Genomic DNA, 54,453 nt, shown 5'->3' with positions numbered 1-54,453 from the left:
GGCCGGATTGTCGCCGTCGGCCTCCTGGACGGCGCCGACCTCCTGCGGCTCACGACCGCGCCGGACGTTCGTGAGGACGAGGAACTGGCGCGGCGGATGACCGAAGACGTGATCGCGCCGGAACGCGGTGTGCTGCCGGCGGGGAAGGTGTCCGTCGAGGCGCCGATGGACGCGGTGATCCAGAACGTGCTGCGCGAGCACGGCTGGCGCACCGACGAACCGTGGACACCGCTGCGCCGCGACCTCACCGAACCGGTGAAGGCTCCCGACCTGCGGATCGAGACGATCGGACCAGACCGAGCACACGTGTGGGCCGACATGACACGGGCGGCGTTCGACGGGTCGACCTTCACCCCCGAGAAGTGGCACACGATGGCGGCCGGGGCACCGTACGCCGATGGCCGGTGCCTGGTCGGGCACGACGACCAGGACAACCCAGTCGCGGCGGTGGCCGTGTGGTCGGCAGGTCCGGGGAAGCCCGGGATCCTCGAGCCGATGGGCGTGCACCGGGACCATCGCGGGCACGGTCATGGCAGGGCGATCTCCGTCGCGGCGGCCGCCGCTCTCCAGGAGCTGGGGTCGTCGAGCGCGGGGGTCAACACACCTAGTTCGAACATCGCCGCCGTCGCGACCTACGAGTCCGGCGGGTTCCGGCAGCTCCCCGCGGTCCGGGATCTGACGCGGGACGCCTAAGCCCCGTAAACGGGTTCAGGGACCGGAGCCTCTGCCAGCAGTTCCGCCACGACGGGACCGAGTTCGGCCGGTGACCACCGGGAACCCTTGTCCCGCATCGTGCCGTGCCGCCAGCCTTGCGCGACCGAGACGCGTCCGCCGTCGACCTCGAACACCCGGCCGGTGACCGCGGACGATTCCGCACTACCGAGCCACACCACCAGCGGCGACACGTTTTCCGGTGCCATGGCGTCGAAACCGTCCTCCGGCGCGGTCATGTCGTCGGCGAACGCCACTTCGGTCATGCGGGTACGGGCGGCCGGGGCGATCGCGTTCACGGTGACGCCGTAACGTGCGAATTCGGTGGCCGCGACCAGCGTGAGACCCAAAATCCCGGACTTCGCGGCCGCGTAGTTCCCCTGTCCGACGCTGCCGAGCAGGCCGGCCCCGGAGCTGGTGTTGATCACCCGCGCGGCCCGCGTCCGGCCCGCTTTCGCCTCGGCTCGCCAGTACTCGGCGGCGTGCCGCGTCGGCGCGAAATGCCCCTTCAGATGGACGCGGATGACCGCGTCCCATTCGTCCTCGCCGAGGTTGACGAGCATCCGGTCGCGCAGGAATCCCGCGTTGTTGACCAGGACGTCCAAGCCACCGAACGTTTCGAGGGCCGTCCGCACCAGCGCGGCGGCGCCGTCCCAGGACGCGATGTCGTCGGTGTTCACGACCGCCTTGCCGCCGAGCGCCTCGATCTCGTCGACGACGTCCTGCGCGGGTCCCGCCGACCCGCCGCCGCCGTCGATCCCGGCGCCGAGGTCGTTCACCACCACCCGCGCGCCCTCGGCGGCGAAGGCGAGCGCGTGCGCCCGGCCGATACCACGTCCGGCCCCGGTCACCACCACGATCCGGCCGTCGGCGATCCCGCTCACACCGGCTCCTTTCGTTCTCCGACCCTGGAATGGGAAGCGGCGAGGAAGGCGGGCACCTCTCCCCCGCCGTGCACGGTCAGGCAGGCACCGCTGACATAAGAGGCCAGCGGGGATGCCAGGAACACCGCACAGGAACCGATCTCGTCCGGTTCGGCCAACCGTCCTAACGGGACTGTCGCGCCCACGGCCGCGATTCCCGCCTCGTCGCCGTAGTGCAGATGCGAGTGCTCGGTCCGGACCATGCCGACGTCGAGCGCGTTGACCCGCACCTTCGGCGCCCACTCGACGGCGAGCGACGCGGTCAAGTTGTCCAGGCCCGCTTTCGCCGCACCGTAGGATGCCGTCCCCGGCGACGGTCTCGTCGCGCTGACACTGCTGATGTTCACGATGACGCCGCCGCTTTCCTGCTGCCGCATGATCGCGTTCGCCGCGCGGGCGACGGTCAACGGCGCCAGCAGGTTCAGTGCGACGACCTTTTCGTGGAACCGCGGCGACGCGTTCGCCGCCTCGGCGTACGGCGCGCCACCCGCGTTGTTGACCACGACGTCGAGCCTGCCGTGCCGCCGGACGATCTCTTCGACAAGCGCGTCGACCTCCTTCGGGTCACGGACGTCGCAAGAAATGAACGTCGACGCCCTGTCCCCGGCGCGGACCGGCCGCTCGGGTTCGGTGCGGGCGCAGGTGACGACTTCGGCGCCGGCACGCAGAAAAGTCCTGGTGACACCGGCGCCGATACCGCGTACCCCACCGGTCACCAGCACCACGACGTCGTCGAGCCGGAGTTCGAGTGCCATGCCGGGCCTCCTTCACGTCGCTGTACCCGGACCGGACGTCCTGCTAACGTACCAAGCAAGTGCTAGGTTTGGTAGCGGCGAAGGGTGCACGATGTCCATTTCCACCCACTCACCGGAGCCCGGCATCGCCGTGGTCACGATCGACGCGCCCCCGGTGAACGCGCTGAGCGTGAAGGGATGGTTCGCCCTCGCCTCCGCCGTCACCGACGCCGGGCGCGACCCCGCGACCCACGTGGTGGTGCTGCGCGCGGAGGGCCGCGGCTTCAACGCCGGCGTCGACATCAAGGAGATCCAGCGTGATCCGGGGTACGGCGCGCTGATCGGCGCGAACGAGGGCTGCGCGGCGGCGTTCTCCGCCGTGTACGACTGCGCGGTCCCGGTGATCGCCGCGGTGCAGGGTTTCTGTCTCGGCGGCGGCGTCGGCCTGGTCGGCAACGCGGACGTGGTGATCGCCAGCGAGGACGCGACCTTCGGGCTCCCGGAGGTCGATCGCGGCGCGCTCGGCGCGGCGACCCATCTCTCGCGGCTGGTCCCCCAGCACCTGATGCGCGCCTTGTACTACACGGCTTCGACGATCACCGCGAATCAGTTGCACCACCACGGTTCCGTCTACACCGTGGTGGTGCGGGAGGAACTCGACGAGACCGCGCTCGGTGTCGCGCGGCAGATCGCGGCGAAGGACACCCGCGTGATCCGCGCCGCGAAACAAGCCATCAACGGCATCGACGTCCAGCCCGTGCACCGCAGCTACCGCTTCGAGCAGGGATTCACCTTCGAACTCAACCTGGCGGGTGTCTCCGATGGCGCACGCCAGGAGTTCTTGGACGGTAAGGGGAAGTGATGGCCGACAAGCGGATGACGCCGGACGAGATCGTCGCCGAACTCGAGGACGGCATGACGATCGGGATCGGCGGCTGGGGCTCGCGGCGCAAGCCGATGGCGCTGGTACGCGCGATCCTGCGCTCGCCGGTCAAGGATCTCACCGTGGTCTCCTACGGCGGTCCGGACGTCGGACTGCTGGCCTCGGCGGGCAAGATCAAGCATCTCGTCTTCGGCTTCGTCACCCTGGACTCGATCCCCTACGACCCGTGGTTCTCCCGGGCGCGGGAAGCCGGGTCGATCTCCGTCACGGAGTACGACGAAGGTGTTTTCGGGACCGGTCTTTCCGCTGCCGCGCAAAGACTTCCGTTCCTGCCGACGCGAGCGGGCCTCGGCTCCGGCGTCATGGACCTGAACCCGTCGTTGCGCACCGTCCGATCCCCTTACGACGACACCGAAGAGCTGCTGGCCGTGCCCGCTCTCAAGCTCGACGCGGCCTTCGTCCACCTCAACCGCGCCGACGCCCGGGGCAACGCGCAGTATCTCGGGCCGGATCCATACTTCGACGAACTGTTCGCCCTTGCCGCCGAAAAGTGTTACGTGTCCACGGAAAAGATCGTGGAGACGGCCGAACTCGCCGAAGCGGGGCCAGTACAGAGCCTGCTGCTGAGCCGGATGCTCGTCACCGGGGTGACCGAAACGCCGAACGGCGCGCATTTCACCACCGCCGTCCCGGATTACGGGCGCGATGAACGGTTCCAGCGTCACTACGCCGAAGCGGCCAAGGATCTCGACGCGTGGCCGAAGTTCGTCGACAGGTTCCTGTCCGGCGACGAAGCGCACTACCAGAAGGCCGTCGCCGAATTCGGGGAGTCCGCATGAGTGACATCAGTCGTGCCGAGGTCGCCGTCGTGGCCTGTGCCGAATTGTTCCGCGGTGACGGTGAAATCGTGGTGAGCCCCATGGGTTTCATTCCGTCGCTGGGTGCCCGGCTCGCCAGGTTGACGTTCGAACCGGACATCCTGCTGTCCGACGGCGAGGCGTATCTGATGACCCCCGACTCCGTCGTCGAAGGCTGGCAGCCGTTCCGCAAGGTCCTCGACACCGTGGTACCGCGCGGAAAACGGCATGTGGTGATGGGCGCGAACCAGATCGACGGCGAGGGCAACCAGAACATCTCGGCGATCGGCGACCATTCCCGGCCCGAGAAGCAGCTTCTCGGCGTGCGCGGCGGGCCGGGCAACACGGCCAACCACCGCACGAGCTACTGGGTTCCGCGGCACGGCAAACGGGTCTTCGTCGATCGCGTCGACGTCGTGTCCGGCGTCGGCTACGCCAGGGCGAGCGAGGCGGGGTTGCGATATCACGACGTCCACCGCGTCGTCACCAACCTCGGCGTCCTGGACTTCGGTGGCGAAGACCACGCGCCGAGGCTGCTTTCCGTGCATCCGGGGGTTTCCGTGGACGAGGTCGTCGAGGCGACGTCGTTCCCGCTGAGCACCGACGGGGTCACGGAATCCCGGCTGCCGACCGAATCCGAACTGCTTCTGATCCGTACCAATCTGGATCCGAAGACGTCGCGGGACAAGGAAGTCCCTTCGTGAAGACCGCGCTGACCGAACTGGCCGGGATCCGGCACCCGATCGTGCAGACCGGGATGGGCTGGGTCGCCGGGCCGCGGCTGGTGTCCGCGACGGCGGAAGCGGGCGGCCTCGGCGTCCTCGCGTCCGCGACGATGACCTACGACGAACTGGCGGCGGCCATCAAGGAGGTCAAGAGCCGCACGTCCCAGCCGTTCGGCGTCAACCTCCGGGCGGACGCCGAAGATGCCGCGCGCCGAGTCGAACTGCTCATCACCGAAGAGGTCCGCGTCGCCTCCTTCGCGCTCGCGCCGAAGAAGGCCATGATCGCGCGGCTCAAGGACAACGGCGTTCTCGTCGTCCCTTCGGTCGGCGCGGCCAGGCACGCGGAAAAGGTCGCGGGCTGGGGTGCCGACGCCGTTATCGTGCAGGGCGGCGAAGGCGGCGGGCACACCGGCGGGGTCGCGACGACGCTGCTGTTGCCGTCGGTGCTGGACGCCGTCGACATCCCGGTGGTCGCCGCGGGCGGCTTCTTCGACGGCCGGGGGCTGGCCGCGGCGCTCGCCTACGGGGCGGCTGGGGTCGCCATGGGCACCCGATTCCTCCTGACGAAGGAAAGCACCGTTCCCGACGAGATCAAGCAGGCTTACCTCACTCGTGATCTCAACGGCACCGTCGTCACCCGCAAGGTGGACGGGATGCCGCATCGTGTGCTCCGCACGGAACTGGTCGACGCGATCGAGTCCGCCGGTCCGGTACGCGGGCTCGCCAGGGCCGCCCGCAACGCCGCGAAGTTCCGGAAACTGACCGGGCTGTCGTGGCGCTCGCTCGCCACCGAGGGACTGCGGATGAAACGCGGCGGCGACCGGACCTGGTCGCAGGTCCTGATGGCCGCCAACACGCCGATGTTGCTGCGCGCCGGACTCGTCGAGGGCGACCGGAGCGCCGGGGTGCTGGCGTCCGGGCAGGTCGTCGGCCTGCTCGACGACCTGCCCGCGGTCGGCGACCTCATCGAGACGATCGTGGCCGACGCCACCGGCATCCTGCGGCGGCTGGCCTCGGAGTGAGGGACCGAACGCCCTGTGCTTGACTTCGGCCATGATCTCGGAGAGTCGTTGTCCGGTCGAGGACGGTGAGCTGTACGTCCGCAGCACCGGCGAAGGGCCGCTTCTGCTCTTGATCGCCGGTGGGCTGGGCTCGGCGGACACCTTCCGGGCGATGACGAAGCTGCTCGCCGACGACTACACCGTCGTCACCTACGACCGGCGCGGCCACTTCCGCAGCACCGACACCAGCACCGGCCCGGTCAGTGTGCCGAAGCAGGCCGACGACGCCCACGCGGTCCTTCAGCACGTCGGCGGTGGGCCGGCCAGCGTGTTCGGGACCAGTGCGGGCGCCATGATCGGTCTCGACCTCGTCGCCCGCTACCCGGACGCGGCGACCGTGCTGGTCGCCCACGAACCCCCCGCCATCCAGCTGCTGCCGGACGCGCTCGGCTGGCTCGACGAGGCCAACGCGCAGGTCCGGCTCGCGCAGGCGGGCGACCTCATGGGGGCGTTCAAACGGTTCACCGACGGTATCGCCGGCGCCGCGCTGCCCGAACTGCGCGCGATCCGGCTGCCGAACGAGGAGGACTGGAAACGGCTCTTCGGCCGCGAACTGGCCGAGATCCTCGACTACCTTCCCGATCTGCGGGCGCTGCGGAAGACGAGGACCGAGATCGTCCCCGTCGCGGGTGTCGGCAGCCGGGGGCGCTACCACTACCAGCCCGCGAAGGTCCTCGCGCTCGAACTGGGCCTGCCGTTCACGGAGATGCCCGGGGCGCATCTGGCGCCGCAACGTAATCCTGCCCAATTCACCGAAGCGCTGCGGGACCTCCTCGATGTCTGAAGCGGCGTGGGGGGGGGGGGGGGGGGGGGGGGGGGGGGGGGGGGGGGGGGGGGGGGGGGGGGGGGGGGGGGGGGGGGGGGGGGGGGGGTGTGGGGGTGGGTGTGGGTTGGGTGGGTGGGGGGTTGTTTCTGCGCCCCACCACCCCCCCCCCCCCCCCCCACCACCTGGACCGAACGGCCACCGCTCACGGCATCAGCGGCAGCTTCCCGACCAGCTTGTCGATCCGGTTGCGCGGGCCGACGATGCCGATCGCGCAGAAGTCCAGCTCCTCGGTCGGGATTTCCTTCATCGTCGCGAGGAAATCGGCGTAGACGCGGATTTGCTGGGCGACGGCGGGCATGTCGGCGACGTGGCAGCCCGGCGAGGCGGCGGCCTTGGCACGGATGGCCCGCAGTTTCTCCGCGTCGGCCGACAGAATCGAGCAGCCGACCCAGGGCAAACCCGTGTAGTGCTCGCCGTCGGCATCGACCGCTTCGCCTCCCAAGAGACCCGTCACGGACTTCGCCGTGGCGACGGCGGTGCAGACCGCCGCGTTCACCGCACGGCCGGGCGGCAGCTCGCTGTTGACCACGATCACCCACTTCAACCGGGCCGATCGGGTCGACGCGGTGGGATCGATCTCGTCGGGGGTGAATCCGATGGCCGTACCGTACTCGGACATTCAGCTGATCTCCTGCTCACATCAACGGATGAACAAGGTCAAGCTAAGAGGACATACGAGTACAGTCCACCGTGCTCGTACTTCATACGGTGAAAGGGTCGAGATGGCACGACTGGACGAACTTGATAAGGCGATCCTGGCGCAACTCCAGTCGGACGCACGGAAGACCAACCGTGAAGTGGCCGCCGCCGTGGGCGTTTCGCCGACCACCGCGCTGGACCGCACCCGCGGGCTGCGGGAACGCGGCGTGATCCGCGGCGCGCTGCTGGACGTGGACCTGCCGTCGATCGGCCGCGGGGTGCAGGCGCTCATCGCGGTGCGGGTGCGCCCGCCCTCGCGCCGCAACATCGAAGGCTTCCGGAACTGGGTCAACGCCCTTCCCGATCTCGTCGGGCTCTACGTGACCACCGGGACCGAGGATTTCATCCTGCATGTCGCGGTCCCCGACAACGACAGTCTCTACGCCTTCGTGATCGACAAGCTGACCGAACGTCCCGAGGTGGCCGACGTGCGCACCTCCATGGTGTTCGAGCACAGCCGGCGCACCCGGATCACGCCGGTGGACAGGTAGCCACTCGGATATTTCAGAGCTCCCGGATGACGCGAGCCGGGTTGCCCGCGGCGAACACCTTCGACGGCAGGTCGCGGGTGACCACACTCCCCGCGCCCACCACGGTGTCGTCGCCGACGGTGACCCCGGCACAGACGATGACGCCGCCGCCGAACCAGACGTTGTCCCCGATGGTGATCGGCGCGGCCGATTCCCAGCGAGCCCGTCGCAGTTCGTGGTCCTCCATGGGGTGCAGCGCGGTCAGCAGCTGGCAGCGTGGCCCGATCGAGCAGTCGGAGCCGATCTTGATCGGCGCGCAGTCGAGCAGGATGGCGTCGTAGTTGAGGAAACTGTTGGCGCCGATCTCGATCAGATAGCCGTAGTCGCACTGGAACCGCGGCATGATCCAGGAACCCTCGCCGAGTTTGCCCAGCAGCTCACGCAGCACAGTGTCCCGCTCACCGGTGTCTTCGACACCCGTGCCGTTGAACCGGTCGACGAGCGTCTGCGCACGCCTGCGGTCCGAGACCAGTTCAGGGTCGTTGTCCCGGTACAGCTCACCGCGCAACATGCGGTCCTTCTGCTCACCCATACCGCCAACCTACCGAAAGAGCCCCGCCGGTGAGCCTCCCTCGGGAAGCCGCCGACAGGGCGGGTGAACGCTTGCGGAGCGTTCTTCAGTTGTGTCGATCGGTTTCCGGGTAGGGCCGGCCCGGCGGGTGGGTGAGGTGTGGGGGGGGACCCGCCGGGCCGGAGTATCTTCCTTTCTCTTCGCAGGTTCCTGCTTCCGTTTCAGGGCGTCATTCGCGGCACTTTCGGCCTTCGTTGACGCAATCGACGAGCCGGTCCATGATCTGGTCCGACATCACGTTCGCGAAATCGTCGTGATCGGAGAAGGGGTTGTGGTCCTCCTCGGGGAACGAGTCCACTTTGTACTGCCCATTGACCTGGATCCGCCGGGGAATCTCGTAGGTCAGTGAGATGGTGAGCTCCGGGACGGCGGTGAGGCCGTTCGCGCATTCGCCGTTCTCGTCCGGGTACCTGATGTGGTCTCGGTGGTTCTCGCTGTCGATGTTGTCGCCGTCGAGACAGCTCGGAAACGTGTGCACCCGTTTGACGTCGCTGCCTTCGGGACAGATCGGGTACTGCTTGATCACCCTGTTCTCGAAGCCGGCGCAGGTCCAGCTCGCCCGCGCGTCGGCGGGACCGTTGGTGGTGACTTTCGCGTCACCGTAAAGGATCCGGAGGAACTTCGGCATCTCTTGTACCTTCTCCTGGGCGTTGCCCTTGAAGGTGATGTCCACGACCGTGGGACGCTGGATCTCCCCGTCGTTGCCGGCGAGTTCGTTGTCCGCGTTCGGCTCTTCCAGTTGAGCCTCGTTCCGCTGATTCTGGTTGTCGTTCTGGTCCCGGCCGCCTTGCCGCCGATCCTGGTTCCGCCGGCCCTGCCGCCCTTCGGCTTCCTCCGCGGTGTCGATCCGCACCACCGGCCAGAAGTACGTCGACTCGTCACCGTTCTCACAGGTGGTGCCGGCACCCAGCAGGCTGTCGTTGTCCGAATCCGCGTTCGTGGAAAGGTTTCCGACGTAGTCGTGCAGATGCTGGGCACCGTTGCGGACACCCGGTTGCGCGATGAAGTTGTCGGGATTGAAATGCCCGTTCTCGTTCTTGCCGCAGTCGACGGTGAACGAGCCCGTGGAGGCGTTCCGGCCCGGCTCCGGCTTGTCGACGTTCGGCCGGACCTCGGTGATGTCCACGAACTGCGACTTGTCGACCTCGTCCGCGGCGGCACTGTCGGGGTCGCCGGTCGTGGTGGACACCACCAGCCCGCCGACCGCGATCGACAGGCCGAACAACGCGGTCGCGATCTTGGTCCTGCGGGCGATGCGATGGCGCCCTTGGTTTCGTGCCATTGACTTGCTCACCTCATTACGTTTCCCGGCACGCGAAACACTCGCGCCCAGGCATGAGCCACGCCGTTGTCGGATACCCGGATTCCTCAATGCGCGGCGAACCTTCCGTTCGCTCGCCGAGGGACATCCGGCTACCGGGAGATACGGCTCCAGCCGGGAGGCGGTTCAAAAAGCGATCTCGTCGTTATCTTTACGTTATAAGACTAGCGGCGCACGATGGCCAGTACGGTGCCGTCCTGCTTGTGCACCTCGAAGCGTTCGATGTCGGCCTTCCGCAACGCCGTCGAACCGGTGATGACAAGGGGATCCGGGGAACCGGGAACGCCGTATCCCTTGGACGGCACGCTCCAGTTGTTGACGACGTACGCCTCTCCGCCGTGGGAGTAGGCGAAGAGCTGGCAGACCATCGGGCCGATGAGGCCGCGCAGTTCGAGTTCGACGGCGCTACCCCACTCCTTCTCCTGCACCGTGACCTCGGCGGCGACCGCGTTGCCCGCTTCGGACCAGCCGAACGGGGCGGCGCCGCCGTCCGGGCCCGCGTCCCGTTCCCGGGACGAGGGCGGCGGGGGCACCACCGACGTGACGACGGTGGGCGCGGCCTGCGTGATGACCGGTTCACGGTCGGTGAGCGACAAAACGGTGAGCGGGCCGCCGACGACGAGCACGAGTACGGCGGCGGCCGTCGCGAGCCGGACGATCCTGCGCCGGCGGCCCGCCTTGGCGGCGTCCGCGAGCAGCATCCGCAGCACCCGCGGCCCCGGCCCCTTCACGGGCGGATCCGGCCAGCTCTTCTTGACCATGTCCAGGATGTCGGGCAGGTGGTACATCTCCACCAACTCGACCTGGCACTCGGGGCACTCCAGCAGATGCGCCTCGAACCTCGCGTGATCCTCCTCGCCGAGGACGCCGAGCACGTAGGCGGCGATATCCGTGTGGACGGTTCCGGACACCTCGCTCACCCCCGCTCCTGCAACGCCCTGCGCAACGCCCGCACAGCGTGGTGGATCCGCGATTTCACCGTACCCGGCGGAACCCCCAGCGTCGCCGCGACCTCGTTCACGGTACGGTCACGCAAGTAGGTCTGCTGGACGGCTTCACGTTGTTCCGGGGAAAGATTGCGCAGGGCCTCGTAAACGATCATGGCCGCGAGCGTCTTCTCCGATTCGTCCGGCACTCCGATCGAATCCGACTCCAGTTCCTCCACCTCTTGAGGGCGGGCGCTCCGGCTCCGCCAGCCGTCGATGACGATGCGCCTGGCCACGGTGAAGAGCCAGGCACGCAGCATTTCCGGCTGCCGGTCGAGTTTGCCGGCGTTGCGCCACGCCTTGATGAGCGTTTCCTGGACCACGTCCTCGGCCCACTGGCGATCGTGGCCGGTCAGCTTCAGCACGAACGCCATCAGGCTCGATCCGAACTCCTGGTACAACGCCCTGATGAGGTCGTCATGCCCGTTCGACGCGGGTTCATGATCGACTTTTGGCTGCAGTATCCGAGAGTGGCGTCCCACGCGGCACATCTTTGTGGGCGCGGGGGCGATACGTCCAGTAGCAAAACCGTTCCTGCCCCGTTTTCCGAGCACGGGAAAGTTTTTTGAACCGTTCCCGACTCGTGACCGTATCCACTACCGAAGGCCCCGACCCGGCGCTGTCCCCCGCATCGCCGAATCCACTGTGGATCACGAGTGTCCACAGTGGAGTCGAACCTGCCTGCACACCATCTCCCCGCGGTGATGGCGTTCTCCTCTGCCCCGACTGGAGGATTTTCGTGAACCCCGTGTCACGCTCGGTCATACCGCTGACCCTCACCTTGGCCGTGATCACGCTGACCGCGGCCTGCACCACCGGAACCGCGGGACCCCACGGCTCTCCGGGCGCGGCCCCGGCCGCCGGAGCGGCGGAAATCCCGGGAATGCCCGACCCCGCGGCCGAAGCCGCGCCCGGTGTCACGGCGGCGATCCTGTTCGACCTCGGGCCGATCGTCACCGACACCAACGGCTTCACGCTTTACCGCTACGACAAGGACTCGGTCGACCCGCCGAAATCGAAATGCACCGAAACCTGTTCGCGGACCTGGATTCCCGCCAAGGCGGACGGCGATCTCGTGGTGACCGGGATCGATCGCGCCCTGGTCGGCACCGTGACCAGGGACGACGGCGGCAAGCAGGTCACGCTCGCGGGCTGGCCGCTCTACCGCAACGCCGACGACATGATGCCCGGCAACACCGGCGGGCAGGGTGTCGACGACGCGTGGTTCCCCGCCAAGCCGGACGGGACGAAAGTGCTGCTCACCGCGGACACCTGGCAGGCCGATGACCTCGGCATCTGACCTCTCCCGCCGATTCTTCCGCGTGGTGCTCGTCTTGTCGACCATGGCCGCGGTGACGCTGCTCGGCCCCATCGGTGACGCGCACGCCCAAGAACTCTCCGCGGCGGACAAGAACCTGATCGTCAACGTCAAACTGGCCGGACTGTGGGAAATGCCCGCCGGGATGTGGGCACAGGAACGCGGGAAGAGCAAGCGGACCCGCGAGGTCGGCCGGACGCTGATGATCGACCACGGCAGGCTCGACACCGCGACGCACGCCATCGCCGACCGTTTCGGCATCACCCTTCCGCGCGAACCGTCGGATCAGCAGTCCGCGTGGCTCGGCGAGATGAAGACCGCCCGCGACGACAGCGAGTTCGACCGGATCTTCGCGAACCGGCTCCGGTACGCGCACGGGGTGCTGTTCCCGGTCATCGCCCAGGTCAGGGCCGGGACCCGCAACGACGTCGTCCGTGACTACGCCACCACGGCCAACCAGGCGGTGCTGCGGCATATGACCCTGCTGGAGAGCACCGGCGTCGTCGACCAGACGCTGCTGCCGGAGGCTCGGGTGCCGCAGTCGAATGCGGCCAACGCCGCGATGGACGTCGGCTTCGGCGACTTCGTCCTCGGCCTGCTGCTCGCCGTGGTGCTCGGCGGCGGGCTGTTCTACGCCCTCCGAACGCTGCGTGGCAAGAACACCCGGACCCGCGAGCGCGCGGCCGCCGCCGAACCGGTTCCCAGTGCCCCAGGAGAGATCAATGTATGACCAATGGTCCGAGGTGGTGATCGTCCTGACCCGGAAAACGGACACCGACACCGGTATCAAGGGCATGGCGCAGACCTCCGCCCGGATCTCGTACGGCTTCATGTGCCTCACCCTGTGCTGGGGCGTGTTCACCGCGACCGGCTGGATCAAGTCGCTGACCGGGCGGAAGACGCTGCGCAACTCGCATATGGTGCTCGGCATCCTGACGCTGTCGTTCGGCGTCGTGCACGCGATGTCGTTCCTGTTCCTGCCCGACGGCTTCACGCTCGCTCAGATCACCATCCCGCTCCTGCCGGGCACGCTGGCGCGGCACGAACTCGGCGTCCTCGGGCTCGAGATCATGGTCGCCGTCGCGCTGACCGGCGGGATCAGCCGGTTCAGCTCCTACCGGCGCTTTCTGTGGATCCACCGGCTCGCCTACCCGGCGGTCGCGATCACCGCGCTGCACGCCTTCTTCGGTGCCATGGCCAACGGGCACCTCGGCCTCCTGTGGTTCGGCGGGATCACGCTGCTGGTCCCCGTCGTGGTGCTGACCGCGCTGCGGTTCACGCCGACCCGGTACCTGGAACGGCTGGGCCTGGTCGAAGAACTGGTCTGATGACTTGGAGAAACGAAAAATGATCTTCGGAAGCGTACGGCGCGGCACTCGCGTCAGCGTCGACAACGAGCGGTGCGAGATCTTCGGCTTCTGCGAGACGGAAGCACCCGCCACCTTCAAGATCGGGCCCGACGGCAAGCTCCGCATCCGCCGGATGGTCGACCGGGACGGTTTGGACCAGGCCATCTCCGCCGCCCGGCTCTGCCCGAAACAGGCCATCAGAGTCAAGGGAGAAGGGGCGCACGACGATGAGTGACGGAGATCGGATCGTCATCGTCGGTGCCGGCGTCGCCGGTTTCCGCTCCGCGGAACGGTTACGGGAACTCGGTTTCGACGGCGAGATCGTGCTGGTCGGCGACGAGCCGCGCAAGCCGTACCACCGGCCGATGGTGTCGAAGGAACTCATCACCGGCGGGGTGAAACCGGTGGCCGCGAGCCTGGAGCCGTACCTCGACCTGGATGTCCACTGGCGGCTCGGCACCCGTGCGACCTGGCTCGACACGAAGGAGCGCACGGTGCACCTGCCGGGCGGGGAATCCCTTTGGTACGACGGCCTGATCGTCGCGACCGGCGTCCACCCCCGGCACCTGCCCGGCTCGCCGCGTCACGACCCCCGCGTCCGGGTGCTGCGCACCGTGGAGGATTCACTGGCCGTGCGGCGGGCGTTGGGGAACAGCAACAAATCCGTCGTGGTGATCGGCAGCGGCCTGATCGGGAACGAATTCGCCGCGTCGATGCGGTACATGGGCCGGGACGTCACGCTCATCGGTCACGCGAAGGCGCCTTTGCACCGCTTCGGGGAGCGGATCGCGTCGGCGCTCACCAAGGAACATCAGCACCATCGCGCCAAGCTGGCGATGAACACCGAGGTGCGGAACTGGATCAGCACCAAGGAGACGGTCGGACTGCATCTGACCAACAACCAGTTCCTGGTGGCCAGCTGCGTGGTGCTCTCGATCGGCAGCGTGCCGGCCGTGGACTGGCTGCGCGGCTCGGAACTGACCATCGACGACGGCGTCCTGTGCGAATCGACCCTGTTCGCCGTCGGGGCGGAGGACGTCGTGGTCGCCGGCGACGTCGCGAAATGGCCGAACCTGCGCATCGACGAAACGCCTCGGCGGGTCGAGCACTGGATGAACGGCGTCGAATCCGGACGCGCGGCGGCGGAAAGCCTGATGCTGGGCCGGGGCAACGCCAGACCGTACACGCCGCTCCCCCGCGCCTGGTCCTCCTTGTACGACGCGCGGTTGCAGACCGCCGGGATGCCGTCGCTGGGCAAGGACACGATCGAACTCTCCGACGGGGTCACCGGTTTCGTCCGCGACGGAAGGCTCATCGGCGCGGCGGGCTGGGACCGGCCGAAGGCGATGATCCACTGGACCGCCGAACTCGACCGGCGGCTGCCGGTGCCCGAGCCGGTGTTCCCCGCCCCCGCTGCTCCTTCGTTCGCGACGACGCCTATCGGGGAGGACATCCTGGCCCCGTTCGAACGGGACTTCCTGTCCGACACCCCGACCGAGGCCGTTCCCGCCCCGGAAAGGATGCCCTGGGCTCGCGTTCCCGCCGGGTGACCCGGGAGCGCGATCGGACCGGGGCCGCGCGCGGCGGCCGCGGTCCCTCAGGTGGCGGTGGGTCGCCGGGCCTCCGCGCCCACCGCCACCCCCTTGGGGACGCCGGGAGGAGCCGGACCGACGGTGATTCGGGCTCCGTCTGACCCCGCCCTCCGGGCTCCCCGATCCATACCCGGAGCCATGAGGACTTTCACCGCAAGTGTTGTGCCAGGTAGCCGGTCCGTGAAGGCCTCCTTGAGGGACTCTGGGTCCCTCAAGGAGGCCTTCACGGACCGGTGAGCGTCTGCCTGACAACAGGAGGTCGTGTGAGGTACATGAAGGGGTCCTTCACGCGCTGTCGTGACGAAAACGCTCACGAGTTCGTCGCCTTCACCACCACGGTCTCGTCCGGCCCGACGACACGCCCGTCCGACGCCCGGACCTCGAGTCCGCGCAGGGGACGTCCGCCGTCGCGGTCCACCAATTCCGACCGCGGTTCCCCCTCGGCGAAGAAATGCGCCTCGCCCCATTGCCGCAGCGCGACGATCACCGGGAACAGGTCGCGGCCCTTCGGCGTCAGGACGTATTCGTTGTAGGTGCTCCCGTCCGAGGCCGGGACCACGTCGAGCACCCCGTGCCCGACGAGCGCCCGCAGCCGCGCGGACAGGATGTTCTTCGCGACGCCGAGGCCGCGCTGGAACTCACCGAACCGGCGGACGCCGTCGAAGGCGTCGCGCACGATCAGGAGTGACCACCAGTCGCCGATCGTGTCGACCGAGCGCGCCACCGGGCACGAAGCTTCGTCGAACGTCGTCCGCTTCACCATGGTTGCATCTTACAACCAGGATGCTCTACCGTCCGAGCGGTAGCAAGTTGAAACCACTTGGAGGGTTCGTGCACCGCGGGGTCGTCCTGTTGTTCGCCGTGGCCGCCGGGACGGCCGTCGCCACGATCTACTTCGCCCAGCCGCTGCTCGTCACCATGGGCGCGGAGCTCGGTATCGCCGCGTCGACCGTCGGCGGCATCGTCACGCTCACCCAGCTCGGCTACGGGCTGGGCCTGTTCCTGCTGGTCCCGCTCGGCGACCTGCTCGACCGGAGGCGGCTCGTCGTCGGGTTGCTGACGTTGCTGGCGATCGCCGAACTGGTCGCCGCGGCCGCCGCGAACGGCGTGGTGCTGCTCGCCGGGATGGCGGCGGTCGGTGTGCTCGCGGTGGTCACGCAGCTCTTGGTCGCGTTCGCGGCCTCGCTGGCCGAGCCCGCCGAACGCGGCCGCGTGGTCGGTCTCGTGACAACCGGCGTCGTCCTCGGGATCCTGCTCGCGCGCACGGTGTCCGGCACGCTGGCCGACCTCGCCGGCTGGCGCGCGGTGTACGTCGCGTCGGCGGCCGTGACCGTGCTGATCGCGATCGTCCTGTACCGCGTACTTCCCGCCACAGCCGGGGGAAAGACCATGAACTACGGACGGCTGCTGCGTTCCACGTTGTCGCTTTTCGCCGAAGAACCCCTTTTCCGAGAGCGCGGCACGCTCGCGCTGCTGATCTTCGCCGCGTTCGGCACCTTGTGGAGTTCGGTCGCGTTGCCGCTCAGCGACGACGGCCTGTCGCACACCGCCATCGGCGCTTTCGGGCTCGCCGGGGCGGCGGGCGCGCTGGCGGCCGCGCCCGCCGGACGGCTCGCGGACCGCGGCCGGGCGCAGTGGACGACCGGGCTCGCGCTCGGACTGCTCCTGCTGTCGTGGATGCCGCTGGGTTTCATCCGCGTGTCACTGTGGGCTTTGGTGGCGGGCGCGATCCTGCTCGATCTCGCCGTCCAGGCCGTGCACGTCTCGAGCCAGACCCTGATCTACCCGCTGCGCCCGGACGCCGGGAGCAGGCTGATCGGCGGGTACATGATCTTCTACTCGGTCGGCAGCGGCGTCGGAGCCATCAGTTCGACGGCCGTCTACGCCGTCGCGGGCTGGACCGGCGTCTGCCTGCTGGGCGCGACGTTCAGCGCGTTGGCACTCGGCGTGTGGGGTGTCAAAGCCGCTCGATGATCGTGACGTTCGCCGTACCGCCGCCCTCACACATCGTTTGCAGCCCGTAGCGTCCGCCTCGCCGTTCGAGTTCGTGCAGCAGGGTGGCGAACAGTTTCGTGCCGGTCGCCCCGATGGGGTGACCGAGCGCGATGCCGCCGCCGTTGACGTTGACGCGATCGGGATCGGCGCCCGTCTCCTCGATCCACGCCAGGACGACACTCGCGAACGCCTCGTTGACCTCGAACAGGTCGATGTCGTCAATGCTCAGCCCGGTTTTCCGCAACGCGTGCGCGGTCGCCGGGATCGGCCCGGTCAGCATCCACACCGGATCGGCCGCCCGCACGGAAAGGTGGTGGATCCTGGCGCGCGGGGTGAGACCGTGTTCCTCGACGAACTTCTCCGACGCGAGGAGCGTCGCGCTGGCACCGTCCGAGAGCTGACTGGCCACGGCCGCGGTGATGCGCGAACCGTCGCTCAGCGGTTTCAGCCCGGCCATCCGCGCCGTACTGGTGTCGCGTCTGGGTCCCTCGTCCAGGGCGGCACCGGCGAACGGCGCGATCTCGGCGGCGAACCGGCCTTCGTCGATGGCCGCGATCGCCCGCCGATGACTGCGGAAGGCGTACTCCTCCATCGTTTCGCGGGTCAGATCCCAGTGCTCGGCGATCATGTCGGCGCTGCGGAACTGCGAAACCTCGACGCTGCCGTACCGCTCCTGCCAGCCCTCCGAGCCGGAGAACGGGTCTTCGAAGCCGTACTCGCGCCCCGCCAGCATCGCCGCGCCGATCGGGATGGCGCTCATGTTCTGCACACCGCCGGCGAGCACGAGATCCATCGTCCCGGACAACACCGCCTGCGCGGCGAAGTGCACGGCTTGCTGGCTCGAACCGCACTGCCGGTCGATCGTCACGCCCGGCACGTGGTGCCCGAAGCCCGCCGCGAGCCACGCCGTCCGCGCGATGTTCCCGGACTGCGGCCCGAGCGTGTCGCAACAGCCGAGGATGACGTCGTCGACCAGGTCGGCCTCGACACCCGCTCGTTCGACGACGGCCTGGATGACGTGGGCGCCGAGATCGGCGGGATGGACGCCACTGAGGGATCCACCGCGTTTGCCGACGGGGGTCCTGACCGCGTCCAGTACGTAAGCTTCAGCCCGAGGCACGTCTTCCCGCCGAGGGCTCGTCGATTCAGCCACGTCGCCTCCTTTTGGTCGCGATGCCGTCCAGCAGGATCCCGAGGTACTGCTGCGCGACGTCGTCCGCGCTCAGCGTGCCGCCGGGGTTGTACCAGCGCACCGCCACCCAGACGGTGTCGCGGATGAACCGGTAGGTGAGTTCGACGTCGAGGTCCTCGCGGAACACGCCGGCCGCGATGCCGTCGGTGAGGATCCCGTTCCACAGCTTGCGGAATTCGGTGTTGCGGTCGGTGAGGTAGTCGAAGCGGGGCAATTGCGTCAGGTGCTTCGCCTCGGACTGGTAGATCGCCACCTCGGCGGGCCGCCGGTGAATGGATTCGAACGACGCCACGACGACGGCTTCGAGCGTTTCCCGCGGCCCTTTCCCCTGCGCGACGATCTCGGCGTAGGCACCGAAGAGTTCGTCGAGGAATCCGGTCAGGATCTCGTCGGCCATCGACTCCTTCGAGTCGAAATGGTGATAAAGGCTGCCCGAAAGAATGCCGGCCGCGTCCGCGATGTCCCGCACGGTGGTGGAGACGTAGCCGCGCTCGGCGAACAGCTTCGCCGCCAGTGCGAGCAGTTCGGCGCGGCGGGACCCGGTACTGGACTTCATCGATACCTCATCATCTGGTGGTGGTGAACCCGCGACCGCGATCGACGTCGGCAGGGCGCTGGATGGTAAGTCATGTCACGTCCGGCGAAGAAGGCGCCCTGCCACCGCGATCGCGGGGCCTTCGGCCGGGCGGGTTCACGCGTATGGTCACAGTCCCCTCTGCTCCGCCGATAGGCCTCACGCGTGCTGGGAGCTGACAGAAACGACCTCGCCGGTGAGGTACGACGAGTACTCACTGGCGAGGAACACCATCACATTCGCCACTTCCCACGGTTCCGCCGCCCTCCCGGAGACCTCGCGCGCGGTGAGCTCGGTGAGCAGTTCCTCGCTGGTCACCTTGGCCAGGAACGGATGCATCGCCAGGCTCGGTGCGACGGCGTTGACCCGGATACCGTGTTCGGCGACGTCGACGGCCGCGCATCGGGTGAGCGCCATGACACCCGCTTTCGCGGCGGCGTAGTGGGCCTGCCCGGCCTGCGCGCGCCACCCGATGACGGACGCGTTGTTGACGATCACCCCGCCGTCCCCCTGCGCGATGAACCGGTTCACCGCGGCTCTCGTCGCCCGGAACGTGCCGTTGAGGGTCACGTCGATGACCCTGGCCCATTCCTCGTCGGCCATGTCCACAATGGACCTCGTACCGCCGAGTCCGGCGTTGTTGACGAGTACGTCGACCCGGCCGTAGCGCGCGGCGGCTCCGTCGATGAGTGCTTGTACTTGCTCTTCTTGTGTGACGTCGCAGGGGATCGCCTGGACGTCGCCGAGTTCGGCCGCCTTCTCGCCGAGACGTCGCTCGTGCCAGTCGCTGATCACGACGCGGGCGCCTTCCTCCAAGGCGCGTTTCGCCACCGCGGAACCGATTCCGGTGCCGGCCGCCGCCGTCACCACGACCACCTTGTCCCGCAGGAGGTTCGCCCCCTCGGGGTACTTCGGCACCGGGATCACGGTCGCACCTCCCTTGGCAGGCCGAGCACTCGCTCGGCGATGACGTTGCGCTGGATTTCGTTGGAACCGCCGTAGATCGTGTCGGCACGGGTGAAGAGGAAGAGCCGTTGCCAGGCGTCGAGCCCGTCTTCCGCGAGCATGCCCCGCGCGCCGCGGACGAGCATCGCCAGCTCTCCCAGACCGCGATGCCAGTTCGCCCAGACCAGTTTGGACACTTCGGCCACCCCCGGCGACGAGTCACCGAGGGTGCGGATCGCCTGCGCCCGCATGACTTCCAGGCCGACCCAGGCGCGGTCGAGCCGCTCGGCGATCACCGGGTCGTCCGGGGCGATCCTGGTGAGTTCCTCGAGTTCACGGCGGAAGCCGACCTGCTGCCCGAGCGTCGCGACACCCCGCTCGAACGCGAGCGTGCCCATGGCCACCCGCCAGCCCTCGCCGGGCTCGCCGACGACGAGGTCTTTCGCCGTGCGGGCGCCGTCGAAAAAGATTTCGTTGAACTCGGAAGTCCCCGTGAGCTGCCGGATCGGGCGGACCTCGACCCCGGGCTGCCGCAGCGGAACGAGCAAATAGGACAGTCCTTTGTGGCGTTTCGAACCGGGTTCGGTGCGGGCTAGCACGAAACACCAGTCGGCCACCTGCGCGAGAGACGTCCACACCTTCTGACCGTTCAACACCCACTCGTCGCCTTCGAGGGTCGCGGTGGTCGACACGGCCGCGAGATCGGAACCGGCGCCGGGTTCGGAGTAGCCCTGGCACCACAGTTCCTCGACGGCCACGATCGGCGGCAGAAACCGCTTCTGCTGTTCCGGCGTGCCGAACGCGATCAGGGTCGGGCCGAGGAGTTCCTGCGCCAGGTGACTGACTCTGGCCGGCGCACCCGCTCGTGCGTACTCCTCGTGGAAGACGACCTGCTGTTCGAGGGTCGCGCCCTGGCCACCGTGCTCGACCGGCCAGCCGACGCAGGTCCATCCCGCGGCGGCGAGCCGCCGTTCCCACTCGACGCGTTCGTCGAAGGCCTCGTGCTCCCGCCCCGGACCACCCAAACCGCGCAGTTCCGACGGCAGATTGTCCGCCAGCCAGGTGCGCACACGGTCGCGGAAACCGTCCTGAGCCACGCCCGCCTCCTCTAGCCAAACCAGAGCCTGCTGCGTAGGCTACCCTACCAAGCACTTGCTAGGGAGTCTCAATGGTCGAAGGAACCGTTCCGGCGGCGCTCGACAGGGCCGCGGAGCGCTTCGCCGGGCGGGAAGCACTCGTCGACGGCGAGGTCCGGCTCACCTATGCCGAACTCGCCTGGCGGGTGCGCCAGGCGGCGCGGTTCTTCGAAGGCCACCCACGGGTCGCGATCTGCTCCCCCAATACCTGGCACTGGGTCGTCGCCGGGCTTGGCGCGCTGTACGCCGGGGCGACGCTCATCCCGGTCAACACCCGCTTCACCGCCCGCGAGACCGTCGATGTCCTCGAACGCGCGAAGGTTTCCGCGCTGGCGATCACCGGCACTTTCCTCGGCACGGATCGGCTGGCGGAGCTCGGCCCCTCCCGTCCCGGCACCGTCTTGCGCATCCCGGTTGAAGGCGTCGAAGAGCCTGACGACGGCGTCACGGAATGGGATGCCCTGTCCGGTCTCGACAGCGATTTCGTCAGTCCCGCGAAACCGGGCGACGTCAGCGACATCCTGTTCACCTCCGGGACCACCGGCCGCAGCAAGGGCGCGATGAGCAGCCACCGGCAGGCACTGAGCGTCGCCGAAGCCTGGGCCGACTGCGGTGGGCTGACCGAGGAAGACCGCTACCTCGTGATCAACCCGTTCTTCCACAGCTTCGGTTACAAGGCGGGGATCCTCGCGGCCATCCTGCGCGGTGCGACGATCCTGCCCCAGCGCACTTTCGACGTCCGGGAAACTCTGCGACTCGTCGAAACCGAGCGCGTCACGGTGCTCCCTGGCGCGCCGACGATCTACCAGGTGCTGCTGGACGCGCCCGAACGGGCGAACCACGATCTGTCCAGCCTCCGGCTCGCCGTCACCGGCGCCGCCACCGTACCGGTCGCGTTGGTCGAGCGGATGCGGACGGAGCTGGGTTTCGACACCGTGCTCACCGCGTACGGGCTCACCGAAGCCGTGGTGGCCACGATGTCCCGCCCCGAAGACGACGCGAAGCTGGTGGCACATTTCTCCGGCCGCGCGACGGCGGGCTTCGAGGTGAAACTCGGTGAGCACGGCGAGGTCCTGTTACGCGGGCCGAACGTGATGCTCGGCTATCTCGACGATCCGGACGCCACGGCGGCAGCCATCGACGCCGAAGGCTGGTTGCACACCGGCGATGTCGGTGTGCTCAACGAACGAGGCTATCTGCGGATCGTCGACCGGATCAAGGACATGTACGTCTGCAAGGGATTCAACGTGTACCCGGCCGAGATCGAGCAGACGCTCGACCGGCTGGACGGCGTGGCGGAAGCCGCGGTGATCGGTGTTCCCGACGCGGTGTACGGCGAGGCGGGCAAGGCCTACATCCGGCTTCGCCCCGGAGCCGAACTGTCCACCGGGGACGTCCTGGCGCACTGCAAACGCGATCTGGCCAACTACAAGCTCCCCCGGTACATCGAGTTCGTGGCGGAGCTTCCGCGGAATCTGTCGGGGAAGGTGTTGAAACGCGTGTTGCGGGAGGAGAACGGATGACCGTCGAGTACGAGCGACGCGGGCCGGTGGCCGTCGTCACGATGAACCGGCCGGAGTACCGGAACGCGCAGAACTCGGCGATGACCTACGCGCTCGACGCCGCGTTCACCCGCGCCGTCGACGATCCCGAGGTCAAGGTGATCGTGCTGGCCGGCGCGGGCAAGCATTTCTCCGCCGGGCACGACATCGGGACTCCGGAACGCGACGTGGACGTCTCCTTCGAACGCAAGGCGGTCCTGTGGTGGGACCACGTCGGCGCGGAAGGCGGTGACCAGCGGTTCGCCCGCGAATCCGAGGTCTACCTCGGCATGTGCCGTCGATGGCGCGAGATTCCGAAGCCGACCATCGCGAGCGTGCAGGGCGCGTGCATCGCGGGCGCGCTGATGCTGGCGTGGGTGTGCGACATGATCGTGGCCTCCGACGACGCGTTCTTCGCCGATCCCGTGGTGCGCATGGGAATTCCCGGTGTCGAGTACTTCGCGCACCCGTGGGTCCTCGGTCCGCGCGCGGCCAAGGAGGTGCTGTTCACCGGTGAACGCTTCACCGCGCAGCAGGCGAAGGATTGGGGCATGTTGAACCGCGTCGTCCCGCGCGCCGACCTCGAAACCGAGACGATGGCGCTGGCCGAGAAGATCGCGGTGATGCCGAGAATGGGGCTCGCGCTCGCCAAGAAGGCCGTGAACCAAGCCGAGGATCTGATGGGTCTTCGGTCCGGAATGGACTCTGTGTTCGGGCTGCATCATTTCGCGCACGCGCACAACGCCGAAGTGTCCGGCGGCGATTCCTTGGGTGGACAGGACGCGCGCTCGATGCGAGACGCGAACAGGACCTCGTGATGGACCTCGATCTCGACGAGCGCACGCTCGCCTTCCGCGACGAGGCCCGTGCCTGGCTCGTCGCGAACGTTCCCGCCGAGCCACTGAAATCTTTCGATACCGCCGAAGGGTTCGCGCAACACCGCGAGTGGGAAGCGAAACTGACCGAAGCCCGCCTCTCGGTCGTCTCGTGGCCGCGAGAATTCGGCGGGCGGGACGCGAGCCTTCTGGAGTGGGTGCTGTTCGAGGAGGAGTACTACGCGGCCGGAGCGCCGCTGCGGGTCAACCAGAACGGCATCTTCATGCTCGCGCCCACCTTGTTCTCCCATGGCACGGAAGAACAACAACGCCGGATCCTGCCGAAGATGGCGCGCTCGGAAGAGGTCTGGGCGCAGGCTTGGTCGGAACCCGAGGCCGGCAGTGACATCGCCGCCCTCCGGAGCACCGCCACCCGCTGCGACGGCGGCTGGCGGGTCAGCGGGCAGAAGACGTGGAGTTCGCGGGCGACCTTCGCCGACCGGGCGTTCGGCCTTTTCCGCAGCGATCCGGATTCGGTGCGGCACAAGGGTCTCACTTATCTCATGGTGGATCTGCGGGCCGAGGGTGTCACCATCCGGCCGATCCCTCAGCTGGACGGCGAACCGGGATTCGCCGAGATCTTCTTCGACGACGTCTTCGTCCCCGACGAGGACGTGATCGGCACGCCGGGCGAGGGCTGGCGGGTCGCGATGACGACGGCGAACAACGAACGCGGCCTGTCCTTGCGCAGTCCCGGCCGGTTCCTCGCCGCGGCCGACAGGCTGGTCTCGCTCTGGCACGACGCGGGACGTCCCGCGCACACCGCGGACCGGGTCGCCGACGCGTGGATCGGCGCGCGGGCCTACCAGCTGTACACGCTCGGCACGGTCACCCGTCTTGCCGACGGTGCCGAGCTCGGCCCGGAATCGAGTGTCAACAAGCTGTTCTGGTCGCGTCTCGACGTCACCCTGCACGAAACCGCGCTCGACAACCTCGGCCCGGACGCCGAACTGCGGGGCCCCTGGAGCGACGGCTGGCTGTTCTCCCTGGCGGGCCCGATCTACGGCGGGACCGACCAGATCCAGCGGTCCATCGTCGCCGAACGGCTGCTCGGCCTGCCGAAGGGGGCTCGATGAGGTTCACGCTCGCCGGTGAGCAGGAGCAATTCTGCCGCAGCCTGCACGACCTCCTGTCCAGTGTGGACACTGATTCGGCCAACCGGTCCTGGGCGTCGGGCGATCCCTGCCCCGGCCTTGAGATCTGGCGGCGGCTGGCGGAACTCGGCGTGACCGCACTGGCCGTCCCCGAGAAGTACGATGGGCTCGGCGCCACCCCGGTGGATCTGGCCGTCGGCTTCGAACGGCTCGGCTACCACTGTGTTCCCGGGCCATGGACCGACACCGTGGCCATCCTGCCGTCCTTGCTGGACGACGAACTGCTGACCTCTGTCTCCTCCGGAGAGACACTGGCGTCGGTGGTTTTCGCGCCGCATGTTCCGTATGCCTTGGATTCCGACATCGCGGACGCGCGTCTCGCCGTCGAGAACGGCAGGCTGCGCGCGTTCACCCCCGGCCCGCTCCTGTCCTCTGTGGATGGTTCGCGGCGACTGTTCCCGCCGGTGACGGGTGACGATCTCGGCACGGCGCTCGACGAGGACCGCGCGTTCGAACTGGGCGTCCTCGCCACCGCCGCGCAACTGCTGGGCGCGGGACGGTGGCTGCTGGACACGTCCGTGGCGTACGCCGCGCAACGCAAGCAGTACGGACGTGAGATCGGCGGCTACCAGGCGGTCAAACATCTGCTCGCCGACGTCGCGACCGGGCTCGCGCTGGCCGAACCGCTGCTGTTCGGCGCGGCCGTGACCCTGGACCGGCGTGACGTCTCCGCGGCCAAGGTGGCGTGCGGCGACGCCGCGCATCTCGCCGCCCGGACGGGACTGCAGGTGCACGGCGCGATCGGCTACACCGCGGAACACGCGCTCGGCCTGCGGCTGACCAGGGTCCGCGCGCTGGTGGGCGCGTGGGGTACGCCCCGGTTCCACCGGGAGCGGGTGCTGTCATGACGTTCACCGCCGAGCAGGACGCGCTGCGGGACAGCGTGCGGAAACTGCTCGACCGGGAAGCGGATCCTTGGCCGGAACTGTGCGAACAGATCGGCGTGGCGGCGCTGGCCGTCCCCGAACGGTTCGGCGGGCTCGGCGCCGGGACGGTGGAACTGCAGGTGGTCGCCGAAGAGCTGGGCAGGGTCCTCGCCGACGTCCCGTTCCTCGGTTCGGCCGTCCTCGCCGTGCACGCGGTCCTGGCCACCGGCAACGACGAGGCTTGCGAGCGGCTGCTCCCCCGCCTCGCCGAAGGTGTCGTCGGCGCGGTGGCTTGGACCGATGAAGAGGGCTCTTGGAGCGAGCCTGCTTGCCGCGTCGTCGACTCCGTTGTAGAGGGTGAAGCGCACTACGTCCTCCATGGTGACGAGGCCGAGATCCTCCTGGTCGTGGCCGGCGGTTCGCTGTACGAGGTCTCCGATGCCCGCCGTGTCCGGACTCCGGCGATGGACGAAACCCGGCGACTGGCCAAGGTGAGCTTCGACCGCGCCCCCGCCCGGCTGATCGGTTCGGCCGACCTCGGCGAGCTGCGCGACGTCGCGTGCGCCGTCCTGGCCGCCGAACAGGCCGGAGCCGCCGCACGCGCTTTCGAGCTGACGGTGGAGTACAGCAAGCAGCGGCACCAGTTCGGCAGGCCGATCGGCGGCTTCCAGGCGCTGAAGCATCGGATGGCCGATCTTCACGTTCTGGTCGAGACCGCGCGTTCGGCGGCCTACGCGGCTCCGGAGTCGAGCAGGCTGGCCTCGGTGGCGAAGGTGCACTGCTCGGAAGCGTTGACGACGGTGGCGGGCGAGATGATCCAGCTGCACGGCGGGATCGCGATCACCTGGGAACATCCGGCGCACCGGTACTTCAAGCGGGCACACGGGGCGGCGCATCTTTTCGGTTCTCCCGGTGAACACCTCGGACGGGTGCGACCACCGCTATCGTGAGCCCGGGGACGGCGGTGTTGGCTTGTCCTTTGTGGACTCACGCGCCGGTGGCCGGCATCGGCGCGCTCCGCGGGTTACTCCTTGAGGAGGAGGGCAAACGTGTCGTTTCGGTGCCGGGGGTGGGGGGGGGGGGGGGGGGGGGGGGGGGGGGGGGGGGGGGGGGTTTCGCGCCCCCCCCCCCCCCCCCCCCCCCCCCCCCCCCCCCCCCCACCACCCGCACCGACCACGCCACCTTGTCCCTTAATACTTCTCATCCAGGAACCGGGTGATCGCGTGGATTCGGTCGCCGTCGAGGGTGAGGACCATCAGCCCTGCCGGTGTCTCGCCGTGGCGGCAGAGGAACGCGGGCTGGTGGTTCGCCCGCGTGGGCGTCATGGTGAAAGCCCTCACGGGAATGGCCATGGTGACGCGGAGGAAACCGGCGATCGCTTCGAGACCGTGGTACTCGTGCGGTGCCGGCGGCATGGCGAGCCAGGCGTCGTCGGTGAGCAGGCTGAGGACGCCGTCGAGGTCGCCCGAGGTGAAGGCGTCGGCGAACCGCTTGGTCAGCTCGCGTTCCTGAGGTGAAGGGCGGTGGCCCGCGCCGTCACGATGCTTGTCGAGAGAAGCGCGGGCGCGCTGAAGGATGCCCTTGACCGCCGTCTCGGTGGTGCCGAGCATGCTCGCGACCTCAGCGGCGGAGAAGCACAGGACGTCCCTCAGTACGAGCGCGGCGGCCTGTCGCGGCGGGAGGAGCTGGAGTCCGGTGACGAAGGCGAGTTCGACTGCCTCCCTGGTGCTGTAGCGCGCTTCGGGGCCGGGCTCACTGTCGGCGACGTGCTCGAGGAGTTCGTCCGGATACGGCTGCAACCAGGTCACCTCGCCGCGGCGGCTCGGCGCCGGTGGGTCGAACGGCGGCACCGGTTCGGGTGGACGACGGCGGCCCGCGGTCCGCAGGAGGTTGAGGCAGCGGTTGGTGGCGATGCGGTACAGCCAGGTGCGGAGCGACGAGCGGCCCTCGAAGCCGTCGAGGCCCTTCCAAGCGGCCAGGAGCGTCTCCTGGACGGCGTCCTCGGCGTCGGTGAGGGAGCCGAGGATCCGGTAACAGTGCAGGTGAAGCTCGTGCCGATAGGTGTCGGTGAGCTCGCGGAAGTCCTCCGTGCCCGTTGTCCTCACGGGCGCGATCCTGTCACGGCCTTTTTCGCGGCGCACCGTTCCGTTCCGGGCGGAGGTGGTGTCTGACGGGGTGAAGATCGACGAAAGGAACCATCATGACCAGTCCCGCCTTGGATGTCGCGCTCTCCTATCACCGTGCGTGGACGGGCAAGGACTTCGAGAAGGCGATGAGCTACGTCGCCGATGACATCGTCTGCCTCACGCCCGCCGGTCGCCTTTCCGGCGCGGAGGCGTTCCGCGGGTTCATGGGCCCGTTCACCGAGATCCTGACCGGCTCGACCCTGCTTTCCGCGTTCGGGGACGAAACGACGGCGTTGCTCATGTACGACACAGCCACCCTGCCGGTGGCGAGCGCACCCGGAGCCGAATTGCTGACCGTGCGGGAGGGAAAGATCGTGGAACTGCGGATCATCTTCGACCGGGCTCCTTTCGACGCGGCCGCGGGATCGGGAGGTGATGGGTCGGGCCAGTGAGCGGCAAGGCCACCTGGCGTGTTGCGAAAGCCGCTTTCGCAACACGCGGCGTCGCCGGTCGTGAGTGGAGATTCGAGCTGAGCCCTCAAGGAGGCCTGTACGGACTCCGGAACCGCGGCGTGACTTCACTGCCGCCACAGTGATCACAGCGACGGGCCGTGAAGGCCTCTTTCACTGCCCTCAGGCGCGGTGGGGGGGGGGGGGGGGGGGGGGGGGGGGGGGGGGGGGGGGGGAGGGGGGAGCAAAGAAGAAAAGACCAAAAAAGAAACGAGAGGGAGGGTGTGGTTTTTGTGGGGGGGGGGGGGGGGGGGGGGGGGGGGGTGGGGGGAAAACCCCCCCCCCCCCCCCCCCGACCCCCAGCACCGAGGCACCCCGGAAGTGTCCCTGTAGACAGTCGAGAAGGTGCCAGGCCACTATGACGAACCCGCCTCCGCCACCCACTTGACCGGGGGTTATGCAAACTTTCCGAGACCCTCAGGGTAGTGAAGGAGGCCTTCACGGACTCCCGATGGCCCCGGCCACCTCACTCACCAGGTCCGAGCAGGCCTCTGAGCGCCGAGGCGAGGAGGGCGACGGCGCGGTCATCGTCTTCGGCCAGGCGCCGCAGGACGTCCCGTGCGAGAGCGGGCGGCATCTCGGCGAGGGCTTGGGTCAGGCGCATCCGCGCCGCGGAGTCCGCGGTGGGGGCGGCGAGCTCGTCGACCAGCGCGCTCATGATCCGGTCCGCGCGGCCGGCGTCGCGCGCCAGGATTCCGAGGACCTCGGCCGCTTCGACGTCGAGGGTGCCCTCGACCACCATGCGGACGAGTGACGGCACGGCCGCGGTCTCACCACGCGAACCCACGGCCAGCGCGGCACGGCCGCGGACCGTCGTATCCGAGTCGCCGAGCGCCTCCGTCAGCACGGCGGTCGCCTCGTCGCCGGGCATCCCGGCGATCGCGAGGATCGCGCGCCGCCGGACGTCGACGTTCTCCGAACGCGCACCGGCCGCCAGGCTCGCCACCCCGTCACCACCCGCCCGCGCCAGGGCCCACCGCAGGGCGCCGGCGACATTCAGGTCGGCTTCGGAGAGGACCGCCTCCGCCAGCAGTTCGGTGGGCACCGGCAGGTCTTCGGCCGGAACCAGGACGGTCTGCTGGCGTCGCGCGGCATGGGGCGAGTTGAGGCCGTGGAGCAGCTCGACGATGCGCAGGACACCCTCCCAGCCGAGCGGCGCCGAAGCGTCCACCGCACGGAGCCGGTCGAGCAATTCCTGTTCCCGCTTCAGTCGCTCCTCGGTCCGCCGGATGAGGTCACCGACCAGATCGGACGGCTCGAAGGCGGGATCCTCCAGGGCACGTCCGATCTGGCGCAGCGACAAGCCGAGGGACCGCAGGGCTTCCACATGGAAGATCCGGCGGATGTCCTCCTCGGCGTACTCGCGGTAGCCGCCGACGGTGCGGCCGGTCGGCCGCACCAGCCCGAGGGAGTCGTAATGCCGAAGCATCCGGCTGCTCACCCCCGAGCGGCGCGCCACCTCACCGATCAGCATTCACGCTCTCCCTGCTCGTTCCGGGCCAAGCGCGACGATCCGTTTCGCCTCGTCGACGGCAGGGTCGAAGTCGGCGTCCGGGTCGCGCAGGAGCCGCTCCGTGGCGCGGGCGTGCACGCGCACCTCCGGGTCGGCACTCGCCAGGCCCGTCCGCAGGGCGGGCTCGATCTCGTCACCGAGCGCGACGAGTGCCCTGCTGAGACTCAGCCGTACCTTGCGGTCGCCGCGGCCGAACTGCGCGGCCAGGTCCACGGCCAGCCGTTCCCGCTCCCCGTCGGGGACGAGGACGACGGCGGCACGCCACGCGCTCCGGGCGACCTCGTCGTCGGCGTCGTGCAGCAGCGACCGGGTGATCGCGGGCCACGCGGTGACGTCCCCGATCTTGGACAGCGTGTGCAACGCCTGGCTCCGCGCCTGCGGGACCTCGGAACCGAGCTCCGCCAGGAGCGACGGCACCGTGCTCTCCGCCGGGAGCCGGGTCAACGCCCAGGTCAGCATGTCCCGCACGAAGAAGTCCGGCTCGATCGCGCACCGGGCCATGAGCGCGTCGACGAACCGGACGTCCGGATGCGTCCCGGCCGCCAGGGCCGCCTGAAGCCGCGTCGACGAGCTTTCGGAGCTCAAGGCGTCGAGCAGCCGCGTGTCCGGTGTAGTCCGTTGTGTCGTGTTGATGACGATCACCTCCTGCCACCAGTGAAGACCTTGTCACGATGTCAAGGTCAAGCGCGAACCCCGAATCCCTCGATCCGGTGCGGGGTAGGGCCAGCCCCAGCACGGGCCCACCGGCATGCCGCATTCATCCTGCCCAGTCCATGCACCAGACTCACCAGGGTGACCGCAAACCTCCGCACAGGCAGCGACTTCGCCCGCCTGTCCCGCCGCGTCAGCGAAGCGGGCCTCCTCGACCGCCGTCCCGGCTACTACGTCTTCCGCATCGGGCTGGTCGCGACCCTCTTCGTCGCCGGGTGGATCGCCTTCTTCGCGATCGGGGATTCCTGGTGGCAACTGGGGATCGCCGTCTTCCAGGCGGTGATGTTCGGCCAGATCGCCCTGCTGTCCCATGACCTGGCGCATCGTCAGGTGTTCCGCACCCGCCGCCCGGCCGAGATCGCGGGCCGCATCGCGGGCAACCTCGGCGTCGGCATGAGCTACGGCTGGTGGATGGACAAGCACACCCGCCACCACGCGAACCCGAACCACGAGGACCTCGACCCCGACGTCGATCCGGACATCCTCGTATGGTCGAAGGACCAGGCGCGGGCCAGCAAGGGCATCCCCCGGTTCATCGGCCGCTACCAGGCGTTCCTGTTCTTCCCGCTGCTCACCCTCGAAGGCCTGAACCTGCACGTCTCCGGAATCCGCGCGGTTTCGAAGCCGGGCATCCGGGCCCGCGGGCTCGAAGCGGCCATGCTGCTGACGCATTTCGTGCTCTACTTCAGCGCGCTGCTCCTGGTCCTCTCCCCCGGCAAGGCGCTCGTCTTCTTCGTCGTCCACAAAGCGCTGTGGGGTGTCTACATGGGGTCGATCTTCGCGCCCAACCACAAGGGGATGCCGATCCTGTCCGGTGACACCGAACTCGACTTCCTCCGCAAGCAGGTGCTCACGTCACGCAACGTCCGCGGCGGCCGGATCGTCGACGTCGCGCTCGGCGGGCTCAACTACCAGATCGAGCACCATCTGTTCCCGAGTATGCCGTCGCCGCACCTGCGCCGCGCGCGGCCCATCGTCCAGGAGTACTGCGCCGAGCTCGGTGTTTCTTATCACGAGACCGGGCTCATCGAGTCCTACAAGCTCGCGTTGCGCAGCCTGCACGAGGCCGGCGAGCCGATCAGAGCCAATCGTCAGGACGCGGCCAGGGCATGAGCGCCGCGAGTTCGTCCACCACCGGCTCGGTCACCGTGTACCGCCCCCGATGGAACAGCAGCGGACGATCGTCCGACGGTTCCCCGAGCGCGGTGACCCTGCCGACGACGACATAGTGGTCACCCGCCTCGTGCACGGCTTCGAGCGTGCAGTCGATCCACGTCAACGCCCCCGCCAGCAAAGGGGAGCCGGACGGGGCGGGGGACCAGTCGACCGACGCGAACTTGTCCGCTCCCCGCGCGCCGAACACGGCGCTGACGTCCTGCTGGTCCTCAGCGAGCACGTTGACCGCGAACCGGCCGGATTCGGCGAGTACCGCCCACGTCCGGGACGTCTTGGCGGGACAGAAGAGCACCAGCGGTGGATCCAGGGAAAGCGCCGCGAACGACTGGCACGCGAACCCCACCGGCGCCCGGCCGTCGTGCCCGGTCACCACGGTGACGCCGGTGCAGAAATGCCCCAGCACCGTGCGGAACCGCGCCGGATCGATCTCCGCGCCGAGGTCCGTCACCGGGGTCACGACTGCCCTGATACTCGACGGACGCCGACTGAAAAGTCGTGTCCCCACAAGGAAACCGCCGTACTCTCTCGGGCGATCCAGCTTTCGTCGTCCACTTGACGCCCCTCGCAGCCGTATTCGACGTCGAATCCGCCGGGAGTCTTCATGTAGAACGAGAGCATCAGATCGTTGACGTGCCGCCCGAGGGTGGCCGACATCGGCACCTTCCGGCGGATGGCCCGGTCGAGACAGAGGCCGACGTCGTCGGTGTTCTCCACTTCGACCATGAGGTGCACGATGCCGCTCGGTGTCGGCATCGGGAGGAACGCGAGGCTGTGGTGACGCGGGTTGCAGCCGAAGAACCGCAGCCACGCCGGAGCGCCGTCGGCGGGCCTGCCGACCATCTGCGGCGGCAGTTTCATCGAGTCCCGCAACCGGAAGCCGAGCACGTCACGATAGAACCGCAAGGAAGCGTCGTCGTCGTGGGTGGACAGTACGACGTGCCCGAGCCCTTGCTCGCCGGTGACGAACTTGTGCCCGTACGGGCTCACCACGCGCCGATGCTGCAACGCGACGCCGTGGAAGACTTCGAGCGTGTTGCCTGAGGGGTCCTCGAAGGACACCAGGCCGTCGACCCGGCGATCGGCCAGCTGATCCGGGGTGCCTTCCTTGTACGGCACCGAGTGCGCGTCGAGCGATGCCCGGATCTCGTCGAGTTCGCCGGCGTTGGCGACCTCCCAGCCCGCCACGGCGAGCCTGTCGTGCTCACTGGGGAAGATCACGAGCCGCGCCGGGAAGTCGTCCATGCGCAGGTAGAGCGCTTCCGGATTCGTGCCGGAGCCCTCGACCATGCCGAGGACCTTCAGCCCGTATTCGCGCCACGCGGCCATGTCGGTGGCTTCGATGCGGAGGTAGGCGAGCGAACGGATACCCATCAGGAGGCTCCCAGGAAGTCGAGTGCCAGCCGGTTGAACTCGTCGAATTTCTCCAGCTGCGCCCAGTGGCCGCAGCCGCCGAACACGTGCAGCTGGGCACGCGGGATCGTCTTGAGCGCGAGCAGGGCGCCGTCGAGCGGGTTGACCCGGTCTTCCCGGCCCCAGATGAGCAGCACCCGCTGGCGCAGGCGATACGCCTCACGCCACAGCATGCCCTCCTCGTACGTGTCGGGCTGCGCGAACGACTTGCCCATCGCCTTCATCGCCGCCAGGGACTCCGGCGCGCTCGCGGCGGCGAACCGCTCGTCGATCAGCTCGTCGGTGATCAGGGACTGGTCGTGCACCATGATCCGGAGAAAGGCTTCGAGCTTCTCGCGACTCGGGCCCGGCGGGGCACTGAACCGGCCGAGGTTCTTGATGCCCTCGGTGGGATCGGGCGCGAACAGGTTCACGCTCAGGCCGCCCGGTCCCATCAGGACAAGACGTCCGGCACGCTTCGGATGGTTGAGCGCGAGCCGCACGGAGGTCCCGCCGCCGAGCGAGTTCCCGACGAAATGAGCGCGTTCGATGCCGAGTTCGTCCATCAAGCCGACCACCGCGTCCGCGCTGTGCCGGAAGTACTGCGGATGCTCGGTCGGTTTGCCCGACCGGCCGAACCCGGGCTGGTCGATCGCCAGTGTCCGGTAACTCTTGCCGAACACCGGCAGGTTGCGGCCGAAGTTGCTCCACGCCGACGCACCGGGTCCACCGCCGTGCAGCAGGATCACCGTCTCCGGATGTTCCCCGCCCGCCTCGTGGTAGTGCAGTTTCAGTCCCTCTTGGACGGTGACGTACTTGCCTTCGGTCATCAGACCATCGCATTCTCGACGGGCAGCCCGAAGGCGCCGGTTCCGAACATGACGTAGGCGCGCTCTGCGTCGTTCGCCGCGTGCACCCGGCCGGCGTGGGCGTCGCGCCAGAACCGCTGGATCGGGGTTCCGGCCCGCAAGGCACGTCCGCCGGAGTTCTCGAAAAGCCGGTCGATCGCGAAGATCGCGCGTTCCGTACCGCGAACCTGGTCGCGGCGGACCCGCAGCCGCGTGGGGAACGGCAGCTTCTCCCCCTTGCACGCCAGCTGGTACAGCTCGTCGATGTTGTGCGTCAGCTGGAGCCAGGCCGCGTCGATCTCGCTCGCCGCCTCGGCGATCCGCACCTTGGCGAACGGGTCCTCTTTGGACTGTTCGCCCGCGTACGCCGCGCGGACGCGCTTGCCCTGGTACTCGACGTGCGCGTCGTAAGCGCCTTGCGCCATCCCGATGATCGGCGCGGTGATCGTGCTCGGGTGCACCGAACCGTAAGGGAGTTTGTACAGCGGCCCGGGGTTGATCTCCTGTCCGGGCGTCTTGCACTTCGACGTCGCGAGGAAACTGAGCGCGCGGTGCTTCGGCACGAAGACGTCGTTCACGATGATGTCGTTGGAGCCGGTGCCGCGCAGGCCCACGGTGTCCCAGACGTCTTCGATCGTGTAGTCGGAGATCGGCACCAGGTAAGTGCAGAAGTCGACCGGCTTACCGTCTTCGAACACCGGGCCGCCCAGCAGCACCCAGGTCGCGTGGTCGCAGCCGGAGGAGAAACTCCAGCGCCCGCTGAGCCGGTAGCCGCCGTCGACGACGTCCGCCTTGCCCATCGGCGCGTACGACGACGAGATCCGGACATCGGTGTCGTCACCCCAGACGTCCTGCTGTGCCTGCGCCTCGAACAGGCCGAGGTGCCACGGGTGGACGCCGAGGATGGAGGCGACCCAGCCCGTGGACCCGCACGCGCTCGCGATGAGTTTGACCGCCGTGTAGAAGCTCACCGGGTCGGCTTCGATGCCACCGAACGTCTTCGGCTGCAGGAGTTTGAAGAACCCGGTCTCCTGCAGGGATTTGACGGACTCCTCGGGAACGCGCCGGGCGTCCTCCGCCTCCTGCGCCCGCTCCCGCAGGACCGGCAGCAGCTCCCGGATCCCCGCGATCACGTCCTGCGCGGCGTGCTCGCTCATATGCGTTCCCTCTCTTGCCCTGGACCATGAACCGAAGCCAAGACTAGAACACGTTCTCGTTTTTGTCGACCGATCCCCGGTCGAGCGCACTGTGCAGTCCGGCACGCCGACCGGAAAACACGCAGTCGGCCAGTGACAGACCACTCACATAGGACCTGGAACAGATTCCCACCGCTGTCCTCCCCGCCGCGTACAGCCCGCGAATCGGAGCACCGTCGGCGGACCGCACCGCCCCGGTCTCCTCGTCCACGACCAGGCCGCCCAGCGTCAGCATCGGGCACGGATAGCCGAGGTTCGGCTTGATCGAGACGTCGATCAGCGAGTACGGCGCCCGATCCAGCGGCCGCGCGAATTCCGCGGGTTTGCCCGTCGGATCCGCGCCGGACCGCGAGGCCTCCACACTGGCGGCCAGCCCGCCGGGGTCGACGCCGGCCTTGCGCGCGACCTCGTCGAGCGAACCCGCGACGACGCGTTGCCGCAACAGGTAACGCACCTGAAGTCCTTGAAACCATTGACTTTGCCCACGCGCGTCCCGCTGGACCTCCCGGACGATGGCGTCGTCGACCAGCAGCCAGCCACGCCCTTCGTGTCCAGTGATCATGCGTTCGCCGACGGCCGCGCCGTACCGGGATTCGTCGATGATCCGGCCGCCCGTCTCGTCCACGAGCAGGCCGCCCAGGAACGCCGACGGCGGCGTGATGAACCGCCAGGCGGAGATCCGCCCGAGTTCGGCGGTCGCCCCGCCCGCCTCTACTCCCATCCGGATCCCGGATCCGTCGTCGGCCGACGTCCCGAGAGCCAGTCCGCCGCGATACGCCGGCGCGTGCTCGCGCACCATCTCGCGGTTCGCGATGAACCCGCCCGCCGCGAGGACGACCCCGCGCGAGGCGGAAACCCGCAGCTCACGGCCGTAGCGACGCTCGATCCGCTCCACCCGCCGATGCAGCGACTTCCGCAGCGACGGCACATAGATGCCCGGTTTCGCGGCATACTCCGACAGCCTCCGATGCGCGGCCCGCACGCGAGCGGGCGCGTCTCGCAAGGTCGACACGACGACGCCGGTCACGGTGCCGTCGGCGTCCACGATCAGATTCCGGGCGGCGGTCTGCGGCAGCACCTGGATCCCGCGACTCCGGACGGCCTCCATGAGCCGTTTCATCAGCAGTTTTCCCGACGTACCCGGCCCTTTGACGCGGTGTCCGCGCGGCGCGGGCTTGGCGGCGTCGCGAAAACCGCCCGCCGCCTCGCTGCCCGAGTAGTACAGATAGTGCTTGTCGCTCGGATAAGACGTCTTGTACGGGCACAGGCTTCCCTCGAACGGGACACCGTTGCCCTCCAGCCAGGTCACCATCTCCGTACTGCCCGCGCAAAACCGCCGCAGGGTCTCTTCGGAGACGACGTCACCGACCTCGAGCCGCAGGTAGTCGTACATCGCGTCGACACCGTCGTCGACACCCGCGTCCCGCTGCTGTGCCGTCCCGCCACCGGCGTAGACGACACCGCCGCTGACCGCGCTCGCGCCACCACCGGAAAACCGGTCCAGCACCAGCACGCGGGCACCGGCGTCGGCGGCCTCGATCGCCGCGCAGGCGCCTGCCGCACCGAAGCCCACGATCACCACATCCGCGACGAGGGAGTCCATGACCTCACCCTAGAACTAGAACACGTTCTCGTCTATGGTGACTGGAGCAGCGCGGATGCTGCTACCTGCTTCCTACAACGTGTTTCAGGTGAGGGGCGTATGGAGTTCGACGTGATCGTGGCGGGCAGTGGTGCCGCCGGGATGACCGCCGCACTGTCCGCGGCCCACCGGGGACTCGAGGTGCTGGTCGTGGAGAAGGCCGCCCGCTTCGGCGGCTCGACGGCGCGCTCCGGCGGCGGCGTCTGGATCCCCGGCAACCACGCGTTGCGCGCCGCCGGGATCTCCGAGCCCCCGGATCGGGCGCACGAATACCTCGAAGCGATCGTCGGTGACGTCGTCCCCGCCGAACTCCGGTCGGCCTTCCTCGACCGCGGCCCCGAGGTCCTGTCCTTCGTCTGCGACAAGACGCCGTTGCGCTTCCGCTGGGTCCGCGGCTACTCGGACTACCACCCCGAGGCCCCCGGCGGGCGCGCCGGCGGACGGTCGGTCGAACCGGCCGCGCTCGACGGCAAGCTGCTGGGGCCGGAACTGGCGAATCTTGAGCCGCCGTACAGCGCTCCCCCGCTCGGCGCCCCGATCACCCAGGCGGACTACCGGTGGCTGAGCCTGCTCGCCCGGCATCCGCGCGGCATCCTCCGCGTGTTCGGTCTCGGCGGCCGCTGGCTGGCGGGCCGGATCCGGCGGCAGCGGCTGCTTTCCATGGGGCAAGCGCTTGCGGCCGGTCTGCGTGAGGGTCTGCGCCGGGCGGAGGTCCCCGTCTGGCTGAACACACCGCTGGTGGACCTCGAGATCGAAGGCGACCGGGTGACCGGCGTCGTCGTCCGCCACGAGGGTGAGGACAAGACGATCCGCGCGCGGCTCGGCGTCGTCCTCGGCGCGGGCGGATTCGAACGCAACGAGGAGATGCGGGTCAAGTACCAGCGGGCACCCATCGGTACGGAGTGGACCGTCGGCGCCGAGGCCAACACCGGCGACGCGATCGACGCCGGGCTCAAACTCGGCGCGGCCGTCGACCTGATGGACGACGCCTGGTGGGGTCCGTCCATCCCGCTGACCGGCGGCCCGTGGTTCGCGCTCGCCGAACGGTCGCGGCCGGGCTGTCTCATGGTCAACGCGCGGGGCGAACGCTTCGTCAACGAGTCGGCGCCGTACGTCGAGACCGTGCACGCGATGTACGGCGCCCAGGACGGGCCCGGCGAGAACATCCCGACCTGGCTGGTGTTCGACCAGCGCAACCGCAACCGGTACATGTTCACCGGCCTCGGGCCGCGCCAGCCGCTGCCCGGCCGCTGGTTCAAAGCGGGCATCGCGGTCAAGGCGAGCACGATCGCGAAACTCGCCGAGCGGATCGAGGTCCCGGCCGACGCGCTGGAAGCGACCGTGCGCCGGTTCAACGGCTTCGCGAAAAGCGGCGTGGACGAGGACTTCCACCGCGGGCGCAGCGCGTACGACCACTACTACGGCGATCCGCGGAACAAACCCAACCCCAGCCTGGGCCCGCTGGACGTCGCGCCGTACTACGCGGTGAAGATCGTGCCCGGCGACCTGGGCACCAAGGGCGGTTTGAGGATCGACCCGCACGCACGCGTCCTGCGCGAGGACGGGTCGGTGATCGACGGACTTTACGCGGCGGGCAACACGAGCGCGGCGGTGATGGGCCGCACCTACGCCGGCCCCGGCGCGACGATCGGCCCGGCGATGGTGTTCGGCTACCTTGCGGCCGAGCATCTCGCGCAGCAAGATCACGGTCAACCGGGAGGCAGCCGATGACGACGGAATCCGTACGGCAGATCGACGCGGGCGCGCCCCCGTCCCGGTTCGCGCGCGGCTGGCACTGTCTCGGCCTCGCCGAGCCGTTCCGGGACGGGAAACCGCACCCCATCACCGCGTTCGGGACGAAACTGGTGGTCTTCGCCGATTCGTCCGGCAAGCTGAACGTGCTCGACGGGTACTGCCGTCACATGGGCGGCGACCTCACCCAGGGCGAGGTCAAGGGCGACGAGATCGCCTGCCCGTTCCACGACTGGCGCTGGAACGGCAACGGCAAATGTGTCTCGATCCCCTACGCCAAGCGGGTTCCGCTGCGGGCGCGGACGAAATCGTGGATCGTGCTGGAGGAGAACAAGCAACTGTTCGTCTGGCACGATCCGGAGGGCGACCCGCCACCCGAGGACGTCGTCATCCCGCGGATCGAGGGCGTGTTCACCGGCGAGTGGAGCAACTGGACCTGGGACTCGGTGCTGATCGAGGGCTCCAACTGCCGCGAGATCATCGACAACATGGTCGACATGGCGCACTTCTTCTACATCCACTACGCCTTCCCGACCTACTTCAAGAACGTGTTCGAAGGCCACATCGCCACCCAGTACCTGAACACGAAGGGCCGCCCGGACAAGGGAATGGCGTCCAACTACGGCGGCGAGGAGAACCTGCTGCGGTCGGAGGCGTCGTACTTCGGGCCGTCGTACATGATCAACAAGCTGCTCAACACGTACCAGGGTTTCGAGATCGAGAACGTGCTGATCAACTGCCACTACCCGGTCACCGAGAACTCGTTCGTGCTGCAGTGGGGCGTGAGCGTGAAGAAGTTCGAGGGCGTCTCGGACGAGCACGCGGACAAGATCGCCGGGAAGTTCGCCAAGGGCATCGGCGTCGGCTTCCTGCAGGACGTGGAGATCTGGCGCACCAAGACCCGGATCGACAACCCGTTGCTGTGCGAGGAGGACGGGCCGGTCTACCAGCTGCGCCGCTGGTACGACCAGTTCTATGTGGACGCGGCCGACGTCACCGAGGACATGACACGGCGGTTCGAGTTCGAAGTGGACACCAGCCGCGCCAACGAGGTCTGGGCGGCGGAGGTGGCCGAGAACCTGGCACGGCAGCAGGCGGAAGAGGCCGGGGTGTGAAGCCCGAGACCGTCGAGTTCCTCACCGCCGGGCTGCGGCCCCTGAGTTGTCGCTCGTGCGGGACGTGCGTGCTGGTCAAGAAGAACAGCATGCAGCACACCAGTATCCAGTGGACGAGTGACGCGTCCCGGAGCTGCCCGGTGTTCGCCGAGCAGAAGGCGTCCGGCGCGCAGACGGCGTTGCTCGACACCTGCGGCGATCTCAGCGAGAGCATCGACGCCGCGTTGAAGGACGGCCTGCTGGAGGTGTCCGAATGAGCGGTCCCGTCACCGTGACCGTGGCCGAGGTGATCACCGAGACGGCCGACGCGCGTTCGATCGTGTTCGAGATCCCGGCCGAGCACGTCTCCGCTTTCGCTTACACCCCAGGGCAGTTCGTCACCGTGCGCGTGCCGAGCGAGCGGACCGGTTCGGTGGCACGCTGCTACTCGCTCTCCAGTGCGCCGCATGAGAACCGGGTGCAGGTCACCGTCAAACGCACGGCCGACGGCTACGGGTCGAACTGGCTCTGCGACAACCTCCAGGCAGGTCAGGAGGTCCAGGTCCTGCCGCCGGCCGGGGTGTTCAGCCCCGCGTCGCTCGAGGAGGACTTCCTGCTGCTCGCGGGCGGCAGCGGCATCACGCCGGTGATGTCGATCCTGAAGTCCGCGCTGGAACACGGAACCGGCAAGGTGGTGCTGCTGTACGCCAACCGCGACGAGCGGTCGGTGATCTTCGCGCGGGAGCTCGCCGACCTCGCCGCTCGATACCAGGACCGGCTGGTCGTCGTGCACTGGCTGGAAAGCCTGCAAGGACTTCCGACCGAGACACACCTTCGCGCCTTGGTGGCGCCGTACACCGCGCACGAGGCGTTCATCTGCGGTCCTGGCCCGTTCATGGACGCCGCGCGCACGGTGCTCAAGGACCTCGGGCTGCCGCGCGAGCGGATCCATTTGGAGCGCTTCCTGTCCCTCGGCGGGAACCCGTTCGAGGTGGCCGAGCCCGTCGCCGTCGAAGAGGCCGAGACCCCGGCGGCGGTCGAAGTCACCCTCGACGGTGAGACCAAGAAGCTCGACTGGCCCCGCCGGACGAAGCTGCTGGACCTGCTGCTGGAAAAGGGTTTCGACGCGCCGTACTCGTGTCGCGAGGGCCAGTGCAGCGCCTGCGCTTGCCGAGTCACCTCCGGCGAGGTGAAGATGCTCGACAACGAAGTCCTCGACGGCGACGACATCGCCGAAGGCATCGTCTTGGCGTGCCAGTCCCTGCCACTGACCGACGATGTCACCGTCACCTACGAATAGAGATGCCGGTGGTTCCTTCAGGCAAACCGCAGAGATGCGAGGTCCGCTTCGCGCGCGCCGACTTTCCACCGGACGACACACGTATCCGGCCCCGCACCACGCGTGTCCAGAGCCGCACCACGCGTGTCTCCGGCCGTAACTCGCGTGTCCAGAGCCGTAACTCGCGTGTCTGGAGCCCGATGGCACACGGCCAGCGAGTTCCGCCTTCAATCACGCGAGTTCCGGCTCCGATCACGCGAGTTCCGCCTTCGGACACGCGAGTTCGCCCTGCCCCGAACAAGCCCACAGCACCGTAGGAGTTCCTGTGCCCATCGATCCCACCGTCGCGATCGGCGCCGACCTCGGCGAGGTGAGTTTCGCCTGGACCGCGTCGGACGTGCAGCTCTACCACCTGGCGCTCGGCGCGGGCACGGACCCGACGAGCGCGCGGGAACTGCGCTACACCTACGAAGACGACCTCCAGGTGCTCCCGACGTTCGCCACCGTGGCGGCGAACCTGCGCGTCTTCGAACCGCCCGCGGTCTCCTTCCCTGGCGTCGAGGTCGACCTCGGAAAGGTGTTGCACGGCAAGCAGGAAGTGATCGCGCACCGGCCGATTCCGACGTCGGGGAAGGCGGTGGCGCGGACGCGGATCGTGGACGTCTTCGACAAGGGCAAGGCGGCCGTGATCGTGAACGAGACGGTCGCCACCGACTCGGACGGCACTCCACTGTGGACACTGCGGTCGAGCATCTTCGCCCGCGGCGAAGGGGGGTTCGGCGGCGAACGCGGCCCGTCCGATCGCGTCGAGCTCCCGTCGCGCGAACCGGACGCGGTCATCGACACGCCGACGTTGCCGCAGCAGGCGCTGCTCTACCGGCTCTGCGGTGACCGCAACCCGCTGCACGCCGATCCCGCGTTCGCCGCGGCGGCCGGGTTCGGCAAGCCGATCCTGCACGGCCTGTGCACCTACGGCGTCATCGCGAAGGCCGTCACCGACGAACTCCTCGACGGCGACGCCTCCCGCGTCGCGTCGTTCTCGGCCAAGTTCGCCGGCGTCGTCTTCCCCGGCGAACCGCTGCGAACCCGCGTCTGGCGCGAGCCCGCCGGGCTGCTGATCACCACCACGGCGCCGGACCGGGACGAGGCACCCGTCCTTTCCGACACTTTCTTGACCACGACAGACTGAATCATCGTTCCCGCAGGTAGCGGCTCTGGCTAGACTCGGCCGGGTGCGCCCCTTGATCTCGGACCCGTATGCCGAACTCGGCCGGGACTACGTGCGATCAAGACGCCCGGATTCCCGCATCGCCGCCGCCGTCACCGCCGCCCTCGGCGACGCGCGCTCGGTGGTCAACGTCGGGGCAGGCGCCGGTTCCTACGAACCGGGAGACCGCGACGTGGTGGCCGTCGAGCCGTCGCGGCGGATGATCGCGCAGCGTCCGCCCACCGCGGCCCCCGCCGTCCAGGCGTGCGCGGAGGAGCTGCCGTTCCCCGACGGCGCCTTCGACGCGGCCCTCGCGGTGCTCACCGTGCACCACTGGACGGATGTGACGGCCGGGCTGTCCGAGTTGCGGCGCGTGTCCCGCCGCCAGGTCATCGTGACCTGGGATCAGGCGGTGTTCGCGCGGTTCTGGCTGGTGCGGGACTACCTGCCGGAGATCGCCGAACACGAGAGCAGGCTCGCCTGTCTCGACCGGGTCGTCGAGGAGCTGGGCGCGGCGGGCGTGACACCCACGGTGGCTCCGCTGCCGGTGCCCTCGGATTGCGTCGACGGGTTCCTCGGCGCGTATTGGCGCAGGCCGGAGGCGTACCTGGCCGAGCGCGTGCGCGCCGGGATGTCCGGGGTGGCGTTGCTGGATCAGAACGTCGTCGCGACGGCGGTCGAGCGGCTGCGCGCCGACCTGGCCGACGGACATTGGCACCGGCACCACGTCGGCCTGCTCGGCCGGACGGAACTGGACCTGGGATACCGGCTCGTCACGGCGTGATCGAGTACACAGTGGACACTCTCGTGGCGTGGACGGCGGTCGACCCCGGATGTGGGGCGTGGTATTCATGGCTCTCGTGACGACTGCGACGGGAGCGGCATGACGGCGGAGTACTTCGTGGTCCGTGGCCAGGTGGAGAAGGGCGATCAGCGGGGCCGGGAGCTGGGCTTCCCCACCGCCAACATCGCGCTGCGCGACCAAGACGGCCAAGTCGGCGACGGAGTGTGGGCGGGCTGGGCCGAACGCGCCGACGGCACCCGGATCGCGGCGGCGGTCTCGGTCGGCAGGCGGCCGACCTACTACGGCGCGGACGGCTACCGGCTCGTCGAGGCGCATCTGCTGGAGTTCAGCGGCGACCTCTACGGCGAGGTGCTGACCGTCTGGCTGGGCCACCACCTGCGCGAGCAGGAGGCGTATCCGTCGTCGGAGGCGCTGATCGTCGCGCTCAACAAGGACATCGCCGACGCCGCGAAGTGGGCCGCGGACAATCCGGCCGACAGCCTGCCGGACGCGGGCGCCGCCGAGGCAGGGGTCGTGCGCCGGATCCTCCGCGATTAGTCACCTGCTTGCGCTCGCCGACCGCGCGAGCAGATGGCGAATTGCGGGTCAGAGCGCCGCGCCCAGCAGCATGTACCCCATTCCCAGTCCCATGACGACCCGGCACACCCACCGCGACGTCTGGGCGGAGCCTCCGGCACCCCGCGCCGCCGAAACACCGGCGCGCACGGCGTCCACCGCGAAGTACGCGGCCACGACACCGAAGACCAGCGAAAGCCACAGCGCCGATGCACCGCCGGGGCCGGACATCACCAGCCACGGACCGTGGGTGACTTCGCTGTGCGGCATGAACGTCACCATGAACAGCATCGCGGTGGCGGACACGGCGTGATGCCCGCACGCGGCGTGCCCGGACCGCCGCCCCTTCCACCACGCGACGGCGAACCAGCCCGCGGTCAGCGCCAGCACCGCCTGCCAGCCCGCCGCGGGGATCGGGCCGCCCACCGGGGACAGCATCGCGACCATGGCGACGACGAGCAGCAGTTCGGCCAGGTCACCGTTGCGGACCGCCGCGCCCTGCGTGCCGTAGTCCAGCCGGACGAGTCTCAGCACGCATGGCAGGACCAGCGCGGCGAACACCGCGGTGAGTGTCCAAGCGACGATTCCGGACATGGCACCTCCTCCGGCGGTGGTCCCTTCCACCGTCGCAGGTACCGTTCTAGTACACCATCGGACATTGAGGTGATCTCAACCCGCGGTCAAGACCAATCCGCTCGTAGGTACGCCGGTGCCGGCGGTCACCAGCACGCGCGAAGCCCCTTCGACCTGGTTGACGGCCTCGCCCCGCAGCTGCCGGACCCCTTCGGCGATCCCGTTCATCCCGTGGATGTAGGCCTCCCCCAGCTGTCCGCCGTGCGGGTTGAGCGGGAGTTTCCCGTCCAGTTCCAGGGTGCCGCCGCCGATGAAGTCCTTGGCCTCACCCTTCCCGCAGAAGCCGAGTTCTTCCAGCTGCATCAGGACATAGGGGGTGAAGTGGTCGTACAGCACGGCGAGGTCCATGTCACCGGGCGCCAGCCCGGACTGCTCCCACAGCTGCCGTCCCACGACACCCATTTCGGGCAGCGCCGGGAGATCGTCGCGGTAGTAGCTGGTCATCACGTACTGGTCCGGGCCGCTGCCCTGCGCGGCCGCCGCGATCACGGCGGGCCGGTGCGGCAGGTCACGCGCCCGCTCGGCACCGGTGACCACGAGCGCGACCCCGCCGTCACTTTCCTGGCAGCAGTCCAGCAGGTGCAGCGGTTCGGCGACCCAGCGGGACGCCTGGTGGTCTTCGAGCGTGATCGGCTTGCCGTAGAACCACGCCTTGGGGTTCGTCGCCGCGCGGGCGCGATCGAGGACGGCCACCCTGCCGAAGTCCTCGCTGGTCGCGCCGTACTCATGCATGTAGCGCCGGGCGAGCATGGCGACGGTCGCGGCCGGGGTCGCGATGCCCATCGGGTAGTGGAACGCGTTGTCGACACCGGAGGAGTTGACCTGCCCCGCCGCCGCCGAGGAGACCTGCCCGAACCGCATCCCGGACCGTTCGTTGAAGGCCCGGTACGCGACAACGACGTCCGCGACGCCGGTCGCGACGGCCATCGCGGCCTGCTGCACGGTCGCGGCCGCCGCCCCGCCGCCGTAGTGGATCCGGCTGAAGAACTTGAGTTCGGGGACACCGAGCTCCCGCGCCACGGCGATCTCGCTGTTGCCGTCCATGGTGAACGACACCAGACCGTCCACATCGGACGGCGTGAGCCCGGCGTCCTTCAACGCGCTCGAAACCGCTTCGGCCGCCAGCCGCAGCTCGCTGCGACCCGAGTCCTTGGAGAACTCCGTGGCGCCGATCCCCGCGATGGCCGCCCGTCCGGACAGGGTCATCACTCGCCTCCCAACGTGAGCGCCACGGTGCCCACCACATGTTCGCCGAGACTGTCCACACCGGACACCGCGACCACCACGTCGTCGCCGTCCCGTTCCGTGACCCTGCCAGTGAAGGTCAGGGTGTCGTAGGCGTAACAGGGCACGCCGAGCCGGATCTTGATCGACCGCACGAACGCCTCCGGGCCCGCCCAGTCGGTCACGAAGCGTTGCACCAGGCCGGTATCGGTGAGGATGTTGAGGAAGATGTCCTTCGATCCGCGCCGCTCGGCGGCGTCACGATCGTGGTGGACGTCCTGGAAGTCCCGCGTCGCCAGCGCGGTGCTCACCACGAAGGTCGGGGTGGCCTCGATCTTCAGCGGCGGCAACTCGGTGCCGACCGAACAGTCCTTCATCGCGCGACCCTCCAAGCGGGCAACGTCAGTTCCTCGTCGACCTTCACGAAGGCGGCCTTCACACGGAGTCCGATATGGACGGACTCGGGATCGGAGTCGAGCAGCTCGCCCATCACCCGGACACCCTCCTCCAGCTCGACGAGCGCGACCACGAACGGCGACTCCTTGCCGGGAACCTTCGGGTGGTGGTGCACCACGTAGCTGTAGACCGTTCCGCGGCCGCACGCGACGACGTAGTCCGGCTTGACGTCGAGATCGCCGTCCGGCGGCATCGGGCCGGGCGGATGCCGCAGGGTCTCGCCCCACCGCTGGATCCGCAGTTCCCCTTCGCGAAGGCCTGCCCAGAAGAACTCGGTGTCCTTGCTGATCACCGGTCGCAACACCGGGGCGGCCGCCTTGGCGGGCCCGGCACCCGGCGGACGGAACTTCAGCACCCGGAACACCATGTCCGCGACCGCCTCATCGCCGACATACCAGGTGGTCTTCGTCGTCACGAACCAGCCTTCGCCCAACGCGGTGCGTTTCGGCCCGACGACGCTCTCGAGTTTCGCGGTCGCTTCGACCCGTTCACCGTGCCGGAGGTAGCGGAAGTAGTTCTGCTCGGAGTTGGTCGCGACGACCGAGGTGAACCCGGCTTCGTCGAGCACCTCCATCATCGCGCCGAGGGGATCGTCCGACGTCCTCGTCCAGTGCAGCCCGCCCATCGTCCACACCTGCGCCATCGCGGGTGGCGCGACGAGTCCCTTATGGACACTTCCGGCGGCGAACTCCTCGTCGACGTACACCGGATTGCGGTCGCCGATGGCTTCGACCCAGTTGTGCACCATCGCCTGGTTGACCGCGTCCCGGGCGGCCCTCGGCGCGGATTCCCCGCGCGCGGCGATGCGTTCGGCGGCTTCCCGGATGCTCATCGCGGCACTCTCGGCAGGCCGAGCCCGGCGGTGGCGATCAGTTCGCGCTGGATCTCGCTGACGCCGCCGCCGAAGGTCAGCACCAGATTGCGTTTGGCCACCACGTCCAGCCACTGCGCCAGTTCCGCGGTTTCGGCGTCGGCCTGATCGCCGTGTCGCGCCACGATCTCCTCCAGTCTCCTGGTCAGCCGCTGGATGCGTTCGGAGCCCACGATCTTGGTGGCCGACGCGTCGGCCACCGCCACCGGTCCGGTCGCCGACGACGCCGCGACCTGCCAGTTCAGCAGTTCGTTGATCCGGGCGGTCGCGAGGGTTTCCGCGAGGACGGCCCGGACGTCGGGCAGTTGGAGCAGCGGCGTGCCGTCCGGGGTCTTCCTGGACGCCGCCCACTCGCGGACGCGGTCGTGAAGCCCGCCGATCCGCCCGGCGGGGCCGAGCATGACGCGTTCGTGGTTCAGCTGCGTGGTGATCAGCCGCCAGCCCTCGTTCTCCTTGCCCACCAGCATGTCCGCGGGCACCCGGGCGTTCGAGTAGTAGGTGGCGTTCACGTGGTGCGCGCCGTCGCAGGTGATGATCGGCGTCCACGAATAGCCCGGATCGCGGGTGTCCATGATGAGGATCGAGATCCCGTTGTGTTTCGGCGCGTTGGCCGCGGTGCGCACGGCCAGCCAGATGTAGTCGGCGTCGTGCCCGCCGGTGGTGAAGATCTTCTGGCCGTTGACGACGTACTCGTCGCCTTCGCGCACCGCTGTCGTGCGCAGGGCCGCGAGGTCCGTTCCCGCGTCGGGTTCGGTGTAGCCGATGGCGAAATGTACCTCGCCCGCGAGGATCTTGGGCAGGAACAAGGACTTCTGCGCCTCGGTGCCGAACGCCTGCAACGTGGGCCCGACGGTCTGCAGGGTCACCGACGGCAGCTGGACGTCGGCCCGCGCGGCTTCGTCGACGAAGATGTGCTGCTCGATCTCGCTGAAACCCCGGCCGCCGTACTGTTCCGGCCAGCCGACGCCGAGCCGGCCGTCACGGCCCATCCGCCGGACGATCTCGCGATACACCGGTCCATGCCGCTCCCGCAGCATCGCGCGCCGCTCGTCGGCGCTCACCAGCCCGGCGAAGTACTTTCGCAGTTCGGAGCGCAATTGGTGTTGCGCCGCGGTCAGTTCGATCAGCATCGGTTCACCCCGCCACCAGTTCGCCCAGTCCGGCCAGCCGATGGGCGGCGCCGCCGAGCGTTCGTCCCAGATCCTTGACCGCCGACGAGAACCGGTGCAGCGGATACGTTTCGTCCACGCCGATCCCGCCGTGCAGGTGGTGACAGACGGCCAGCGCCGCGGGCGTCTCCTCCGCCAGCCAGTACGCCGCGATGGCGAGCTCCGCCTCGGCGTCGAGCCCCGCCGCGAGCCGCCAGACCGCCGACCGCGCGGCCAGCTGGACCGTCCTCGAAGCGACGTAGACGTCCGCGATCTGTTGTGCCACCGCCTGAAACGCCGCCAGCGGGCGTCCGAACTGTTCACGTTCGCCGATGTGCTTCGTGGTCAGCGCGAGCGCGCCGGCGAGCAACCCGTCGCCGAACGCCACGGCACCCGCGAGCGCGAACCGGTGCAGGGTCGCGATCGACTCGCCGGGTCCGTGCCCGTTGAGGAGATCGGCGTCGGTGACCGTCACGGCGTCCAGCGTCATCGTGTAGTCCGGCGTGCCGGAAGAGGTTCTCGTCGGGCTCAGCGTCACGCCGTCCGCATGGGGATCGACGAGGAAGACGCCGGTGCCACCGGGCAGCGAGGCCGGCGTCAGGATCCGGGTCGCCTCCGCGGCGAACGGCACGCCGACCTTGACCCCGCTCAGCCGCCAGTCCCCCGCCGATCCCGCGACGGTCGCGGGCCGGGTGGTGAACGGCGCGGAAGGTTCGTTCAGCGCGGCGGTGAGCACCGCTTCACCCGCGGCGACCGGCGGGAGCAGCGACGCGCGCTGGCCCGGGCCGCCGAGCGCCGTGACCGGCAGGACTCCGAACGCCAGCGACGCCAGCGCGGGCGTCGGCGAGGCCACGCGGCCGAGTTCGGTCAGCACCAAGGCGACTTCGGCGACACCGAGTCCGTCACCGCCGAGTTCGGCGGGCAGCGCCAGCGCGAGCAGACCGGCGTCCGCGAGCGCGCGCCACGTATCGGCGGGCTCGCGCTCCTTGCCGAGCACGCGCGCGGCCAGCGCGGTGACCTCGGTCTGCGTCTCGTCGAACTGGAAGTCCACACTGGCTCCTCACCGGGGCGAACGGGCACAATAGTGAAACCTGTTCTAGTCTTATCCGGAAGGAGGCGTGACGGCAACCCCCTCGGGAAACGGGGCGACGTGATCTCGTCTCAGCGTCGGGGATGGCGGCATTCCCGGACCCTGACGCGTGTCGTCCGTCTGGACATACGCGCGCACCGCGAGGCCGAACATGGTCGCCGCCGAGAATTGCGCCCAGTCCTGGAGCATGGAGTGCCGGTTGGACTCCGCGAGCATGAGCACCCGCGCGGCGGGATCCGCGAGCAGTCCGCACACGTGCAGCACCTGGGCCGGTGTCTCCAAGTAGAGGAAACTCGCGTCCAGACCACTCAATCCCCGCATAAGAATCACCTTAAGTGAAATTTGTAACCGGTTCTATCCGGTCAACCGGCGGTAGGATCAGTGCCCATGCAGCCGAGTTTCGTCGTCCGTCAGGCACTCCAGCTCGCGCTCACCGCGAACGCGCTGAAGCCGCCGAGAGGCGCCCGGACGGCGGTTCCGGCGTTCTTCGCGGGCTGGCTCACCGGAGAACTCGCCCCGCATCTGCTCGCGCTCACCGCGGCCGACGCGGCGGCGCATGCCGCCCGGCACCGGGGTGGGTCGAGCAAGGCCGGACTCGCCCTCGCCGCGGCGTCGGCGGCCGGGCTCGGCACGCTGGTCGCGCAGTCCCAGCGGGCCCGCGGCGAGATCGAGACCGCGCTGACCGAAGGCATCGGCGAGGCCTACACCGACGAACTCGAACATCCGCCGAGCCCGACCGACCTCGCGACGCCGTGGGGCCAGCTCGCCATGCCGTTCCGGATGCGCGACCCCGCCGTCCGGCGTACCCGCAACATCGCCTACGCGCCCGGCGGTAAGCGGTTCCTGCTCGACGTCTACGCGCCGCGCGAACCGGTCACCGGCGCGCCGATCCTGCTGCAGGTGCACGGCGGCGCGTGGGTGATCGGCAACAAGGACCAGCAGGGCCTGCCGCTGATGCTGCACATGGCCAAACGCGGCTGGATCTGCGTCGCGATCAACTACCCGCTCTCCCCCGCCGCCCGCTGGCCCGCGCATATCGTCGCGGCGAAACGCGCGCTGGCCTGGATCCGGGACAACGCCGAGTCCTACGGTGGCGACCCGTCGTTCATCGCCGTCACCGGAGGTTCGGCGGGCGGGCATCTCGCCGCTCTGCTGGCACTGACCGCGAACGATCCCGCGTTGCAACCCGGCTTCACCGAAGCCGACACGAGCGTCCAGGCGTGCGCCCCGCTCTACGGCGTGTACGACTTCGCCGCGACCAGCGGGCGGCGCTCCAGCCAGACCCGGCTCAAGACGCTGATCGCCCGGCACGTCTTCGAGGCGGACCGGGATCCGGTGAACTTCCTCGACGACTACGTCGCGGCGTCACCGCTGGACCGGATCACCGAGGGCGCGCCGCCTTTCTTCGTCATCCACGGCGCCCACGACTCGCTGGTGCCGGTGGGCGAGGCCCGCGAGTTCGTGCGGCGCCTCCGGGAGAAGTCCCAGCGTGAAGTCGCGTACGCGGAGATCTCCGGCGCGCAGCACGCCTTCGACGTCTTCCCCTCGATCCGCAGCGCACACGTGGTCCGCGGGGTGGAACGGTTCCTGGAGTGGAGCTATCGCACTTGGCGCCGCCGTGCTGGGTCGTGAGTGACCAGGACTGTCAGGGCCGAGGGTGTCTTGGGTAGCGACGCGGATTCCGGCAGCGGTCGTCCGCAGGGGCCGGTCCGTGAAGGCCTCCTTACCTACCCCGAATCGCCACTCACGACCACCGCGCCCCACGCAGTGCCGGTTGGAACTCCACTCACGAGGCTGGGCGTCAGGGCGGGTAGATCACGTCGGTCGGGCGGGCGGAGGACGGGCCGTCGACCCGCCAGCCTTCGCCGTCGCGCACGAAGCGGTACCACCGTTCGTCACGGCCGTAACGCAGTTGCAGGTCGCCCTGGGTTATCCGGTTCCGCCAGATTTTCGGCGTTCCCGGCAACCCCGATTCGGCGAGGTCCGCTCCGGCCTGCGCGAGCGGCGCCTGCCCCGGCCGCCAGGGCTCCCGCACCACGGCCATCCCGCCTCGGCCCGCCTCGCGCCAGGCCTGCGCCCAGACGGCCAGATCGCGCACCGGGACTCCCGCGGCCTCGGCGAGTTCGGCGACCACGTGCGGATCGCCGACCGCCGCGCGACGCGCGAGGTCCTCCTCGAACGACAGTTCCACCTCGCGCTCGGGCCCCATCACCAGCAGCTCCCAGGCCCGCGCGGCGGCGTCGGCGGCCAGTTCGACGAACATGTCACCGCTCCAGCCCGTGCGGTGCGGCGGGTCGAGATCGAGGACCGCGGGCGGTCCGACCGTGCCCGGGACCGCCGGTCGTGGCGGCAGCGCGGCGATCCGCCGGGTATAGGCACGTTTCGGATCCACCCCGGGCGCCGCGGGGGCACGCACCCGCTTGCCCGGCTCACCGGCGCGAGCACGGCGGGACCGCAGTTCCGCGAGCACGGCCTCCCTCGGCCTGCCTCTGAGCAGGAACAGCACGAACGGATCGGCGTCGACCTCGTCCGCGACCAGGTAGTAGACCGCGGCCACGTGCTTGCACGGGTTCGCGCTGTCGGGACAGGAGCACTTGGGGCGCAGATCGCCGGGGCCGGGGAGCAGATCCGCGCCCGCGGCCCGCGCGTCCTCGGCCAGCTCGCCGGGCAGTTCACCGTCGAGGAGGGCCGCGACGTGCCCGAGCCGGGAACCGACCATGCGGAGCAGGCTCTCCCACTTCGCCTCGGTGAACGCCCGCATGTGGATGGTCACCCGGTACGGCGCCGCCCGGCTGCCCTGTACCCACGCGGTCACCTCGCCCGCGCCGACCGCGAGCCTGCTGACCGTGCCTTTGCGCGCGTACGTGCGACCCCGTGGCAGCCTGTTCGGGTCGAGCTTGGCGCGCTCTTCCAGAGCCTCGACCCAAGCCTTGCCCCACCACGTGTTGCCGAAGGCGCGCCGCTTCCGCCCTGTCGCGCTGGGCATCAGGTGTCCCCGAGGCGGACGAGGTCGGCGAGTTCGTCGTCGGACAGTTCGGTGATCCAGTTCTCACCCGCGCCGATGACCGCGTCGGCCAGCCCGCGCTTGGTCTCCAGCACCTTGGCGATGCGCTCCTCCAGCGTGCCCTCGGCGATCAGCCGGTGCACCTGGACCGGCCTGTCCTGCCCGATCCGGTACGCGCGGTCGGTGGCCTGGTCCTCGACCGCCGGATTCCACCAGCGGTCGTAGTGGATCACGTGGGTCGCCTTGGTCAGGTTGAGCCCGACGCCGCCCGCCTTGAGCGACAACAGGAACACCGGCGCCTCGCCCGCCTGGAACCGGGCGACCATGTCCTCCCTTGCCTGGGGCGTGCTCGACCCGGACAGCAGCATCGTCGGCAACCCGCGTTCGGCCAGGCGTTTCTCCAGCAGGCGGCACAACTGGACGTACTGGCTGAACACGAGCACGCTGTCACCCTCGTCGAGGATGACGTCGAGCAACTCCTCGAACGCCGCGAGCTTGCCGGACCGGCCGTGCAGTACCCCGGGTTCCTTGAGGTACTGCGCCGGGTGGTTGCAGATCTGCTTGAGCTCGGTGAGCAGTTTGAGCACCTGCCCGCTCCGGGCCATCCCGTCCAGCTCGCGGATCATCGCGAGGTTCTCCCGGACCACGGCCTCGTACAGCGTCGTCTGCTCGGCGGTGAGCGGGACGAACCGGTCGGTCTCGGTCTTGCGCGGTAGTTCGGGGGCGATGTCCGGGTCGGTCTTCTTGCGGCGCAACAGGAACGGCCGGACGGTCGTGGCGAGCCGTTCGGTGGCGGCGACGTCCCGGTCGCGTTCGATCGGACGGGCGACCTTGCGGCGGAACCCGTCGAGCGAGCCGAGCAGCCCCGGTGTCGTCCAGTCCATGATGGACCATAGCTCGGTGAGCCGGTTCTCCATCGGTGTCCCGGTCAGCGCGACCTTCGCCGCGGCCGGGATCTTCCGCAACTCCTTGGCGGTGACCGAAAGCGGGTTCTTGACGTGTTGCGCCTCGTCGGCGGCGATCATCCCCCAGTCCACTTCGGACAGTGTGCCACGATCCCGGCGGAGAACCCCATACGTGGCGAGCACGACCTCGTCCGGCGCGACCTCGTCGAGATGCCGTCCGCCGCCGTGGAACCGGCGCACCGGGATGTCCGGCGCGAACCGGGCGAACTCGCGTTCCCAGTTGCCCAGCAGCGAAGTCGGGCACAGGACGAGCGTGGGGCCTTCCCCACGCGGGAGGCGGTGCAAATGCAGGGAGATGAGCTGGATCGTCTTGCCCAGCCCCATGTCGTCGGCCAGGCAGGCGCCGAGACCGAGTCCGGTCATCGTCGACAGCCACGCCAGGCCCGCCTTCTGGTACGGCCGCAGGGTGGCCCGCAGTTCCGCGGGCTGCTCGATCGGTTCCGCGGCGCTGTCACGGATTCGCTGGAGCAGCCCGGTCAGCGCCGACGGGGCGGTGAACTCGACCTTCTCACCGTCCAGTTCCAGTTCGCCGGTGAGCGCCGCGGCCAGCGCCTCGGCCCCGGACAGCTTCTTCGCGCGATGAGCACGCACTTTCGCGATCAGGCGTGCGTCGACCTTGACCCATTTGCCCCGCAGCCGCACCAAAGGCCGTTTCGCCTCCGCGAGTGCGGTGACCTCGGCGTCGGTGAGGTCCTCGTCACCGAGGCTCAGCCGCCAGCGGAACTGGAGGAGGCTCTTGAGCGTGAACTCGGGTCCGGTGACACTGCCCGGGGCCTGGGTCGCGCTCGCCTTCGCCTTGAGCTCGCTCGCGAAGAGGTCTTTCGGCCACTGCACCTCGATGCCGGCGCCTCCCAGCGCCGCGTCCCCGTGGGTCAGCAGGTCGGCGACCTCGTCGTACTCCAGCACCAGCCCGGTCGGCGCGGCGGACTGGAGCATGCGACCGAGCGGCGCCCACGCCCTGGCGCCGCGCCGGAGACCGAGCAGCAACTGCGTCTCGACCTGCTCGCCCATCCGTTCCAGCACCGCTTCGGGTGCGTCCCAGAGTGTCGCCGCCTCGACGATCAAGCTCGGATCGGCGGCGCTCCGCACGGCGAGGACGGCGGCGAACGTGGGCTCTTCTTCGGGACTCTCGGGCTCGTGCACCTCCATACGCAGGACGAGATGCGCGCCGTGGGCCTGCCGGGCGCTCAGCTCCGCGAGCCACGCCGCACCGTCCGGACCGACCAGCGTCGGCTCGGCCGAAGCGAACGCCGGCCCACCCGCCGCGACACTCGCGGCGGGCGTGCGGACCAGCACATCCGCCGTGGCGTCCCAGAACGCGCGGATCAACGACTCCGGCGAATGCAGCCGGATCCGTTTCAGCCCGGACAACGGCAGTGCGTGCGCCTCGGGCGGCAGCGCGGCGGCGAGCCCGCGCAGCATCTCCTCGTCGGCGACGTCGAGCGGGCCGACGCGCCACGAATCCACCCCGCCGGGCGAGGCCGCGGGCAGCAGCCTCCCGCGGGCGATGAGGTTCACCCCCGCTTCGGCGACGGCCGACCACGCGGCGATGGCCGGGCTCGGATCACCCTCGGCGGTCAGCAGCCGCGGGATCGCGCGTGACAGCGGGACGAGTGCCGCGTCGACCTTCGTGCGCCGGAAGACCTTGTTCTCCTTGCCCACCGGCAGCACGAGTTCGATCGCGGTGTCACCCGCCACGCCGTCTCCCCAGAGCGTCAGCAAGCCGTCCCGCGGGGGATCCGAGGGGACGAAGGTGGCTTGGGTTTCTGTGCCGAACTCCACGACCCGCACGTTAGAGCACGGGACCGACAGCGGTGGGGCGGCGGTGCTATGAACGGTCCGTTCCCTTTCCCGCTTCTCCGGAAACAAACAGCCCCCCCACCGCCAAACAGCCTG

57 protein-coding genes (1 of these 57 cut by a window edge) are annotated in these 54,453 nt (G+C 69.0%); 28 read left to right on the top strand and 29 right to left on the bottom strand.

The genetic code is table 11. The annotated features are described in order from the left end of the window. On the top strand, nt 1-693 hold the 3' portion of the coding sequence (locus tag ACZ6DT_RS35985; protein WP_465603617.1) for a GNAT family N-acetyltransferase. The gene continues 174 nt to the left of window position 1, outside the view; 693 of the gene's 867 nt are visible here — the last part of the coding sequence; its start codon lies off the left edge, out of view; it ends in the stop codon at nt 691-693. On the opposite strand, the gene ACZ6DT_RS35980 is transcribed toward ACZ6DT_RS35985, so the two are convergent. Then, nucleotides 690-1,595, bottom strand: a complete 906-nt coding sequence (locus ACZ6DT_RS35980; protein WP_465603615.1) for an SDR family oxidoreductase — start codon at nt 1,593-1,595, stop codon at nt 690-692. The two genes, ACZ6DT_RS35985 and ACZ6DT_RS35980, sit on opposite strands and share 4 nt — an antisense overlap. After that, entirely contained in the window at nt 1,592-2,389 is a 798-nt protein-coding gene (locus ACZ6DT_RS35975; protein WP_465603613.1) for an SDR family oxidoreductase, read from the bottom strand. The genes ACZ6DT_RS35980 and ACZ6DT_RS35975 overlap by 4 nt, the downstream gene beginning before the upstream one ends. Nucleotides 2,390-2,480: 91 nt before the next feature. Between ACZ6DT_RS35975 and ACZ6DT_RS35970 the strand changes: the two genes are divergently transcribed. The 5 genes from ACZ6DT_RS35970 to ACZ6DT_RS35950 are packed head-to-tail and all read left to right on the top strand — an operon-like array spanning nt 2,481 to nt 6,678. Beyond that, nucleotides 2,481-3,230, top strand: coding sequence for an enoyl-CoA hydratase family protein (locus ACZ6DT_RS35970; RefSeq protein ID WP_465603611.1), 750 nt, complete (start codon nt 2,481-2,483; stop codon nt 3,228-3,230). Further along, nucleotides 3,230-4,090, top strand: a complete 861-nt coding sequence (locus ACZ6DT_RS35965) for a CoA transferase subunit A (protein WP_465603608.1) — start codon at nt 3,230-3,232, stop codon at nt 4,088-4,090. The genes ACZ6DT_RS35970 and ACZ6DT_RS35965 overlap by 1 nt, the downstream gene beginning before the upstream one ends. Then, on the top strand, nt 4,087-4,812 hold the full coding sequence (locus ACZ6DT_RS35960) for a CoA-transferase (RefSeq protein WP_465603606.1): 726 nt from the start codon (nt 4,087-4,089) through the stop codon (nt 4,810-4,812). Before ACZ6DT_RS35965 ends, ACZ6DT_RS35960 begins: the two co-directional genes overlap by 4 nt. Next, the gene (locus tag ACZ6DT_RS35955) at nt 4,809-5,855 is read left to right on the top strand and encodes an NAD(P)H-dependent flavin oxidoreductase (RefSeq protein WP_465603605.1); all 1,047 of its coding nucleotides are present in this window, start codon (nt 4,809-4,811) and stop codon (nt 5,853-5,855) included. Before ACZ6DT_RS35960 ends, ACZ6DT_RS35955 begins: the two co-directional genes overlap by 4 nt. 31 nt (nt 5,856-5,886) lie before the next feature. Beyond that, on the top strand, nt 5,887-6,678 hold the full coding sequence (locus tag ACZ6DT_RS35950) for an alpha/beta fold hydrolase (protein ID WP_465603604.1): 792 nt from the start codon (nt 5,887-5,889) through the stop codon (nt 6,676-6,678). 184 nt (nt 6,679-6,862) lie between these two features. On the opposite strand, the gene ACZ6DT_RS35945 is transcribed toward ACZ6DT_RS35950, so the two are convergent. After that, nucleotides 6,863-7,339, bottom strand: coding sequence for a DUF2000 domain-containing protein (locus ACZ6DT_RS35945; RefSeq protein WP_465603603.1), 477 nt, complete (start codon nt 7,337-7,339; stop codon nt 6,863-6,865). Nucleotides 7,340-7,442: 103 nt separating this feature from the next. Between ACZ6DT_RS35945 and ACZ6DT_RS35940 the strand changes: the two genes are divergently transcribed. Further along, complete coding sequence (locus ACZ6DT_RS35940; RefSeq protein ID WP_199745424.1) at nt 7,443-7,910, top strand: Lrp/AsnC family transcriptional regulator; 468 nt, start codon at nt 7,443-7,445, stop codon at nt 7,908-7,910. 13 nt (nt 7,911-7,923) lie between these two features. Here the strand turns inward: ACZ6DT_RS35940 and ACZ6DT_RS35935 are convergent, their stop codons facing one another. The 4 genes from ACZ6DT_RS35935 to ACZ6DT_RS35920 form a co-directional block, all read right to left on the bottom strand. After that, nucleotides 7,924-8,481: a sugar O-acetyltransferase gene (locus ACZ6DT_RS35935; protein WP_465603602.1), complete on the bottom strand. Its 558-nt coding sequence runs from the start codon at nt 8,479-8,481 to the stop codon at nt 7,924-7,926. Between the two features lie 208 nt (nt 8,482-8,689). Next, on the bottom strand, nt 8,690-9,802 hold the full coding sequence (locus tag ACZ6DT_RS35930; RefSeq protein ID WP_465603601.1) for a DUF1996 domain-containing protein: 1,113 nt from the start codon (nt 9,800-9,802) through the stop codon (nt 8,690-8,692). Between the two features lie 203 nt (nt 9,803-10,005). Then, nucleotides 10,006-10,761 (bottom strand): anti-sigma factor family protein, encoded by a 756-nt coding sequence (locus tag ACZ6DT_RS35925; RefSeq protein ID WP_465603599.1) that lies wholly within the window; start codon nt 10,759-10,761, stop codon nt 10,006-10,008. Next, a complete protein-coding gene (locus tag ACZ6DT_RS35920; RefSeq protein WP_465603597.1) occupies nt 10,758-11,309 on the bottom strand; it encodes a sigma-70 family RNA polymerase sigma factor in 552 nt (183 codons plus the stop codon). The genes ACZ6DT_RS35925 and ACZ6DT_RS35920 overlap by 4 nt, the downstream gene beginning before the upstream one ends. Nucleotides 11,310-11,575: 266 nt before the next feature. Between ACZ6DT_RS35920 and ACZ6DT_RS35915 the strand changes: the two genes are divergently transcribed. The 5 genes from ACZ6DT_RS35915 to ACZ6DT_RS35895 are packed head-to-tail and all read left to right on the top strand — an operon-like array spanning nt 11,576 to nt 15,044. Then, nucleotides 11,576-12,127 (top strand): hypothetical protein, encoded by a 552-nt coding sequence (locus ACZ6DT_RS35915; RefSeq protein ID WP_465603596.1) that lies wholly within the window; start codon nt 11,576-11,578, stop codon nt 12,125-12,127. Next, a complete protein-coding gene (locus ACZ6DT_RS35910; RefSeq protein ID WP_465603594.1) occupies nt 12,111-12,875 on the top strand; it encodes a DUF4142 domain-containing protein in 765 nt (254 codons plus the stop codon). Before ACZ6DT_RS35915 ends, ACZ6DT_RS35910 begins: the two co-directional genes overlap by 17 nt. Then, nucleotides 12,868-13,473 carry a ferric reductase-like transmembrane domain-containing protein gene (locus tag ACZ6DT_RS35905; RefSeq protein ID WP_465603592.1) on the top strand — a complete coding sequence of 202 codons (606 nt, stop codon included), beginning with the start codon at nt 12,868-12,870 and terminating at the stop codon, nt 13,471-13,473. The genes ACZ6DT_RS35910 and ACZ6DT_RS35905 overlap by 8 nt, the downstream gene beginning before the upstream one ends. Nucleotides 13,474-13,492: 19 nt before the next feature. After that, entirely contained in the window at nt 13,493-13,729 is a 237-nt protein-coding gene (locus ACZ6DT_RS35900; protein WP_465603590.1) for a ferredoxin, read from the top strand. Beyond that, nucleotides 13,722-15,044 carry an NAD(P)/FAD-dependent oxidoreductase gene (locus ACZ6DT_RS35895; protein WP_465603588.1) on the top strand — a complete coding sequence of 441 codons (1,323 nt, stop codon included), beginning with the start codon at nt 13,722-13,724 and terminating at the stop codon, nt 15,042-15,044. Before ACZ6DT_RS35900 ends, ACZ6DT_RS35895 begins: the two co-directional genes overlap by 8 nt. A 352-nt stretch (nt 15,045-15,396) precedes the next feature. On the opposite strand, the gene ACZ6DT_RS35890 is transcribed toward ACZ6DT_RS35895, so the two are convergent. Next, nucleotides 15,397-15,849: a winged helix-turn-helix transcriptional regulator gene (locus ACZ6DT_RS35890; protein ID WP_465603586.1), complete on the bottom strand. Its 453-nt coding sequence runs from the start codon at nt 15,847-15,849 to the stop codon at nt 15,397-15,399. A 68-nt stretch (nt 15,850-15,917) separates the two neighbouring features. On the opposite strand from ACZ6DT_RS35890, the gene ACZ6DT_RS35885 reads away from it, so the two are divergent. After that, nucleotides 15,918-17,060 (top strand): MFS transporter, encoded by a 1,143-nt coding sequence (locus tag ACZ6DT_RS35885; protein WP_465603584.1) that lies wholly within the window; start codon nt 15,918-15,920, stop codon nt 17,058-17,060. Here ACZ6DT_RS35885 and ACZ6DT_RS35880 read toward each other — a convergent pair. From ACZ6DT_RS35880 to ACZ6DT_RS35865, 4 genes are all read right to left on the bottom strand, one after another. Further along, on the bottom strand, nt 17,044-18,234 hold the full coding sequence (locus tag ACZ6DT_RS35880; RefSeq protein WP_465603583.1) for an acetyl-CoA C-acetyltransferase: 1,191 nt from the start codon (nt 18,232-18,234) through the stop codon (nt 17,044-17,046). The two genes, ACZ6DT_RS35885 and ACZ6DT_RS35880, sit on opposite strands and share 17 nt — an antisense overlap. Continuing rightward, the gene (locus ACZ6DT_RS35875; RefSeq protein WP_465603581.1) at nt 18,227-18,829 is read right to left on the bottom strand and encodes a TetR/AcrR family transcriptional regulator; all 603 of its coding nucleotides are present in this window, start codon (nt 18,827-18,829) and stop codon (nt 18,227-18,229) included. The genes ACZ6DT_RS35880 and ACZ6DT_RS35875 overlap by 8 nt, the downstream gene beginning before the upstream one ends. 177 nt (nt 18,830-19,006) lie before the next feature. Further along, entirely contained in the window at nt 19,007-19,774 is a 768-nt protein-coding gene (locus ACZ6DT_RS35870; RefSeq protein ID WP_465603579.1) for an SDR family oxidoreductase, read from the bottom strand. Beyond that, nucleotides 19,771-20,889 (bottom strand): acyl-CoA dehydrogenase family protein, encoded by a 1,119-nt coding sequence (locus ACZ6DT_RS35865; protein WP_465603578.1) that lies wholly within the window; start codon nt 20,887-20,889, stop codon nt 19,771-19,773. The genes ACZ6DT_RS35870 and ACZ6DT_RS35865 overlap by 4 nt, the downstream gene beginning before the upstream one ends. A gap of 71 nt (nt 20,890-20,960) precedes the next feature. On the opposite strand from ACZ6DT_RS35865, the gene ACZ6DT_RS35860 reads away from it, so the two are divergent. From ACZ6DT_RS35860 to ACZ6DT_RS35840, 5 genes are read left to right on the top strand one after another with little or no spacing between them, the layout of a single operon-like run. Next, the gene (locus tag ACZ6DT_RS35860; RefSeq protein WP_465603576.1) at nt 20,961-22,451 is read left to right on the top strand and encodes a FadD3 family acyl-CoA ligase; all 1,491 of its coding nucleotides are present in this window, start codon (nt 20,961-20,963) and stop codon (nt 22,449-22,451) included. Continuing rightward, complete coding sequence (locus ACZ6DT_RS35855; protein WP_465603574.1) at nt 22,448-23,287, top strand: enoyl-CoA hydratase; 840 nt, start codon at nt 22,448-22,450, stop codon at nt 23,285-23,287. The genes ACZ6DT_RS35860 and ACZ6DT_RS35855 overlap by 4 nt, the downstream gene beginning before the upstream one ends. Beyond that, on the top strand, nt 23,287-24,420 hold the full coding sequence (locus tag ACZ6DT_RS35850) for an acyl-CoA dehydrogenase family protein (protein ID WP_465603572.1): 1,134 nt from the start codon (nt 23,287-23,289) through the stop codon (nt 24,418-24,420). Before ACZ6DT_RS35855 ends, ACZ6DT_RS35850 begins: the two co-directional genes overlap by 1 nt. Then, complete coding sequence (locus ACZ6DT_RS35845; protein ID WP_465603571.1) at nt 24,417-25,346, top strand: acyl-CoA dehydrogenase family protein; 930 nt, start codon at nt 24,417-24,419, stop codon at nt 25,344-25,346. Before ACZ6DT_RS35850 ends, ACZ6DT_RS35845 begins: the two co-directional genes overlap by 4 nt. After that, nucleotides 25,343-26,314 carry an acyl-CoA dehydrogenase family protein gene (locus tag ACZ6DT_RS35840; protein WP_465603569.1) on the top strand — a complete coding sequence of 324 codons (972 nt, stop codon included), beginning with the start codon at nt 25,343-25,345 and terminating at the stop codon, nt 26,312-26,314. The genes ACZ6DT_RS35845 and ACZ6DT_RS35840 overlap by 4 nt, the downstream gene beginning before the upstream one ends. Before the next feature lie 240 nt (nt 26,315-26,554). On the opposite strand, the gene ACZ6DT_RS35835 is transcribed toward ACZ6DT_RS35840, so the two are convergent. After that, complete coding sequence (locus ACZ6DT_RS35835) at nt 26,555-27,505, bottom strand: RNA polymerase subunit sigma-70 (RefSeq protein ID WP_465603567.1); 951 nt, start codon at nt 27,503-27,505, stop codon at nt 26,555-26,557. A gap of 59 nt (nt 27,506-27,564) precedes the next feature. Between ACZ6DT_RS35835 and ACZ6DT_RS35830 the strand changes: the two genes are divergently transcribed. After that, complete coding sequence (locus ACZ6DT_RS35830) at nt 27,565-27,942, top strand: nuclear transport factor 2 family protein (RefSeq protein ID WP_465603566.1); 378 nt, start codon at nt 27,565-27,567, stop codon at nt 27,940-27,942. A 523-nt stretch (nt 27,943-28,465) separates the two neighbouring features. Here the strand turns inward: ACZ6DT_RS35830 and ACZ6DT_RS35825 are convergent. Both ACZ6DT_RS35825 and ACZ6DT_RS35820 read right to left on the bottom strand, forming a co-directional pair. Beyond that, nucleotides 28,466-29,473, bottom strand: coding sequence for a MerR family transcriptional regulator (locus ACZ6DT_RS35825; RefSeq protein WP_465603564.1), 1,008 nt, complete (start codon nt 29,471-29,473; stop codon nt 28,466-28,468). Then, nucleotides 29,474-30,154 (bottom strand): HEAT repeat domain-containing protein, encoded by a 681-nt coding sequence (locus ACZ6DT_RS35820; RefSeq protein ID WP_465603563.1) that lies wholly within the window; start codon nt 30,152-30,154, stop codon nt 29,474-29,476. It abuts the gene before it with no gap. 150 nt (nt 30,155-30,304) lie between these two features. Between ACZ6DT_RS35820 and ACZ6DT_RS35815 the strand changes: the two genes are divergently transcribed. Beyond that, nucleotides 30,305-31,336, top strand: coding sequence for a fatty acid desaturase family protein (locus tag ACZ6DT_RS35815; RefSeq protein ID WP_465603562.1), 1,032 nt, complete (start codon nt 30,305-30,307; stop codon nt 31,334-31,336). Here the strand turns inward: ACZ6DT_RS35815 and hsaB are convergent. Genes hsaB through ACZ6DT_RS35790 form a run of 5 tightly spaced genes read right to left on the bottom strand, consistent with a single transcriptional unit; the run spans nt 31,302 to nt 36,435 of the window. Then, nucleotides 31,302-31,856, bottom strand: coding sequence for a 3-hydroxy-9,10-secoandrosta-1,3,5(10)-triene-9,17-dione monooxygenase reductase subunit (gene hsaB / locus ACZ6DT_RS35810; protein ID WP_465603560.1), 555 nt, complete (start codon nt 31,854-31,856; stop codon nt 31,302-31,304). The two genes, ACZ6DT_RS35815 and hsaB, sit on opposite strands and share 35 nt — an antisense overlap. Then, nucleotides 31,853-32,770, bottom strand: a complete 918-nt coding sequence (gene hsaC / locus ACZ6DT_RS35805) for an iron-dependent extradiol dioxygenase HsaC (RefSeq protein ID WP_465603558.1) — start codon at nt 32,768-32,770, stop codon at nt 31,853-31,855. The genes hsaB and hsaC overlap by 4 nt, the downstream gene beginning before the upstream one ends. Then, nucleotides 32,770-33,618 carry a 4,5:9,10-diseco-3-hydroxy-5,9,17-trioxoandrosta-1(10),2-diene-4-oate hydrolase gene (hsaD, locus tag ACZ6DT_RS35800; RefSeq protein WP_465603557.1) on the bottom strand — a complete coding sequence of 283 codons (849 nt, stop codon included), beginning with the start codon at nt 33,616-33,618 and terminating at the stop codon, nt 32,770-32,772. Before hsaD ends, hsaC begins: the two co-directional genes overlap by 1 nt. Continuing rightward, nucleotides 33,618-34,793: a 3-hydroxy-9,10-secoandrosta-1,3,5(10)-triene-9,17-dione monooxygenase oxygenase subunit gene (gene hsaA / locus ACZ6DT_RS35795; RefSeq protein ID WP_465603555.1), complete on the bottom strand. Its 1,176-nt coding sequence runs from the start codon at nt 34,791-34,793 to the stop codon at nt 33,618-33,620. Before hsaA ends, hsaD begins: the two co-directional genes overlap by 1 nt. A 43-nt stretch (nt 34,794-34,836) precedes the next feature. Then, nucleotides 34,837-36,435, bottom strand: coding sequence for an FAD-binding protein (locus tag ACZ6DT_RS35790; protein WP_465603553.1), 1,599 nt, complete (start codon nt 36,433-36,435; stop codon nt 34,837-34,839). 99 nt (nt 36,436-36,534) lie between these two features. Here ACZ6DT_RS35790 and kstD point away from each other — a divergent pair, with 99 nt between their 5' ends. From kstD to ACZ6DT_RS35755, 7 genes are all read left to right on the top strand, one after another. Continuing rightward, the gene (kstD, locus tag ACZ6DT_RS35785; protein WP_465603552.1) at nt 36,535-38,205 is read left to right on the top strand and encodes a 3-oxosteroid 1-dehydrogenase; all 1,671 of its coding nucleotides are present in this window, start codon (nt 36,535-36,537) and stop codon (nt 38,203-38,205) included. Then, on the top strand, nt 38,202-39,341 hold the full coding sequence (locus tag ACZ6DT_RS35780; protein ID WP_465603551.1) for a Rieske 2Fe-2S domain-containing protein: 1,140 nt from the start codon (nt 38,202-38,204) through the stop codon (nt 39,339-39,341). The genes kstD and ACZ6DT_RS35780 overlap by 4 nt, the downstream gene beginning before the upstream one ends. Then, the gene (locus tag ACZ6DT_RS35775) at nt 39,338-39,598 is read left to right on the top strand and encodes a hypothetical protein (RefSeq protein WP_465603549.1); all 261 of its coding nucleotides are present in this window, start codon (nt 39,338-39,340) and stop codon (nt 39,596-39,598) included. The genes ACZ6DT_RS35780 and ACZ6DT_RS35775 overlap by 4 nt, the downstream gene beginning before the upstream one ends. After that, a complete protein-coding gene (locus ACZ6DT_RS35770) occupies nt 39,595-40,620 on the top strand; it encodes a 2Fe-2S iron-sulfur cluster-binding protein (protein WP_465603548.1) in 1,026 nt (341 codons plus the stop codon). The genes ACZ6DT_RS35775 and ACZ6DT_RS35770 overlap by 4 nt, the downstream gene beginning before the upstream one ends. A gap of 304 nt (nt 40,621-40,924) precedes the next feature. After that, a complete protein-coding gene (locus tag ACZ6DT_RS35765; RefSeq protein ID WP_465603546.1) occupies nt 40,925-41,788 on the top strand; it encodes a MaoC/PaaZ C-terminal domain-containing protein in 864 nt (287 codons plus the stop codon). 52 nt (nt 41,789-41,840) lie between these two features. Then, nucleotides 41,841-42,590, top strand: coding sequence for a class I SAM-dependent methyltransferase (locus ACZ6DT_RS35760; RefSeq protein WP_465603684.1), 750 nt, complete (start codon nt 41,841-41,843; stop codon nt 42,588-42,590). Nucleotides 42,591-42,689: 99 nt separating this feature from the next. Then, a complete protein-coding gene (locus ACZ6DT_RS35755) occupies nt 42,690-43,148 on the top strand; it encodes a riboflavin kinase (protein WP_465603545.1) in 459 nt (152 codons plus the stop codon). A gap of 48 nt (nt 43,149-43,196) precedes the next feature. On the opposite strand, the gene ACZ6DT_RS35750 is transcribed toward ACZ6DT_RS35755, so the two are convergent. From ACZ6DT_RS35750 to ACZ6DT_RS35720, 7 genes are all read right to left on the bottom strand, one after another. After that, nucleotides 43,197-43,760 (bottom strand): DUF5134 domain-containing protein, encoded by a 564-nt coding sequence (locus ACZ6DT_RS35750; protein WP_465603543.1) that lies wholly within the window; start codon nt 43,758-43,760, stop codon nt 43,197-43,199. Between the two features lie 75 nt (nt 43,761-43,835). Then, complete coding sequence (locus ACZ6DT_RS35745) at nt 43,836-45,005, bottom strand: lipid-transfer protein (RefSeq protein WP_465603541.1); 1,170 nt, start codon at nt 45,003-45,005, stop codon at nt 43,836-43,838. Then, nucleotides 45,005-45,400, bottom strand: coding sequence for a MaoC family dehydratase (locus ACZ6DT_RS35740; RefSeq protein ID WP_125785485.1), 396 nt, complete (start codon nt 45,398-45,400; stop codon nt 45,005-45,007). Before ACZ6DT_RS35740 ends, ACZ6DT_RS35745 begins: the two co-directional genes overlap by 1 nt. Continuing rightward, a complete protein-coding gene (locus ACZ6DT_RS35735) occupies nt 45,397-46,311 on the bottom strand; it encodes a bifunctional MaoC family dehydratase N-terminal/OB-fold nucleic acid binding domain-containing protein (protein ID WP_465603539.1) in 915 nt (304 codons plus the stop codon). Before ACZ6DT_RS35735 ends, ACZ6DT_RS35740 begins: the two co-directional genes overlap by 4 nt. Next, entirely contained in the window at nt 46,308-47,480 is a 1,173-nt protein-coding gene (locus ACZ6DT_RS35730; protein WP_465603537.1) for an acyl-CoA dehydrogenase family protein, read from the bottom strand. The genes ACZ6DT_RS35735 and ACZ6DT_RS35730 overlap by 4 nt, the downstream gene beginning before the upstream one ends. A gap of 4 nt (nt 47,481-47,484) precedes the next feature. Next, nucleotides 47,485-48,549, bottom strand: a complete 1,065-nt coding sequence (locus ACZ6DT_RS35725) for an acyl-CoA dehydrogenase family protein (protein WP_465603536.1) — start codon at nt 48,547-48,549, stop codon at nt 47,485-47,487. 51 nt (nt 48,550-48,600) lie between these two features. Further along, nucleotides 48,601-48,909 carry a hypothetical protein gene (locus tag ACZ6DT_RS35720; protein ID WP_465603686.1) on the bottom strand — a complete coding sequence of 103 codons (309 nt, stop codon included), beginning with the start codon at nt 48,907-48,909 and terminating at the stop codon, nt 48,601-48,603. Nucleotides 48,910-48,975: 66 nt separating this feature from the next. On the opposite strand from ACZ6DT_RS35720, the gene ACZ6DT_RS35715 reads away from it, so the two are divergent. Next, nucleotides 48,976-50,220 carry an alpha/beta hydrolase gene (locus tag ACZ6DT_RS35715; RefSeq protein WP_465603534.1) on the top strand — a complete coding sequence of 415 codons (1,245 nt, stop codon included), beginning with the start codon at nt 48,976-48,978 and terminating at the stop codon, nt 50,218-50,220. 169 nt (nt 50,221-50,389) lie between these two features. On the opposite strand, the gene ACZ6DT_RS35710 is transcribed toward ACZ6DT_RS35715, so the two are convergent. Together ACZ6DT_RS35710 and ACZ6DT_RS35705 are read right to left on the bottom strand one after the other, a co-directional pair. Further along, nucleotides 50,390-51,574 carry an SWIM zinc finger family protein gene (locus ACZ6DT_RS35710; RefSeq protein ID WP_465603532.1) on the bottom strand — a complete coding sequence of 395 codons (1,185 nt, stop codon included), beginning with the start codon at nt 51,572-51,574 and terminating at the stop codon, nt 50,390-50,392. Continuing rightward, nucleotides 51,574-54,348 (bottom strand): DEAD/DEAH box helicase, encoded by a 2,775-nt coding sequence (locus ACZ6DT_RS35705; RefSeq protein ID WP_465603530.1) that lies wholly within the window; start codon nt 54,346-54,348, stop codon nt 51,574-51,576. The genes ACZ6DT_RS35710 and ACZ6DT_RS35705 overlap by 1 nt, the downstream gene beginning before the upstream one ends. Nucleotides 54,349-54,453: the final 105 nt, after the last annotated feature.

Source organism: Amycolatopsis sp. NPDC041971 (genome assembly GCF_055588925.1).
This window is presented reverse-complemented; position numbering and strand designations above follow the sequence as displayed.

Excerpts from the sequence above, each read along its gene's own strand:
- ACZ6DT_RS35975 (WP_465603613.1), bottom strand. The coding sequence starts at position 2,389 with ATGGCACTCGAACTCCGGCTCGACGACGTCGTGGTGCTGGTGACCGGT.
- ACZ6DT_RS35970 (WP_465603611.1), top strand. The coding sequence starts at position 2,481 with ATGTCCATTTCCACCCACTCACCGGAGCCCGGCATCGCCGTGGTCACG.
- ACZ6DT_RS35965 (WP_465603608.1), top strand. The coding sequence starts at position 3,230 with ATGGCCGACAAGCGGATGACGCCGGACGAGATCGTCGCCGAACTCGAG.
- ACZ6DT_RS35960 (WP_465603606.1), top strand. The coding sequence starts at position 4,087 with ATGAGTGACATCAGTCGTGCCGAGGTCGCCGTCGTGGCCTGTGCCGAA.
- ACZ6DT_RS35950 (WP_465603604.1), top strand. The coding sequence starts at position 5,887 with ATGATCTCGGAGAGTCGTTGTCCGGTCGAGGACGGTGAGCTGTACGTC.
- ACZ6DT_RS35945 (WP_465603603.1), bottom strand. The coding sequence starts at position 7,339 with ATGTCCGAGTACGGTACGGCCATCGGATTCACCCCCGACGAGATCGAT.
- ACZ6DT_RS35940 (WP_199745424.1), top strand. The coding sequence starts at position 7,443 with ATGGCACGACTGGACGAACTTGATAAGGCGATCCTGGCGCAACTCCAG.
- ACZ6DT_RS35935 (WP_465603602.1), bottom strand. The coding sequence starts at position 8,481 with ATGGGTGAGCAGAAGGACCGCATGTTGCGCGGTGAGCTGTACCGGGAC.
- ACZ6DT_RS35930 (WP_465603601.1), bottom strand. The coding sequence starts at position 9,802 with ATGGCACGAAACCAAGGGCGCCATCGCATCGCCCGCAGGACCAAGATC.
- ACZ6DT_RS35910 (WP_465603594.1), top strand. The coding sequence starts at position 12,111 with ATGACCTCGGCATCTGACCTCTCCCGCCGATTCTTCCGCGTGGTGCTC.
- ACZ6DT_RS35905 (WP_465603592.1), top strand. The coding sequence starts at position 12,868 with ATGTATGACCAATGGTCCGAGGTGGTGATCGTCCTGACCCGGAAAACG.
- ACZ6DT_RS35900 (WP_465603590.1), top strand. The coding sequence starts at position 13,493 with ATGATCTTCGGAAGCGTACGGCGCGGCACTCGCGTCAGCGTCGACAAC.
- ACZ6DT_RS35895 (WP_465603588.1), top strand. The coding sequence starts at position 13,722 with ATGAGTGACGGAGATCGGATCGTCATCGTCGGTGCCGGCGTCGCCGGT.
- ACZ6DT_RS35890 (WP_465603586.1), bottom strand. The coding sequence starts at position 15,849 with ATGGTGAAGCGGACGACGTTCGACGAAGCTTCGTGCCCGGTGGCGCGC.
- ACZ6DT_RS35875 (WP_465603581.1), bottom strand. The coding sequence starts at position 18,829 with ATGAAGTCCAGTACCGGGTCCCGCCGCGCCGAACTGCTCGCACTGGCG.
- ACZ6DT_RS35860 (WP_465603576.1), top strand. The coding sequence starts at position 20,961 with ATGGTCGAAGGAACCGTTCCGGCGGCGCTCGACAGGGCCGCGGAGCGC.
- ACZ6DT_RS35855 (WP_465603574.1), top strand. The coding sequence starts at position 22,448 with ATGACCGTCGAGTACGAGCGACGCGGGCCGGTGGCCGTCGTCACGATG.
- ACZ6DT_RS35850 (WP_465603572.1), top strand. The coding sequence starts at position 23,287 with ATGGACCTCGATCTCGACGAGCGCACGCTCGCCTTCCGCGACGAGGCC.
- ACZ6DT_RS35845 (WP_465603571.1), top strand. The coding sequence starts at position 24,417 with ATGAGGTTCACGCTCGCCGGTGAGCAGGAGCAATTCTGCCGCAGCCTG.
- ACZ6DT_RS35840 (WP_465603569.1), top strand. The coding sequence starts at position 25,343 with ATGACGTTCACCGCCGAGCAGGACGCGCTGCGGGACAGCGTGCGGAAA.
- ACZ6DT_RS35830 (WP_465603566.1), top strand. The coding sequence starts at position 27,565 with ATGACCAGTCCCGCCTTGGATGTCGCGCTCTCCTATCACCGTGCGTGG.
- ACZ6DT_RS35825 (WP_465603564.1), bottom strand. The coding sequence starts at position 29,473 with ATGCTGATCGGTGAGGTGGCGCGCCGCTCGGGGGTGAGCAGCCGGATG.
- hsaC (WP_465603558.1), bottom strand. The coding sequence starts at position 32,770 with ATGGGTATCCGTTCGCTCGCCTACCTCCGCATCGAAGCCACCGACATG.
- hsaD (WP_465603557.1), bottom strand. The coding sequence starts at position 33,618 with ATGACCGAAGGCAAGTACGTCACCGTCCAAGAGGGACTGAAACTGCAC.
- hsaA (WP_465603555.1), bottom strand. The coding sequence starts at position 34,793 with ATGAGCGAGCACGCCGCGCAGGACGTGATCGCGGGGATCCGGGAGCTG.
- ACZ6DT_RS35790 (WP_465603553.1), bottom strand. The coding sequence starts at position 36,435 with ATGGACTCCCTCGTCGCGGATGTGGTGATCGTGGGCTTCGGTGCGGCA.
- kstD (WP_465603552.1), top strand. The coding sequence starts at position 36,535 with ATGGAGTTCGACGTGATCGTGGCGGGCAGTGGTGCCGCCGGGATGACC.
- ACZ6DT_RS35780 (WP_465603551.1), top strand. The coding sequence starts at position 38,202 with ATGACGACGGAATCCGTACGGCAGATCGACGCGGGCGCGCCCCCGTCC.
- ACZ6DT_RS35770 (WP_465603548.1), top strand. The coding sequence starts at position 39,595 with ATGAGCGGTCCCGTCACCGTGACCGTGGCCGAGGTGATCACCGAGACG.
- ACZ6DT_RS35755 (WP_465603545.1), top strand. The coding sequence starts at position 42,690 with ATGACGGCGGAGTACTTCGTGGTCCGTGGCCAGGTGGAGAAGGGCGAT.
- ACZ6DT_RS35750 (WP_465603543.1), bottom strand. The coding sequence starts at position 43,760 with ATGTCCGGAATCGTCGCTTGGACACTCACCGCGGTGTTCGCCGCGCTG.
- ACZ6DT_RS35745 (WP_465603541.1), bottom strand. The coding sequence starts at position 45,005 with ATGACCCTGTCCGGACGGGCGGCCATCGCGGGGATCGGCGCCACGGAG.
- ACZ6DT_RS35740 (WP_125785485.1), bottom strand. The coding sequence starts at position 45,400 with ATGAAGGACTGTTCGGTCGGCACCGAGTTGCCGCCGCTGAAGATCGAG.
- ACZ6DT_RS35735 (WP_465603539.1), bottom strand. The coding sequence starts at position 46,311 with ATGAGCATCCGGGAAGCCGCCGAACGCATCGCCGCGCGCGGGGAATCC.
- ACZ6DT_RS35730 (WP_465603537.1), bottom strand. The coding sequence starts at position 47,480 with ATGCTGATCGAACTGACCGCGGCGCAACACCAATTGCGCTCCGAACTG.
- ACZ6DT_RS35720 (WP_465603686.1), bottom strand. The coding sequence starts at position 48,909 with ATGCGGGGATTGAGTGGTCTGGACGCGAGTTTCCTCTACTTGGAGACA.
- ACZ6DT_RS35715 (WP_465603534.1), top strand. The coding sequence starts at position 48,976 with ATGCAGCCGAGTTTCGTCGTCCGTCAGGCACTCCAGCTCGCGCTCACC.
- ACZ6DT_RS35710 (WP_465603532.1), bottom strand. The coding sequence starts at position 51,574 with ATGCCCAGCGCGACAGGGCGGAAGCGGCGCGCCTTCGGCAACACGTGG.